The organism is Limosilactobacillus walteri (assembly GCF_014830205.1).
GTDB classification, from domain to species: Bacteria; Bacillota; Bacilli; order Lactobacillales; family Lactobacillaceae; genus Limosilactobacillus; species Limosilactobacillus walteri.
Map to the genome: position 1 here is coordinate 1 of NZ_QORN01000016.1, position 51,143 is coordinate 51,143.

Annotated in this window: 45 protein-coding genes, 3 tRNA genes, 2 pseudogenes and 1 other annotated feature; of the genes and pseudogenes, 25 read left to right on the forward strand and 25 right to left on the reverse strand. The window is 39.1% G+C overall.

The features are described from left to right. Positions 1 to 120, reverse strand: a pseudogene (locus DTK66_RS10985) (helix-turn-helix domain-containing protein); the annotation flags it as partial. A 212-nt stretch (positions 121 to 332) separates the two neighbouring features. Between DTK66_RS10985 and DTK66_RS04175 the strand changes: the two are divergent. Beyond that, the gene (locus DTK66_RS04175; RefSeq protein ID WP_191667881.1) at positions 333 to 644 is read left to right on the forward strand and encodes an MmcQ protein; all 312 of its coding nucleotides are present in this window, start codon (positions 333 to 335) and stop codon (positions 642 to 644) included. A 21-nt stretch (positions 645 to 665) separates the two neighbouring features. On the opposite strand, the gene DTK66_RS04180 is transcribed toward DTK66_RS04175, so the two are convergent. Further along, positions 666 to 1,331 carry a glucose-6-phosphate 1-dehydrogenase family protein gene (locus DTK66_RS04180; RefSeq protein ID WP_191667882.1) on the reverse strand — a complete coding sequence of 222 codons (666 nt, stop codon included), beginning with the start codon at positions 1,329 to 1,331 and terminating at the stop codon, positions 666 to 668. A 50-nt stretch (positions 1,332 to 1,381) separates the two neighbouring features. Continuing rightward, positions 1,382 to 2,308 (reverse strand): LysR family transcriptional regulator, encoded by a 927-nt coding sequence (locus tag DTK66_RS04185; protein WP_191667883.1) that lies wholly within the window; start codon positions 2,306 to 2,308, stop codon positions 1,382 to 1,384. Positions 2,309 to 2,432: 124 nt separating this feature from the next. Here DTK66_RS04185 and DTK66_RS04190 point away from each other — a divergent pair, with 124 nt between their 5' ends. Beyond that, positions 2,433 to 3,425 (forward strand): NAD(P)H-dependent flavin oxidoreductase, encoded by a 993-nt coding sequence (locus tag DTK66_RS04190; RefSeq protein ID WP_153930915.1) that lies wholly within the window; start codon positions 2,433 to 2,435, stop codon positions 3,423 to 3,425. Between the two features lie 43 nt (positions 3,426 to 3,468). On the opposite strand, the gene DTK66_RS04195 is transcribed toward DTK66_RS04190, so the two are convergent. The 14 genes from DTK66_RS04195 to rpmH all read right to left on the reverse strand — a co-directional run bounded on the left by DTK66_RS04195 (position 3,469) and on the right by rpmH (position 19,402). After that, positions 3,469 to 5,040 (reverse strand): amidohydrolase, encoded by a 1,572-nt coding sequence (locus DTK66_RS04195; RefSeq protein ID WP_191667884.1) that lies wholly within the window; start codon positions 5,038 to 5,040, stop codon positions 3,469 to 3,471. 272 nt (positions 5,041 to 5,312) lie between these two features. Continuing rightward, positions 5,313 to 6,257, reverse strand: a complete 945-nt coding sequence (locus DTK66_RS04200) for an L-lactate dehydrogenase (RefSeq protein WP_191667885.1) — start codon at positions 6,255 to 6,257, stop codon at positions 5,313 to 5,315. A gap of 25 nt (positions 6,258 to 6,282) precedes the next feature. Beyond that, complete coding sequence (locus tag DTK66_RS04205; RefSeq protein ID WP_153930912.1) at positions 6,283 to 6,444, reverse strand: hypothetical protein; 162 nt, start codon at positions 6,442 to 6,444, stop codon at positions 6,283 to 6,285. After that, positions 6,405 to 6,648 (reverse strand) — a binding site (T-box leader). It overlaps the preceding gene by 40 nt. Positions 6,649 to 6,723: 75 nt before the next feature. Then, complete coding sequence (locus DTK66_RS04210; RefSeq protein WP_191667886.1) at positions 6,724 to 7,587, reverse strand: aldo/keto reductase; 864 nt, start codon at positions 7,585 to 7,587, stop codon at positions 6,724 to 6,726. 189 nt (positions 7,588 to 7,776) lie between these two features. Beyond that, on the reverse strand, positions 7,777 to 8,382 hold the full coding sequence (gene lepB / locus DTK66_RS04215) for a signal peptidase I (RefSeq protein ID WP_153931421.1): 606 nt from the start codon (positions 8,380 to 8,382) through the stop codon (positions 7,777 to 7,779). 129 nt (positions 8,383 to 8,511) lie between these two features. Next, the gene (locus DTK66_RS04220) at positions 8,512 to 9,756 is read right to left on the reverse strand and encodes a carboxylate--amine ligase (protein WP_191667887.1); all 1,245 of its coding nucleotides are present in this window, start codon (positions 9,754 to 9,756) and stop codon (positions 8,512 to 8,514) included. Positions 9,757 to 9,776: 20 nt separating this feature from the next. After that, positions 9,777 to 11,327, reverse strand: a complete 1,551-nt coding sequence (locus tag DTK66_RS04225; RefSeq protein ID WP_191667888.1) for a UDP-N-acetylmuramoyl-L-alanyl-D-glutamate--2,6-diaminopimelate ligase — start codon at positions 11,325 to 11,327, stop codon at positions 9,777 to 9,779. A 102-nt stretch (positions 11,328 to 11,429) separates the two neighbouring features. Then, complete coding sequence (asnB, locus tag DTK66_RS04230) at positions 11,430 to 13,349, reverse strand: asparagine synthase (glutamine-hydrolyzing) (protein ID WP_191667889.1); 1,920 nt, start codon at positions 13,347 to 13,349, stop codon at positions 11,430 to 11,432. Positions 13,350 to 13,558: 209 nt separating this feature from the next. Next, positions 13,559 to 15,499, reverse strand: a complete 1,941-nt coding sequence (gene mnmG / locus DTK66_RS04235) for a tRNA uridine-5-carboxymethylaminomethyl(34) synthesis enzyme MnmG (protein ID WP_191667890.1) — start codon at positions 15,497 to 15,499, stop codon at positions 13,559 to 13,561. Positions 15,500 to 15,507: 8 nt separating this feature from the next. Then, on the reverse strand, positions 15,508 to 16,896 hold the full coding sequence (gene mnmE / locus DTK66_RS04240; protein ID WP_191667891.1) for a tRNA uridine-5-carboxymethylaminomethyl(34) synthesis GTPase MnmE: 1,389 nt from the start codon (positions 16,894 to 16,896) through the stop codon (positions 15,508 to 15,510). A 156-nt stretch (positions 16,897 to 17,052) separates the two neighbouring features. Continuing rightward, positions 17,053 to 17,814 carry an RNA-binding cell elongation regulator Jag/EloR gene (jag, locus tag DTK66_RS04245; RefSeq protein WP_191667892.1) on the reverse strand — a complete coding sequence of 254 codons (762 nt, stop codon included), beginning with the start codon at positions 17,812 to 17,814 and terminating at the stop codon, positions 17,053 to 17,055. Positions 17,815 to 17,938: 124 nt separating this feature from the next. Next, positions 17,939 to 18,772 carry a YidC/Oxa1 family membrane protein insertase gene (locus tag DTK66_RS04250; RefSeq protein ID WP_172971338.1) on the reverse strand — a complete coding sequence of 278 codons (834 nt, stop codon included), beginning with the start codon at positions 18,770 to 18,772 and terminating at the stop codon, positions 17,939 to 17,941. Between the two features lie 3 nt (positions 18,773 to 18,775). After that, positions 18,776 to 19,129: a ribonuclease P protein component gene (gene rnpA / locus DTK66_RS04255; protein ID WP_003665224.1), complete on the reverse strand. Its 354-nt coding sequence runs from the start codon at positions 19,127 to 19,129 to the stop codon at positions 18,776 to 18,778. A 138-nt stretch (positions 19,130 to 19,267) separates the two neighbouring features. Further along, positions 19,268 to 19,402 carry a 50S ribosomal protein L34 gene (gene rpmH / locus DTK66_RS04260; protein ID WP_003665227.1) on the reverse strand — a complete coding sequence of 45 codons (135 nt, stop codon included), beginning with the start codon at positions 19,400 to 19,402 and terminating at the stop codon, positions 19,268 to 19,270. Positions 19,403 to 19,894: 492 nt separating this feature from the next. On the opposite strand from rpmH, the gene dnaA reads away from it, so the two are divergent. Next, on the forward strand, positions 19,895 to 21,217 hold the full coding sequence (gene dnaA, locus DTK66_RS04265) for a chromosomal replication initiator protein DnaA (protein WP_153929852.1): 1,323 nt from the start codon (positions 19,895 to 19,897) through the stop codon (positions 21,215 to 21,217). A gap of 175 nt (positions 21,218 to 21,392) precedes the next feature. Further along, a complete protein-coding gene (gene dnaN, locus DTK66_RS04270) occupies positions 21,393 to 22,535 on the forward strand; it encodes a DNA polymerase III subunit beta (protein WP_153929851.1) in 1,143 nt (380 codons plus the stop codon). Between the two features lie 66 nt (positions 22,536 to 22,601). Here dnaN and DTK66_RS04275 read toward each other — a convergent pair whose 3' ends face one another. Beyond that, on the reverse strand, positions 22,602 to 23,396 hold the full coding sequence (locus tag DTK66_RS04275; RefSeq protein WP_153929850.1) for an SDR family NAD(P)-dependent oxidoreductase: 795 nt from the start codon (positions 23,394 to 23,396) through the stop codon (positions 22,602 to 22,604). 300 nt (positions 23,397 to 23,696) lie between these two features. Here DTK66_RS04275 and yaaA point away from each other — a divergent pair, with 300 nt between their 5' ends. The 13 genes from yaaA (at position 23,697) to DTK66_RS04340 (ending at position 37,783) form a co-directional block, all read left to right on the forward strand. Next, entirely contained in the window at positions 23,697 to 23,918 is a 222-nt protein-coding gene (gene yaaA / locus DTK66_RS04280; protein WP_153929847.1) for a S4 domain-containing protein YaaA, read from the forward strand. 8 nt (positions 23,919 to 23,926) lie between these two features. Continuing rightward, complete coding sequence (gene recF, locus DTK66_RS04285; protein WP_153929845.1) at positions 23,927 to 25,048, forward strand: DNA replication/repair protein RecF; 1,122 nt, start codon at positions 23,927 to 23,929, stop codon at positions 25,046 to 25,048. After that, positions 25,045 to 26,994, forward strand: a complete 1,950-nt coding sequence (gene gyrB / locus DTK66_RS04290) for a DNA topoisomerase (ATP-hydrolyzing) subunit B (protein WP_191667893.1) — start codon at positions 25,045 to 25,047, stop codon at positions 26,992 to 26,994. The genes recF and gyrB overlap by 4 nt, the downstream gene beginning before the upstream one ends. Before the next feature lie 43 nt (positions 26,995 to 27,037). After that, positions 27,038 to 29,554, forward strand: coding sequence for a DNA gyrase subunit A (gyrA, locus tag DTK66_RS04295; protein ID WP_191667894.1), 2,517 nt, complete (start codon positions 27,038 to 27,040; stop codon positions 29,552 to 29,554). Between the two features lie 202 nt (positions 29,555 to 29,756). Continuing rightward, positions 29,757 to 30,053: a 30S ribosomal protein S6 gene (gene rpsF / locus DTK66_RS04300; protein WP_003665235.1), complete on the forward strand. Its 297-nt coding sequence runs from the start codon at positions 29,757 to 29,759 to the stop codon at positions 30,051 to 30,053. A 35-nt stretch (positions 30,054 to 30,088) separates the two neighbouring features. Further along, positions 30,089 to 30,652 (forward strand): single-stranded DNA-binding protein, encoded by a 564-nt coding sequence (ssb, locus tag DTK66_RS04305; protein ID WP_191667895.1) that lies wholly within the window; start codon positions 30,089 to 30,091, stop codon positions 30,650 to 30,652. A 32-nt stretch (positions 30,653 to 30,684) separates the two neighbouring features. Beyond that, positions 30,685 to 30,921: a 30S ribosomal protein S18 gene (gene rpsR, locus DTK66_RS04310; RefSeq protein WP_003665240.1), complete on the forward strand. Its 237-nt coding sequence runs from the start codon at positions 30,685 to 30,687 to the stop codon at positions 30,919 to 30,921. Positions 30,922 to 31,170: 249 nt separating this feature from the next. After that, positions 31,171 to 33,189 (forward strand): DHH family phosphoesterase, encoded by a 2,019-nt coding sequence (locus tag DTK66_RS04315; protein ID WP_191667896.1) that lies wholly within the window; start codon positions 31,171 to 31,173, stop codon positions 33,187 to 33,189. A 5-nt stretch (positions 33,190 to 33,194) separates the two neighbouring features. Continuing rightward, a complete protein-coding gene (gene rplI, locus DTK66_RS04320) occupies positions 33,195 to 33,647 on the forward strand; it encodes a 50S ribosomal protein L9 (protein ID WP_153929838.1) in 453 nt (150 codons plus the stop codon). Between the two features lie 33 nt (positions 33,648 to 33,680). After that, positions 33,681 to 35,075, forward strand: coding sequence for a replicative DNA helicase (dnaB, locus tag DTK66_RS04325; RefSeq protein WP_153929837.1), 1,395 nt, complete (start codon positions 33,681 to 33,683; stop codon positions 35,073 to 35,075). Positions 35,076 to 35,198: 123 nt separating this feature from the next. Continuing rightward, positions 35,199 to 36,389 carry an MDR family MFS transporter gene (locus DTK66_RS04330; protein WP_191667897.1) on the forward strand — a complete coding sequence of 397 codons (1,191 nt, stop codon included), beginning with the start codon at positions 35,199 to 35,201 and terminating at the stop codon, positions 36,387 to 36,389. 12 nt (positions 36,390 to 36,401) lie between these two features. Then, positions 36,402 to 36,713, forward strand: coding sequence for a hypothetical protein (locus DTK66_RS04335; RefSeq protein WP_153929835.1), 312 nt, complete (start codon positions 36,402 to 36,404; stop codon positions 36,711 to 36,713). Between the two features lie 188 nt (positions 36,714 to 36,901). Then, the gene (locus tag DTK66_RS04340) at positions 36,902 to 37,783 is read left to right on the forward strand and encodes a PPK2 family polyphosphate kinase (protein ID WP_191667898.1); all 882 of its coding nucleotides are present in this window, start codon (positions 36,902 to 36,904) and stop codon (positions 37,781 to 37,783) included. Between the two features lie 195 nt (positions 37,784 to 37,978). Here DTK66_RS04340 and DTK66_RS04345 read toward each other — a convergent pair whose 3' ends face one another. Continuing rightward, a complete protein-coding gene (locus tag DTK66_RS04345; protein ID WP_191667899.1) occupies positions 37,979 to 38,548 on the reverse strand; it encodes a helix-turn-helix domain-containing protein in 570 nt (189 codons plus the stop codon). 184 nt (positions 38,549 to 38,732) lie between these two features. After that, positions 38,733 to 38,805 (reverse strand) — tRNA-Lys (locus DTK66_RS04350). A gap of 151 nt (positions 38,806 to 38,956) precedes the next feature. On the opposite strand from DTK66_RS04350, the gene DTK66_RS04355 reads away from it, so the two are divergent. Further along, the gene (locus tag DTK66_RS04355; protein ID WP_153929833.1) at positions 38,957 to 39,391 is read left to right on the forward strand and encodes a MarR family winged helix-turn-helix transcriptional regulator; all 435 of its coding nucleotides are present in this window, start codon (positions 38,957 to 38,959) and stop codon (positions 39,389 to 39,391) included. A gap of 86 nt (positions 39,392 to 39,477) precedes the next feature. Next, on the forward strand, positions 39,478 to 41,199 hold the full coding sequence (locus tag DTK66_RS04360; RefSeq protein WP_153929832.1) for an ABC transporter ATP-binding protein: 1,722 nt from the start codon (positions 39,478 to 39,480) through the stop codon (positions 41,197 to 41,199). A 115-nt stretch (positions 41,200 to 41,314) separates the two neighbouring features. Here the strand turns inward: DTK66_RS04360 and DTK66_RS04365 are convergent. From DTK66_RS04365 to DTK66_RS04385, 5 genes and pseudogenes are all read right to left on the reverse strand, one after another. Next, positions 41,315 to 41,387, reverse strand: a tRNA-Lys gene (locus DTK66_RS04365). Positions 41,388 to 41,497: 110 nt separating this feature from the next. Continuing rightward, positions 41,498 to 42,235: pseudogene (locus DTK66_RS04370) on the reverse strand (aldo/keto reductase); the annotation flags it as partial. Between the two features lie 15 nt (positions 42,236 to 42,250). Further along, positions 42,251 to 43,204: an aldo/keto reductase gene (locus DTK66_RS04375; protein ID WP_153929830.1), complete on the reverse strand. Its 954-nt coding sequence runs from the start codon at positions 43,202 to 43,204 to the stop codon at positions 42,251 to 42,253. 97 nt (positions 43,205 to 43,301) lie between these two features. Next, positions 43,302 to 43,757 (reverse strand): winged helix-turn-helix transcriptional regulator, encoded by a 456-nt coding sequence (locus DTK66_RS04380; RefSeq protein WP_191667900.1) that lies wholly within the window; start codon positions 43,755 to 43,757, stop codon positions 43,302 to 43,304. 69 nt (positions 43,758 to 43,826) lie between these two features. Then, positions 43,827 to 43,899 (reverse strand) — tRNA-Lys (locus tag DTK66_RS04385). A 175-nt stretch (positions 43,900 to 44,074) separates the two neighbouring features. Here DTK66_RS04385 and yycF point away from each other — a divergent pair. The 6 genes from yycF (at position 44,075) to DTK66_RS04415 (ending at position 50,998) form a co-directional block, all read left to right on the forward strand. Continuing rightward, positions 44,075 to 44,782, forward strand: coding sequence for a response regulator YycF (yycF, locus tag DTK66_RS04390; RefSeq protein WP_153929829.1), 708 nt, complete (start codon positions 44,075 to 44,077; stop codon positions 44,780 to 44,782). 13 nt (positions 44,783 to 44,795) lie between these two features. Continuing rightward, positions 44,796 to 46,658 (forward strand): cell wall metabolism sensor histidine kinase WalK, encoded by a 1,863-nt coding sequence (walK, locus tag DTK66_RS04395; RefSeq protein ID WP_191667901.1) that lies wholly within the window; start codon positions 44,796 to 44,798, stop codon positions 46,656 to 46,658. Beyond that, the gene (locus DTK66_RS04400; RefSeq protein ID WP_153929828.1) at positions 46,636 to 47,934 is read left to right on the forward strand and encodes a YycH family regulatory protein; all 1,299 of its coding nucleotides are present in this window, start codon (positions 46,636 to 46,638) and stop codon (positions 47,932 to 47,934) included. Before walK ends, DTK66_RS04400 begins: the two co-directional genes overlap by 23 nt. A gap of 12 nt (positions 47,935 to 47,946) precedes the next feature. Beyond that, complete coding sequence (locus DTK66_RS04405) at positions 47,947 to 48,789, forward strand: two-component system regulatory protein YycI (protein ID WP_153929827.1); 843 nt, start codon at positions 47,947 to 47,949, stop codon at positions 48,787 to 48,789. A 17-nt stretch (positions 48,790 to 48,806) separates the two neighbouring features. Beyond that, complete coding sequence (locus tag DTK66_RS04410) at positions 48,807 to 49,613, forward strand: MBL fold metallo-hydrolase (protein ID WP_191667902.1); 807 nt, start codon at positions 48,807 to 48,809, stop codon at positions 49,611 to 49,613. 107 nt (positions 49,614 to 49,720) lie between these two features. Next, positions 49,721 to 50,998: a S1C family serine protease gene (locus tag DTK66_RS04415; RefSeq protein ID WP_153929826.1), complete on the forward strand. Its 1,278-nt coding sequence runs from the start codon at positions 49,721 to 49,723 to the stop codon at positions 50,996 to 50,998. Positions 50,999 to 51,143 lie beyond the last annotated feature (145 nt).

Here is a 51,143-nt window from a genome sequence, read left to right on the forward strand (position 1 = left end):
CCGCCTGATAGTTTTTTGGCTAATCTTGTACTTAGTTATTACCTTATGGATTCCATTTCGTAAAACTTCATTGAGGATTAAGAGTTTTTCCTCTGCTGAGTATTTAGATTTTCTTCCCATAGAAAAAGCCCTCCGAGTATAAGATGAATTTTCTATTTCATCTGTATACTCAGAGGGCATTATAGTCCTTTAAGAAGGAAAATTGGCTGAATGTCACTCTCGACGATACTCTTACTGATAAAGAACTTTTTCGGTTAATAAAGGCTAGTCGGCAGATCCTAACCAAGCCGCGAGCATGGATTGTCCCTGCTAACCCAAAGTACTACGACATCATGCATGCCTTTGTTAATACCGATACTATTACTTGGAAACAATCAACTAATATTAGGATTGGCGACACTGTTTTTCTTTATGTTGCCGCCCCAATCAAAGCAATTATTTATCAGTGCCGGGTAACTGAAATCAACATCCCCTACCAATACGAAAGTTCACAATTAAAGATCCAACAGGTTATGCGCCTCCAGCTAGAAAAAGAGTATAATCATGACCAATTTACCCTCGCATTCATCAAACAGCATGGGGTCTCCTCTGTTCAGGGCCCTCGCCATGTGCCAGCTGACCTACTTAGCTTTCTCGAAAAATAAGCGAGTTTGTAGCTATCATTGTTACAAACCCGCTTTTTCTAATTTTTCATATAGTGGCATTAACTCATTAATTACCGTTACGATATAGTCTTCCATCCTATCAACATGATTTTTTCCGCGGAAAGCAAATTTTCCTAGAAGAAAACTCGTTTTTTGTGCTTCCTTATTAAATTCTTTTTGGCGTTGTGGATTACTCAAATATTCAGCCACGGGCATATGGTCAGTAAACTCCATCTCATCTTTATCCCAAAGATACCAATGATCCATGGAAATTGTTTTTGCCCATTTTGGAACTTCTCTTAGCAAAGCATTATATTTGTTGGGTGTACCTCGGCGTTTTTCACTTTTGTAATGCTGAAACATCAAATAAACCTGCAGTTGCTTCTTATCTAGCATCACGCCAATACATGGGTTGCAATCTTCAAGTGCGGTTAATCGATATGATGCCCAATAATGGTCACGAAGATTCCAGCCGTTTGTCCAACTCTCAACATGAACTTTTGCAAACTTTCCCGCTGGTAATTGCTGAGCAACTGCCTGATTAACCGTTTTCCAGATATTCCAGACATTTTTAAATTGGGCCTTCAATGCGTCTACTTCTTGCGGTGAACGAGTCGCTTTAATCTTTTTAAAAGAGAATTCTGGTTGGTCAAAGATTGCAAACATTTCTTCAGTTAGTGCTGTCATTTCTAATCTCGTCCTTTTTTACTATAAAGAATAGCATAATTTTATATAATTTAATTCTCAGTAAGCGGTAGTTTCCTTAATTGCTCATATAAATAATTATATGCTACCTGCACTTCTTCAGTAGCATCACGACGCATTGAAATCGCTACTTCCAAATTTAACGCTGACTTCGGAAAAAGCATCAAGTTATAATCTCCCCTTTCGCCTAAGGCATGTTGAACGATCTTATCGGTTGTGATAGTTGTTGCCTTTTCTCTAATCGCTAATTTTGTTGCTAAGCGAATTGAGGACACCGTTGCTAATTTATTGATCCGGATACAATTATCCGCCAGAAAATGGTTCACTCGCTTTTGGAGATAAGCATTATCATTAGCTTCGACGTAATTAATATTGTTGAGTACCGTTAAATTATTTTCCGAAAACGGGCAATAAAGACGCCCTGGCTGGTAAAGAGAACACGATGGCGGAATTAACAGGGCAAGTTGGTTCAACTCGACAAACTTAATATCAAACAGCTGATTATTCCACTTGGGACCAATCAAGATATCGATATTCTTATTGATTAGATCTACTTCGCGCGGTTTCATGCCATTGATAATAAAATTAAACTTAATTTGCGGGAAATGATCAATTAAGTCGGTCGTCAGATCAACAATATCCGCCTCACAAATGGACGAGTTCAAAACAATCGTTATTTCATGACTGCTGATCCGCTGAAGATTAGCTAAATTCTGGTTCATTTGGATTTGGGCATTTTGAATTTGCCTTAAATCATTGAGCACAATCCTTCCGGCATTCGTCAAGCTAATCGGCTTGTCCTGTCGATCAACTAATGTTAGCCCGTATTCTGTTTCCATTTCTTTGAGAAGCCGACTAACATACGGCTGACTTAGATATAGCTTAGCAGCCAGCTTTGTAATCGTCTCACTAGTATTAACATTTTCCAAAATTTGAATTTTCTTTTCCAAACTATTCATTCAATCACCATAACTAAATCGTAATAATTCATAGATAAACAAGTATTTTACATTCCCTATTATTAGGATAAAAATAAAAGATGTAAAGAATAAAACATACTAAATTAGTTATGGAGGCATTATTATGACTAACCGGATTACCCAAGCATTAAACATTGAAAAGCCGATCATTCAAGGTCCGATGTTTTGGCTAACGAATGCTAATTTTGTAGCAGCTGTTTCTAATGCCGGCGGACTTGGTGTTCTCGGCATTAGTGCTGGACAATATGAACCCACAAACCATAATTCAGCACTTACCCTCGCCCACATGCGCGAACAAATCCAGCTAACTAAAAAGTTAACCGATAAACCATTTGGCTTAAACTTAGTCTTTAAAGATAACCCTGAAAAAGATCGGCATGCATTGCCCTTAATTAAGTTAATGATTGAAGAACAGGTTCCAGTAGCCGTTATTAATTCGACCCGATACGTTGATAAGTGGTTCACCATGCTCAAAGAGAACAATATTAAAATTGTCTTCCGCCCGGCAACACCAACCAAAACCATTGTCAATGAAGCGGCTGAAAAAGGGGTCGATGTCCTGGTGGCCACGGGCTTTGATGAAGGGGGAACCATTCCGGCTAAAGCAGTTGGAACATTTTCCGCAATTCCTTATGTTGCTGACATTGTTGCTGGACGGGTGCCGGTAATGGCTGCTGGCGGTATCGTTGATGAGCGCACTACCAAGGCTGCCTTTGCCCTCGGTGCAGAAGGCATTTTTGTCGGAACCGCCTTCCTTGCAACTGAGGAATCGCCGATGGCTGACAATATCAAAGAAGCGCTTACCGAATATGACGCTTATGACGAAGTACTGTTCAACGCTGAGCCACAATTTTACCGCTCAATTCCAGGCAAACTACCGAATGAGCTTGAGCAATTAAGTAATGAAGGTGCAACCCATCAAGAAGTTTGGCAATTAGCAGGACGTTACGGTGGGATGCGGGAAGGAATGCTTCGCGGTGATCTTAATCATGGGTACGCTTCATTTGGCTTAGGGATGTCGTTTATCAAGAAAATCACGACAGTTAGTCAAGTTATCGACAAATTATATACCGGTGTTCCTGAAAACCAACGTTAAATAAAGGCCACTCAGTTTTGCGCTGAATGGCCTTTTTCTAACTTTATCCCATAACCCGTTGTCCCGCCATCCATGTTTCTTTAACATGAACATCTTTTAATTGCTCATCTGGAACCGTAAAAATATCCGCCGTCAAGATAACAAAGTCGGCAGCTTTTCCAGGTTCTAGTGTTCCATTATCATCAAAGCCACCAATCTTAGCACCATCACGAGTGTAGCCCAGTACAACTTGCGGAACAGTAATCGCTTCTTCAGAATTAACAACATCACCGTTTGCTGCCTTCCTCGTTACCGCCGCATAAATACTATAAAACGGACTATCAGGTTCTGCCCACGGGGTGCACGGCGCATCTGAACTTAGGCCAAGGATAGCTTTAGAATTTAACATTGTTTTAACCCGATAAGCTAGTTTAAATTGTGCCGGTGAAAGATAGTGACGATAGGATTCATCTTCCGCGAAGAAAAAGATTGGTTGGGTAACTAACGCATAGTTCATTTTGCTCTTAGCAATTTCTGCAAACATTTGATCAGTCATTAAAGATGCATGTTCAATCCGTACTGATGGCATTGTTGTCAGCCACGGTTCAAGATCCTTAGTTACATCAATAACGGTTTGAATGGCTTTATCACCCATCGCATGTACAGCTAGTTGCAGTTTGTTCTGCCGTGCCATTTCGACAGCCCGTTGGAGTTTTTCCACCGAAGTCAGACTAACTCCCATTTTCCCTGATGGATATGGGTCATAATTATAGGCTGTTTCCCCAGAAATGCTACCATCCATAAATACCTTAATTCCCGCAACGCGGAGTTTTTCATCCCCGCTTGGTTGTAAGCCAACCTGCGGATCAATTTCATCAAAAACATAGTAAATCGAAGCTTTCGGTGCAAAACCTTGCTTGACCGCATCTTGGTATAACCGCAAAGACGTATATGGCTTCATCCGACCCATCATTTCACCAATTGCAACAATTCCCTCTTTAAGATAGTGGTCAGAACTATTAACCATATTAGTAACGTCATTTTCATAGCTCTGGGCGGACTTAGCACGAATAAGTAATTGCGATGCCGCAACCTCACGCATAAATCCGGTTGGCCGTCCATCGGCAAACCGTTCAATCTTTCCGCCAACTGGATCAGGCGTATCCGCATCGATACCCGCCAGTTCCAGCGCCTTAGAATTACCAACTGAAGAATGGCAATCAGACCGATAGATAAAGATTGGCTGGGTTGTTGAAACGGCATCGAGATCATCGCGGTTAGGACTTCGGTGTTCTGCTAACTTGGTTTCGTCAAATCCCCATCCTTCAATCCAAACATCTGCGCCTTGACCATATGCCGGGGAATTACGGAGTGCTGCTTGCATTTCCTTGATGCTATTAACATTTGGCGGTGTACAGGCAACCCCATGTAAGGCATCCGCAATATATTTAGGATGAGTATGACAATCTATTAATCCTGGAAGAACCGTTTGTCCTTGAAGATCGATTACCTCACCTTCACTCGGCAAACCATTCCCGATTCGTTTAACCTTGCCATCTTCAATAATCATGCTGTTAACAAAGTGGTTTTCGTTATTACCAACAAAGATTTTACCGTTAATAAATGTTTGGGTCATAATCCTAGCTCCTTCGTATTTATATTTATTATCCTACTGCTCCCTCTACATAAATGAAACCGCTTTTAAAAAATAATAAAAAACAATTTATAACTGTCAGTTCATTAACTAATAGTTATAAATTGTCTTAAATCGATTAATTGTTATAAAGATAACCTGATGCGAGTTTTTACAGACCAACAGCCATTAAATATTGTTAACTAAAAAAAGAGCTGGTGAAAAAGTTAATTCTTTCACCGGCCCTTTTTAAGTTCCAATAATTATTTGCTATTTTACGCCTCATTTTCTGCTAAGCGTTCTTCTTCACTCTTCAGCCGGTCCTTGATATATTTGGCTGAAGTAGCAAGTTTTTCTTTTTCAACATCCGTCAAATCTAATTGGAGTTGTTCAACTACGCCATCACGCCCTACAACAGCAGGATAGGATAAGTAAGTTCCATATTCTTCGCGGTAGTTAGAAACTGGCATTTCCGTTCGTGAATCGCTCAAGACCGCATTAACTAAGCGAACAGCGGCCGTTGCGACCCCATAGTTAGTATATTTCTTTCCTTTATAAACTAAGTAACCACCTTGGCGAGCGCGTTCCTCCATATTGGCTAAGTCTAAGTTGCGTTCTTCTGCTAAATCTAAGACCTGTTTTCCAAGAACACGTACCGTTGACCACGCGGTAAATTGTGAATTCCCATGTTCACCTAAATTAAAACCAACAACTGATCGCGAATCAACATTTAATGCTTCGCCAACACACGCCCTCATCCGTGCTGAATCAAGCAGAGTACCAGTCCCCATCACGTGATTTTTAGGTAAGCCGGTATATTTTTGATACATTGAAGTAATTACGTCACATGGATTAGTCACTACAACGAGTTTGCCATGAAAACCATTATCAACTAGTCTTTGAGCAACCAACGGCACCTGCGTTCGCGTAAACTTAAATTCGGCAAATCGATCATGGTCAGGAGTATCGACAAGTTTAGATTTTCCAAGTGCGGAAACTACTACGTCACAATCCGCAAATTGTGAATCATCGTTTACTGTTAAATTAGTGTGGAATGGTAAATTCGCCATCGCATCTCGGAAATCAAGCGCATCTGCCTTTACTTTATCTTCATTCGTATCAAATAATGCTAAATCATCAGTAAAACCACCAGCTACTAAATAATGTGCAACTGTTGCACCAACATGGCCCATTCCAACTACTGCTACTTTTCTTGTCATATAAAAAACTCCCTTTCAATTATTTTTATGTTTTCTCTTTCTTTTCTAATAAAATTTTAATCGCAATAATGTCACTATCTGCCATACCCATCACCACCTTTAATGGCATAAAATAATAAAAGCATCCCCTAGCTCCGTTATCGGAACTAAAAGGATGCCTCTTTAGCATGGTACCACCTTTCTTCACAGCATATCGCTGCCTCTCACCAACAGTTACTAATAGTAACAATTAGCAGGCACGATAATGGGTGCTACCAGTACATTCTACTAAAATTAATTTTCGAAATACAACTCACGAGGGATTAGCTTAGGGAACATTTTCTACCGACTTTCAGCAACCATCGGCTCTCTGAATCAAATGTTACCAGCTTATCTCGGTCAATGTTTTTATTTATTTCAATTGATTACTTAGTAGGTTATCACAATTTCTCATAAAATCAATAGTAAAATTAAAATTTAATTAGAATTACATTTTGCCACCATAAACAGGAAATACATCTGCATCCCCATAGTCCAATGGCTTTACCCGCCGCAACAGGTCCATATCTGCCTCAGAAATTTCAAAGTCAATCTCAGCATTTTCCTTCATGTGCTGTGGGTTAGCAGTCTTTGGTAAAACAATCATTCCTAGTTGCCAATCATACCGAATACATAATTGTGGAACAGAAACATTATACTTTTTCGCCATCTTTTCAATCACTGGATTATCTAAAGCAGCACCATGAGCAACTGGCGAATAAGCTTCAATCGCAATATCATGGTTTCGTGCAAAACTAAGCAGGTTAAATGGCGTATGGCCAATATGCGCTAATACTTGGTCAACAGCTGGAACCGTATCGCTATTCTTAATAATGTTTTCTAGATCAGACTCATTAAAGTTAGAAACACCAATTGTCCGAATCTTTCCTTCGCTAACCGCATCTTCCATTGCCCGCCAAGCAGCTAAATTGCCTTCTAAGTAGCGATTATCAGACTGGTTAACTTCTTTCCATGGTTGCGGACTATGGATAATCATCATATCGATATAGTCAAGCCCCATCTTTTCAAGCGTTTCGTCAATAGACTTTTTTGTGACATCATAATCTTTATGTTCCGCTGCAATCTTAGAAGTCACAAAAATTTGATCACGGTCAATATCAGCCGTCCGCACTCCTTCACCAACACCGCGTTCATTGCCATAAGCTTGTGCTGTATCCACGTGACGATATCCGATTTTAACTGCATTACGGACAGCTTCAGCGACTTTAGCATCGTCAATCATCCAAGTTCCGAGGGCAAACTTAGGAATTGTTACACCGCTATTTAACGTAATTGTTTCATCCAAAATCATTTATATCCATCCTTTCACGACCAAAGTTTCACCTACAAAACTATTGTCGCTACTTTTGTAATGAATGTAAAATAGTAAGCCTTACAAAGCCATTATTTGCAGCTAACATACTACTGGATTACTATATTCAGCAAGTTAAAATCCATATAAAAAAGCAGTAACATAATTTACTCATGCTACTGCTTTTTACTATTTATCATAAAAGTGTTGCCACTCTTTATTGACGTTTTCACGTGTTGTCTTTGTCCCAGCCCATGATGGAACTTTTACAACTCCATCAACTTTACTCTTAGGAACAAAGCCCCAATAACGACCATCGTTAGAGACACTCCGATGATCACCAAGAACAAAGTATTCGCCCTTTGGCACTTTGGTGGCACCACTGTTCTTCAGCCAACTATTTTGAACTGAGACACTCCGCAATGTCCAATTCCCCGTGCCCGTCGTCCGCTGACTCTTGCTGATATAGTCTTGATTGATCTTCTTACCATTAACATAGATATTTCCATTCTTTGAACTAACAGTATCACCTGGAAGACCAATAACCCGCTTAACATAGTCAGTCTTTACCGACACCTGTGGGTCAACACCATTAGCATCAAATACAATAACACTTCCATGGTGGATTTTGGCCCTCTTCAAGCAAAATACCCGTTCATTATTTTGCAAATTTGGTTGCATTGATGGCCCATCAACGCGGACAATCTGGAAAAAGAACTGTTTAATTACTAGCGCGATTATTAACCCAATTAAAATGGGAATAATCCAACTCATCGCTTCACGAAATGCTTTCATTATAATTCCTCAATTTCTTTACTTAACTAGTATTAATCATACAACTAGTAACGAAAGCTGGAAAGTTTTTTATAACAAATAATAAATTATTTTCACATTTGGAATTAGAACGGGAAAGTTTTAAGCAATCTACTTCTTTTCTACAAAGAACTTTTCAAAATTCTTTTGGTAGTTATGATTAATCCGCTGCTCCATTAACCACCGCATAAAGTTCATATCCTTATCATAGTGAAATGTTGTCCCATAGCGGCCTTCTTTGATAAGCTCTTCAGCTTGTTGCTTAATTTCATTATCCTTTGCATACTGCAAGAACGTTTTCTTAGAAACCCCTAACCATAACTTATATTGACTTTGGTCTTTATTTCCGTAGATTGTGTCCTGGTCCTTTAAGTTATCAAAAACATAATCTTCAACTGGGAAAGTCGCAAGTTGGTAGCCATTCAATGAAACGAAGAAGCTACTCCGCCCTTGCCGTGGGTTAAGGTCAAACACTTTAAATTGCTTATCACGACGGTCATATTTTAAATCAAAATTAACAAATCCGGTAAATTCAATACTTTCTAAAAAGTTTTTGATATTATCATAGATTTGCTGGTCATAGGCTGGCATAATAGCAACATAGTTACCAACATTAGCAGGATTACAATCTTCAAGGAGCGGGTGACCGAGGCACATCATTTTTACTTTATGGTCCTTATCAACATAGCAGTTAATGGTGCGCATATTACTATCATCCCCAGGGATAAACTCTTGTAATACTAAATCACCCTTGTAAGGACTATGCTCATAAATGGTTTCTAGAACTTCTGCTAACCGTTCTGGCGTTTTAATAATATAAGCTTTTTCATACCCCGCAAAGTTTCCCTTATGCCATTGCACTGCATCGGCTGCCTTAAGTGCAATCGGAAAATCAAATGGTGATTTGTACTGCTTATAATCAAGATCTGGTTTTAAAATATCGGTTTTCGGATAAGGTAGTCCATACTTCTCACAAACATTATAAAATTTCTCTTTATCGGTTAGTGTTGCGACTTCATCGTAATCAGCATACGGGCAGAACATGTGCTTTGATAACTCTTTACGATTCTTAGCAACTAATTCAGTATAGTCATCTCCACAACTAATCAGAACCGTCTTTTTGCCTTGCTTAGCAAATTCATCTGCCGCCTCAATCAAGGTCTTAGTAAACACTTCTGGCGATTGCAGCTCTGCATTATAATGCAATTCAACAATTTTTGAATACCGTGTAGGAGCTAATGGTTGGCGCGCATATAATTGGGACTTAATTCCATATTTTTCATACATCGACCGTGCCATCCCATACGCATTAAAATCACTCCCAAGAATCAATGGAACAAAAGGTTGCTCGCTCATTGGATTCCACTCCTCTTCATTTATTTTTCAAGCTCATTAATATACTCACAAGCAATTTTTACATCTGTTGGGTAAGGAGTATCTTTCCCCTTAATCTTTTGGTACGGATCTTCCCCTTTCCCCGCAAGAACTACAATATCATTATTTTTACTATCGTCAATTGCCTTTTTTATTGCTGTTTCTCGATCCATTTCAAATTGGATATTTTTTACCTTATCGTGATCAATATACGAGTCTATTTCCCGGGCAATTTTCATTGGATCCTCATATCCTGGATCATCCGTCGTTAAGATAACCTCATCAGGCTGTTCTTCCGTCAACGCTTTACCAAATCCCGGGCGACGGGAAATTCCTTTATCACCAGTCGCGCCTAGGACAACCGTTACTTTACCCGCATTTGTTTGACGCTTTAAAAAGGCTAATAACCGTTTAAGGCTAGCATAATTATGGGCGTAATCAACATAAATTGTCCCATGTTCGTGACTGTTAATCATTTCCATCCGTCCACGAATATGCACGTGGTTAAGAGTTTCAACCGCATCGGTCGCTTTTGCTCCTGCCAAGCCGCTCGCAATTATCGCCGCTACCGCATTTCCCTCGTTGTAATCTCCTGGGACACTAGTAGTAAAACGGCCATCTAAATGTAATTGCTTCGCCTTTTCTGTCATTGCCGTTAGTTCAAATTCGCTTTCATGCAAGTCTTCAAGGTCATTGCGGTATTCAAAATCAATTTGCCGACCATCAGGCAGGACCACTTCCGCTCCTCGCCGTGCAAATAAGAATATATCTTCTGGTTGGGTAGTGGCTTTTGCGGTATAGTAAACATCCATAAAATTGGCTGTTTCCGCATTTATTAGACATTTATCTGAATTTACCAATAATTGTTCTTTGCAATGGAGGTAATCCGCAAAAGTTGGATGTTCGTTCCGGCCAATATGATCTGGTGAAATATTAAGAAAAATCCCGACATTATACTTTAAACCATAAATCCGATTTTTCTTATAAGCTTGTGAGGAAACTTCCATCACCAAATGCGTCATTCCATTATTAACCGCTACCCGCATATCATGAAAGAGATCTAGTGACTCAGGAGTTGTTAAGTCCGATTTAAACTTATCTTCTGGTTGATTACCAAGTACCCGATCAAGAGTTGAGAAGAGGGCAACATGCTTGTCTGTACTCTGCGCTAAAATATGGTCAGCAAAGTAGGCCGTTGTCGTTTTACCCTTAGTACCAGTAATCGCAATAATAAACAAGTCATTTTGTGGATAGCCATAAAAAGCTGCACCAAGCAGCGCCATCGCCTTTTGCTCATCTTTAACAATGATTGCTGGTATCCCATTACCTTCTGAGTATTCTCTTTCCGCCACATAGGCGATTGCCCCATTCTCTTTGGCTGATGCTAAATATTTTGGCAAAAAATTACCTTTACAAAAGAATAGCGTTCCTGATTTTACTTTTCGTGAATCATAAGACACGTTAGTTGCGGTAAAATCAGTCAAATTACTAACATGGTCCAATAAATGGTGCTCACGCAATAGTGCTAAAGCAGGTGTAATATGCAATTCCATCTTAGAAACAACTCTCCTTTAATCTAATATCTATTGTAATCACTAAAAAAAGAGGCAATGAAGAGTCTAAAGCTCCTCTCCAGCCTCCTTTTGATTATTTAACTATGCTTCTGTTGTCGCTGTTTGCCGAGCCTTATCAATTCCTGACTCATCTGGATTAAAGTTATCAATAAAGTACAATTTGTACCATGTTAAGAAAGTATAAATTGTCCAGATTTTCCGCCGTCCATCAACCTTGCCAGCAAAGTTATCATCAGCAAGTTTGAGCAGCTTATCTTGATCGAAGAATTCTTTAACAAAGTCTTGTTTAAATAATTCACGAACTTCTTGATAGTATTTCTTTTCCCGTAACCATGCACGAACTGGGGTAGGGAAGCCCATCTTTGGCCGCGTAGCCCATTCTTCTGGTAAGTGGCGGTTAGCTGCCATCCGGAATGCCCACTTCGTATCTTTGTAGTTAAAGAGATACTTAGTTGGGGTAGTTTCTGCAACTTTCATTACTTCTTTATCAAGTAATGGGACCCGGATTTCGATTGAGTTAGCCATACTCATCTTATCCGCCTTCAAGCAGATGTCACCTGGCATAAAGCGGTGCAAGTCAACGTACTGCTTCTTAGCCACTTCATCAATGTCTTTATCTTCCATCTTATCAAAAAGTGGATTAAGGATATCGGCAATTGTTGGCCCACAGTTAAATTCTGGCTTCAAGTAATCAGCCGCTTCTTCCGGACTAAAAATATATGCCTGTCCGATAAAGGTATCACGAGCTGGGGCTAGGTTACGGTACATATGCTCTTGACCGTGGAATTGCTTGCCCTTTAGCCATTCTGCAAATTTATAGCGCCGTTCCCGTGGCATTTTCTTTAACTGGTCTGTGACCCACCGAATAAACTTAACTTTAGTATTAAATCCATAGTCAATATACCCAGCAAATAATTCATCGGCTCCTTCACCAGAAAGAAGGGCTTTATAGCCATTATCCTTTGCCAGTTTATTTAAGAAGTACAACGGTACCACCGATGGATTAGAATCGGGTTCATCTAAATAATACTGAATTAATGGGAAAGCGTGGAAAGCCTCTTCGTTAGTAAGTTTCTCATCGGTATTCTTTAAGTTCATCTTAGCCGCTAACTCACGAGCCTGCTTTGTCTCGTCATAAGTGCTATCAAACCCAATTGAGAAAGTATTATTAGGCCGCATCAAAGCAGTTACAAGGCTGGAGTCAACCCCTGCCGAGAGGAATGAACCAACCTTAATTCCCTTATCAGCATAGGTGTGAGCCTTAACAGAGTCCTTAACAACATTATCAATCTTATCAACAGCCTCGTCAAAACTCTCATTTTCTGGTTCAAAGTCTTCATCCCAGTACTGTTCCATTTCAAATTGACCATCTTTATAAGTGAAGTAATGTGCTTCAGGAAGACGGTAGACCCCTTTAAAGAATGTCTCTTGGGTAACAGGGTATTGGAAAGTCATATATGGCTTTAAGGCTTCCTTGTTTAATTGTTTATCAAAGTTAGGATGATCAAGGAAAGCCTTAATTTCAGAACCAACAAAGAACGTGCCATTCATCTTAGCGTAATAAAGCGGCTTAATTCCAAAATGGTCACGTGCGCCAAACATTTCCTTGGTCTTGAAGTCCCAAATAATGAAGGCGAACATTCCACGAAGCTTGTTGACAACTTGCTTACCCCATTCTTCGTATCCGTGTAAGATTACTTCAGTATCAGCATGAGTACTGAAAGTGTGACCCTTTTTAATTAATTCTTCACGAAGTTCTTCAAAGTTGTAAATCTCACCGTTAAATTCAATTGCTTTTGAATCGTCTTCATTAAAGATCGGTTGGTTACCTGATTTAACATCAATAAAACTTAAGCGCCGAAAGCCAAGAGCAATGTCATCATCAACATATTGTCCTTCCGCATCTGGTCCCCGGTGAATAATCCGGTCCTTCATTTTTTTGATTAATTGATCTTTAATTTGTGGTTTTTCATTATCAACAAATGCAACAATCCCACACATTATAAATTTCCTCTTCTTTCTCTAAAATTTCGGATCACAAAATAGTTATTATTAAAATTCGTTATTAAAACTCGAACCTAAATTATACCATATAATCCAAAACTTAAGTAAATTAACTCACTGCCTTAAGAAAACCATAACAAAATGAAAGCCCGAGGCTGGGAAATAGGCTAGTCTCTGGGCTTCTCATTATTTTATTTCCTGGGAAATTATTTGTCAGCCTTTGAAAACTTCCCTTGGCGAACATAGACACTCAAAATTGCAATATCGGCTGGATTAACGCCACTGATTCGCGAAGCTTGAGCTAGTGTTTCCGGCCGGATTTTTTCAAGTTTTTGCCGTCCTTCTGTGGCTAAGCCATCAATATCATCATAGTCAATATCCGCTGGAATCCGCTTTGCTTCCATCCGCTTCATCCGTTCTACTTTTACTTCCTCTTTTTTGATGTAGCCAGCATACTTTAATTGAATCTCAACTTGTTCAATCACGTGTCGGTCTAGTTCGTGCTCCGGTGCTGGAATAAATTCTGCAAGCGTCTGGTAATCAAAGTATGGCCGCTTCAAAAGGTCCGCTGCCGCAATGCCATCTTTTAATTGGTTATCACCATGTGCCTTGATAAAGTCATTTACTTTTTCATCACTTGGCTTAAGCTTGATATCCTTTAACCGTTGAATCTCGGCTGTTACTTGTTGCTTCTTTTCTTCCATTTTTGCAAGACGTTCAGCACTTACCAGACCAATTTTATGCCCCATCTCCATTAAACGGAAGTCTGCATTATCATGCCGTAAGATTAAACGGTACTCCGCTCGGCTTGTAAGCAAACGGTATGGCTCTTTAGTCCCCTTTGTAACCAAATCATCAATCATAACACCAATGTAAGCATCAGACCGTTTCAGCACGAACGGCTCCTTTCCTAACGCCCGCAAACCGGCATTAATTCCGGCTACAAGTCCTTGGCCGGCAGCTTCTTCATAACCGGAAGAGCCATTTGTTTGTCCAGCAGTGTAAAGGTTTTTGATAATCTTTGTTTCAAGCGTTGGATGTAACTGGTAAGGAGCTACCACATCATATTCAATTGCATAACCCGGCCGCATTAATTCTGCTTTTTCCAGTCCCTTAATCGAATGAACAATCTTCTGTTGAATTTCTTCTGGCATTGATGTGGAAATCCCGTCAAGATAGTATTCATCGGTATCTCGCCCCTCTGGTTCTAAGAATACTTGGTGGCGTGGCTTATCAGCAAAGCGAACGATTTTATCTTCAATTGATGGACAATAACGCGGTCCGACACCTTTAATTACTCCAGAAAACATTGGGGCCCGCTTTAAGTTCTCGCGAATAATGTCATGCGTACCTTCGTTAGTATATGTTAACCAACAAGATAATTGTTCGCTAATTGGGATATAAGCACTATCAGGAGTATCAAAACTAAAATGATGCGGTTCTCTGTCTCCCGGTTGTTCCTCCGTCTCATCGTAATTGATCGTATTTCCATTTACCCGCGGTGGTGTTCCTGTTTTAAACCGCTCAAGGTCAAAGCCCAGTTCTTCCAGATTTTCAGAAAGTTTTACCGCGGACTTTGAGTTATTAGGGCCTGATTCATATTGTAATTCACCAATAATAATTTTACCCCGAGCAGCTGTTCCAACTGTTAGGACTACGGTTTTCGCATGATATCGAGCACCAGTGTTAGTAATAACTCCCTTGCAAACACCATCTTCAACAATTAATCGATCAACTGTTGCCTGACGTAAAGTTAAGTTTGGTTCTTCTTCAATTGTCTGTTTCATTGCCCGATGGTATGCGTGCTTATCTGCTTGTGCCCGTAAAGCACGGACAGCTGGTCCCTTTCCGGTGTTAAGCATCCGCATTTGGATATAGGTCTTATCAATGTTATGCCCCATTTCACCACCAAGGGCATCAATTTCTCTTACAACAATCCCTTTTGCTGGTCCCCCTACAGATGGGTTACATGGCATAAACGCAACCATTTCTAAGCTGATTGTTACTAATAAAGTTTTGTTACCCATGCGGGCAGCAGCTAATGCAGCTTCACTACCTGCATGTCCTGCACCAACTACAATAACATCATATGAGCCAGCATCGTATTGAACTGCATCTGATGTTTGCAATGCTTCTGAACTTTTCATTCTTTCTCCTACTTTCCTAGACAGAATTGGCTAAATAATTGGTCTAATAACTCATCCTGGTAACTATCACCCGTAATCTCACCTAATAATTCCCAGCAACGTGTCATGTCGATTTGGACGAGATCTACTGGCATCCCATCATTAATTCCCGTTAAGACATCATTCAGGGCATCATTTGCCTGGTGCAATAATCCAATGTGACGAGCATTAGTGACCATTACATTATTTTGGCTACTTTCGATACCTTCATTAAAGAACATGTGACTAATTTGTGTGCCTAATTGATCCATCCCCTCATGGTTTACAATTGATGTTTCAATTACTGCACTGTTACCCGCAAGTTTCTTTAGTTCTGCTAAATCAACCGTAAGCGGTAAATCAGTTTTGTTTAAAATAATAATTCGCTGCTTATCTTTTGTTGCTGCAAGCAATTGACGGTCCTCATCAGTTAATGCAGTCGAGCTGTCAATCAACAATAGGATCAAATCAGCCGCTTCTAAGGCTTTACGACTTCGTTCAACCCCGATCTTCTCAACTTGATCGTTAGTATCCCGTATTCCAGCCGTATCAATTAATTTTAATGGTACCCCGTTAACATTCACATACTCCTCAATAACATCCCGAGTAGTACCGGCAACGTTGGTCACAATTGCCTTGTCTTCATGCAGCAAGGAGTTAAGAAGACTCGATTTACCAACGTTAGGACGGCCGATAATCGCTGTCGCAAGGCCATCACGCAAAACTTTACCCTGCTTAGCCGTTTTTAGGAGGACTTGGATTCGCTGTTGAATATCTTCAGCCTTTTCTTTTAACAGCTTAGTCGTCATTTCTTCAACTGCATCGTATTCTGGATAGTCGATATTAACCTCAACTTGCGCCAAGACATCTAATATATCCTTCCGTAAGTGGCGAATCAGCCGTGATAAGTCACCATCAAGCTGGTTGAGCGCCACTTTCATTGACTTATCTGTTTTGGCCCGAATTAGGTCCATTACCGCTTCTGATTGTGATAAATCAAGGCGTCCATTTAAAAAGGCCCGCTTAGTAAACTCACCCGGTTCTGCCATCCGTGCCCCGAAGCTTAAGACAAGCTGTAAAATGCGGTTGGTTGCTAATAATCCTCCATGACAATTGATTTCAATCACATCTTCACGGGTATAGGTGCGAGGGGCACGCATCACCGAAACCATTACTTCATCAACTTCTTGGTTGGTATCTGGATCGATAATATGTCCGTAGTTAATCGTGTGACTAGCAACTTTGGCTAAATCTTTGCCCTTATAGATCCGCTGAGCAACCTCAACTGCCTCATCCCCGCTAATTCGGATGATTGAGATTCCCCCTTCACCAACAGGAGTGGAAATTGCTGCAATCGTATCGTTCTCACTATTTGCCATCGCCGTTTACTCCTTTCTAATAAAAAAAGCGCTAGTCCATGTGCAACAACGTCAAACGTCACTAACATGGTCAAAGCACTTTCACTACTTTACCGAGTATAAATTTTATAACCGCTCATATTCTAAAAGCATTAATCTCAATTGTCAATAAATAAGTTAGTTTTTGGGTGCGATTACAATGCTTCGGTAAGGTTCTCGACCATGCGAATACGTTTTGACACGGTCGTTTCCTTCTAATTCTTGGTGGATCTGTTTTCTTTCACGAGCTGGCATGGGATTTAAAAAAACAGCTTTTCCGCTTGCAATCACCTCAGTCACTGCTTTTTCGGCTAACCGATGTACAGTCGCTTGTCGGCGTGCCCGATAGTTAGATGTATCAAGGAGTACACTTACTTTGGGCGCACCATGGTAGTCCATAAAGGCATTGCTTAATTGCTCCATTGCATTAATTCGCCGCCCGTGTTTTCCGATAACGTGTCCAGATGCTGCGGTTTTGATGTCGATTTTTAGCTCATGAGCTTGGACTTCGCTAATTGCTGGTTTAACATCGATTCCCAACTCTTTGAAGACTGTTGTCAGATACCTTGTTAATTGCTCCCCTGTTTTGCGAACTTTTTTAATGTTAGTTTGGTGCCGCCGCTTGATTTCTGCTGGATCTAATTCATCATCTTTTATTAATTTAGACTTCGACGCGGGAGCGGGTTGCTTATCAGGAGCGGCTGCTTGTTTTGCCTTCTCTTGAACTTTATTTTCTTTAATCGTTACTTCAATTTTGGCTACCCGCCGACCAAGACCCAAAAATCCATGGCGTGGTTGCTGGATAACCTTTACTTCGACTTGTTGGTCCGCCGTTGGTTTTAACTGTGCGATTGCTTTTTCTTTTGCTTCTTCAATTGTTGTGCCGACAAAGATCGTCATATCTGCATCCCCCACATAATTTACTCAATACCTTATTCTACACATTGATCCTGTATGCGTCTAATTTACTTCTAGAATAACAAAAGGGCTAATAACAGTTAATTGTTACCGCCCTATTATCTATCTATTTCCGCCGGCTTTGATAAGCCCGCCGTTTTGCTTTTTCAATCTTCCGACGTTTAGCCTTTTCAGCTCGTTGTTTTTCTTCTCGTTCACGCCGAATCTTAAACGGATTCTGAATAATCAGCGTTTGTACAACTTGGAAGGCGTTTGTTACCACCCAGTAAAGCGTAATCGCTGACGAGAATCCTAATGCCATAAAGAATACCATGATTGGCATGAACCATGTCATTGTTGTTGTCATCGAATTCTTTTCTGGCATGGATGCCATGGATAGCCATGAACTAATAAACGTAAATAATGCCGCTAAAATTGGCATAATATAGTACGGATCCGGGTGACCTAATTGCAACCACAGGAAGGTACCATTACGTAAAGCCGTTGTCCGCCAAATAGCCTGATAAAGTGCCCACATAACTGGCAATTGAACTATTAACGGAAGCATTGATGCCCACGGATTGACCCCAGCTTCTTTATAGAGCTTTTGGGTCTCCATCTGCATCTTCTGCATTGATTCTCGGTCACGCGAAGAATACTTCTTTTGGATTGCCTTTAATTGCGGGGCAATCTCTTGTGTCTTCAACATTGACTTAGTTTGGTAGAACATCAATGGTAGCAAGATAATCCGGATGATGATCGTAAAAATAATGATCCCCATCCCATAACCACCAAAATGCTTCGATAGCCAAATGATGAATTGTGAACAGTTATAGATAATATAGTGGTCCCAGATACCAGTACTGTGACTAGTAATCGGCTTATTGGAGCAGGCAGCTAAGAATAGTGACAAGCTCATAATTGCTCCTAAGCTTAGGAACTTTTTTGTTTTCTTATTCAAACCCTAATCCTCACTTTTTTCATCTAACAGATGTGCTCGTTTTAAGACATGCACTAGGTTTTTCTTTGTTTCTGCCATTGATAAACCATCTGCCGCTGAACGTGCAATAACCAAGAAATCAACATCTGACCGTAATTGTGGCTTTACTTCTAATAATGTCTGGCGAATTCGGCGCTTTACCCAATTACGATGAACAGCATTTCCAATCTTTTTACCGACCGAAATACCTACCCGAAAATGCTTTTGCCCTGGTTTTTCCATTTGATACACGACAAATTTATGGTTGGCTACGGAATTATGGGTTTCAAAAACCCGTTGAAACTCACTTTCCTTTTTTACGCGATATGATTTTCTCATGTATATAATCCCCAGCCTTAACTTAAGTAGATATAAAAATAGGGCTGGACATACGACAACTTTAACGATTCCAATGGCTCGTCAAGCTGACTGCCCTGCCCCACACAATAAAAAAAGCCACTGTAAAAGTGGCCGTGGTTATGCAGATAATACTTTTCTGCCCTTTTGACGCCGACGTGCTAATACCTTACGGCCGTTACTGGTGCTCATGCGCTTACGGAAGCCATGGACACGTGCACGGTGACGCTTCTTTGGTTGAAACGTGCGCTTCATACAATTGCACCTCCTAATTATTTCAAATGGTTTGGTTTCTAGAGTCTAAAAGACGATCTCTTCAAACATACTTTGGTAGTATACCACACTTAACGAAATTAATAAACGGCGAATTTTTATTTAAATTTTTCAGTTATTAACATAAATATCAAAATAATCCACAGCGTTGTGTAAATTCATTATTTGTGGACAAGTTATCAACAGGGTTATTCCAGGGTTATCCCCAGATTCACACCTGTTAATAAAGTTATCCACAGTTAGATTATATCCTGTTCATAACTCTCATATTCCCCATTATATCAACCTTTTGTATCAACAATTTTCTGTGGATAACTGACATTTTAACCGTGTTTTATTCTTTTTACACAAGCAATCATTTAATTTACACACAGCGTTGTGTAAACTTTTTTATTATTATCCACTTGGTTGTGGAAAACTTCTTCATGTAATGATAAAATACCGTTTGTAATTTAATACTTAGGGGGAATTATTTTGACTGAGCTCGATTCTCTGTGGGAAGCGATCCAAAATTCATTTCGTCAGGATACCACTCCGGTTACCTTTGACACTTTGATTGCTCCGGCAAAAGCAATTTCTCTCTCTCAAAACCAACTAGAAATCGAGGTGCCCACACCGGTGCACCGTGATTTTTGGCGCAAAAATTTAAATACGCAACTCAAAGATTTTGCCCAACGTGAACTCGGGCGTTCTATTGAGCCACGTTATATTTTAGAGGGAGAATTTACCTATACAAATAAAAAGGATGCAGAAAACACAACCCCTTCTTTTGAAATGGATACTCCATTAAATCCACATTACAATTTTGGAACATTCGTTGTCGGAGAAGGAAATAAAATGGCGCACGCGGCAGCATTTGCTGTTGCTGAAAGTCCAGGTAGCCTCTACAATCCGCTCTTTATTTATGGGGGAGTTGGATTAGGAAAGACTCACTTAATGGAAGCTATTGGTAACCATATGTTGCAAGTTAACCCGAAAGCACGCGTCAAATATGTCACTAGCGAAGATTTTACTAATGATTACATCAACGCTATTCGAAATAACACAACTGAACAATTACGCGAAGAGTACCGCAACCTCGACCTATTACTAATCGATGATATTCAGTTCCTTGCTAATAAAGAGGGAACACAACTGGAATTTTTCAATACTTTTAATGCTCTTCACGATCGAAAAAAACAAATTGTTATGACTTCAGATCGGATTCCTAATGAAATTCCCGAGCTGCAAGATCGCCTTGTTTCTCGCTTTCGGTGGGGATTAACAGTTGAGATTACGCCTCCTGACTTAGAAACACGGATTGCAATTTTACGAAGCAAAGTTGAAGAAGATCATATTGATATCGGCAATGACACCCTTAACTACATTGCTGGTCAGATCGATACTAATATTAGGGAACTTGAGGGGGCACTTACAAAAGTCCAAGCCTTCGCCAATCTAAGCGGGGACCGAATCACTCCAAGCCTCGCATCTCAAGCCTTAAAGGGTCTTCATCGTGCTGCAAATACTGAAATCACAATTGCAACAATTCAAAAACAAGTTGCTGATTTTTATAACATTACCCAAAGTGATATCCTCGGCAAAAAACGAGTTAAACAAATCGTAATGCCACGCCAAATTGCAATGTATCTATCACGTGAGCTAACTGATTCCTCACTACCCAAGATTGGAAATGAATTTGGCGGTAAGGATCACACCACAGTTCTGCACGCTATCGATAAAATCGAAGCTGAATTAAAAAAAGATACTGATTTGCAAAACGAGATTACTAAGCTAAAAGCTAAACTTCGCTCATAAGTTGTTGATAAGTGACAAATTATCCTCAAAGTTATCCACAACTTATCAACAAGTGGATAACTAATCAAATCTAGGATTTAGATACTTATCCACAGTATTAACAAGCCCTACTACTACGACTATATTTTAAACTATTAAATATATTTATATACTCACTCAAAAAGGACTGAACTTTATGAATTTCACAATCAATCGAACAGCATTTATTAGTCAATTAAATAACGTATTACGAGCAATATCATCAAAAACAACAATTCCAATTTTGACTGGACTAAAGATGGTGGTAAATGATGACAACATTGTGTTAACTGGTAGTAATTCTGATATCACAATCGAAAGTGTTATTAATGCCAACAATGCTGATAATGATCTAGTTATTGAGGAAACCGGCTCGATTGTTTTACCAGCACGTTTCTTTAGCGACATCGTCAAAAAACTTCCAGATAAAAAAGTAACTATTGCAGTTACAAGTGGTTTTCAAGCAGATATCACTTCTGGAACAGCTAAATTTCAAATTAATGGTCAAGATGCGGAAAACTTCCCACACTTACCAGAAGTTGAAACCGATAAAACCGTTACTTTACCAAACGACATGCTGAAAGAAGTGATTCGGCAAACAGTAATTGCAGTATCGAAACAGGAAAGCCGACCAATTCTTGCGGGTGTTCATTTTACCTTAAAGGATGGCATTTTAACTGCTGTTGCAACTGATAGTCACCGATTAGCACAACGGAAAGTGGCTTTGGAAAATATCGATAACGGTTTAGATTTTGATGTCATTATTCCAGGAAAAAGTATGGAAGAGCTATCGGGAATGATTAGCGACGTCCATGAAGATGTTCAAATGCAAGTAACTGAGAACCAAGTTTTGTTTATTTTTGGTAACACACACTTTTATTCACGTTTACTTGAAGGGAACTATCCAGAAACTAGCCAATTGATTCCTAATACCGCTGATACAACGGTTGAGCTTGAAGCAGGGAGTTTTTTAGCATCAATCGAACGGGCATCATTACTTTCCCATGAAAGCCGTAACGATGTTGTTAAATTAAGCCTTAAACCATCAGAAAAACTTGTGCGGATTAGCGGTGATTCTCCGGATATTGGAACAGTTGAAGAAGAGGTAGCGACAACAGCGCTTGATGGGAATGATTTAGAAATCTCCTTCAATCCAAATTACATGAAAGATGCGTTACGATCATTTGGTCAAGCAACGATCAAAATTTCATTTACGTCACCGCTACGACCATTTACGTTAGTTCCAACAGAAGATCAAGAAAATTTTGTTCACTTAATTACGCCTGTGCGGACATTTTAACCAAAAAGAAAGAGGGTACTGAGAAAAAATCTCAATATCCTCTTTTTATAACTAAAATCTTGAATTTTAGAAAAGTGTTGGTACTAGTCCGCCATCAAGGCGAAGTGCTTCACCAGAAAATGATGAAGAGTAAGGACTAGCGACAAAGGCAGTGAACCGTCCGACTTCTTCGGGACGAATTAAACGTTGAATTTGGGAAAGAGGTCGGTGGTTCTTCATAAAATCGCTTTCCCATTTGTCTTCAGGAATATCTGTATTGCTGTACATGTCGACAAGCATCTGTTGGACACCTTCTGTAAGCGTTGAACCAGGCATGATGGTATTGACAGTTACATGGGTACCCTTAGTCAATTTCGATAGACTCTTTGCTAATGACAAGTTCATGGTCTTAGTTAAACTATATTGTGGCATTTCACCAGATGGCATGACGGCTTCTTCGCTAGCGATAAAAATGATGCGGCCAAAATCCTTATCAAGCATTTTAGGGAGATAAAATTTAGCAAGAGCATTACCAGAATAAAAGTTAATATCGATAAAGTGTTGCCAGGTTTCTTCTGAGATATCGAAGTAATTCATTGGCTTAAAAATTCCCATGTTATTTACTAAAATATCAACACTTGGAATGGCGGCAAACAGTTCTTGGCGTTGATCTGCTTGTGAAATATCGTAAGCAGCTCCTTGTGGATTAGTATCAGGGAATTGTTTTTTGATTTCATTGACAACATTATTAACGTCTGTTTGCTTACGACCGTTGATAATGACATTTGCGCCTTCCTTTGCCATCTCAATCGCGATAGCCTTGCCGATCCCCTTAGTCGAACCCGTAATTAAGGCCGTTTTTCCTGTTAAACCCAAATCCATATCAATTTACCTCCAATATATTATTAGATATAATTATAACTTCTAACTAACTTTTTACAAGTAAAATAAAAGCTGATTAATTAATTTCTTTGAATAAAGACTTAAATAGGATCGATTATAGTTAGCCAAGGAATAATTTTAAGTGGCGATTTTGGCTAATATTCAAATTTTTAACCATAGAGCAAATTTAACTTGATTTTGAAAAAAATGGTTAAATAAAGTTAATGCGCTCAGAAAGGCTAATAACGCAAATTTAGACTAAATTATGTGGTATAATATATACAAAAGTAGGTGAAAAAATTGGAAGAAAAGTCAATATTGATTGACAGTCCTTTTATTACATTAGGACAGTTGCTCAAAGAAGAAGGAATCATCCCGACTGGTGGGGCAGCAAAATGGTTCTTAAAAGAAAACACTGTATTAGTAAATGACGAACCAGATGATCGACGTGGACGCAAATTATACCCTCAAGATAGAATATTAGTCCCAGACCACCAATTATTTGTTATTAAGAGTAAGTAGGGATAAGCATGATTCTGACGGAGCTGCATTTACACTACTTTCGAAATTATCAGGATCTTACCGTTCACTTCAATCCTGGAGTGAACGTTTTAATTGGTCATAATGCCCAAGGAAAGACCAATATGCTAGAAGCAATTTATGTTCTTTCGCTTACTAAGAGTCATCGTACTAGCAATGATCGCGATCTTATTAACTGGCAAGAAAAATCAGCGCTAATTAGTGGGACTGTCCAAAAAAGTCTGGGAAAGGTACCGCTTGAAATACAGTTTACTAGCAAGGGGAAGAAGGCAAAGGTAAATCACCTTGAACAGGCACGCTTATCACAGTATATCGGTCAGCTAAATGCAATTTTATTTGCTCCGGAAGACCTCACATTAGTAAAAGGTTCACCTGCATTGCGACGTCATTTTATGGATCGTGAATTTAGTCAGATGAGCAGTAAATATCTTTATAATGCTGGGCAGTACCGGACCTTGCTGCGACAAAGAAATAAATATTTAAAACAACTAAAATATAAGCAACAAACTGATCGCGTCCTTTTAGGCGTACTATCTGATCAGCTTGCTGCTTTTGGTGCGGAAGTAATTGTGGCACGACAGCACTTCTTAAAGCACCTTGAAAAATGGGCAGCTGATTTACATCAGGAAATTTCATTACATAAAGAGAAGTTAAAACTAGAGTACGCAAACCAACTTAAAATTACTGATGAGACAACGGTTGAGCAAGCTTATCAAGAGCTTTTCAAGTTGTATCAGGATAATGAAAGTCGTGAAATCGAACAAGGCACGACAATTTATGGACCGCACCGCGATGACATTCGCTTTCTGGTAAATGATAAGAATGTCCAAGCGTTTGGGTCACAAGGACAACAGCGAACGACAGCCTTATCAGTTAAGCTAGCTGAGATCGACTTAATGAAAGAACAGACTGGTGAATATCCGCTATTACTGTTAGATGATGTATTATCCGAACTTGATACAATTCGACAAACCCATCTACTAACGGCAATTCAAAATAAAGTTCAGACATTTTTAACCACGACTAGTTTAAGTGATGTTGCTCGACAGTTGATTGACGAACCAACGATTTTTGAAATCGAGCACGGCACTTTGAAGGAGGAAGTAAAGTGAGTAGCGAACAACAAAAAGCAAAGAAAGCTGAATTGGCTAGCGAATATGATGCTAGTCAAATTCAAGTTTTAAAAGGGCTAGATGCAGTTAGAAAGCGTCCAGGGATGTACATCGGTTCTACATCAGCCCAAGGACTTCACCACCTTGTTTGGGAAATTGTTGATAATGGGATTGATGAAGCATTAGCAGGATTTTGTGATGAGATCAATGTTATTGTTAATCCTGATAATAGTATTACTGTAAAAGATAATGGACGGGGAATCCCAGTAGATACCCAAAAAGAAACTGGTAAGTCAGCCTTAGAAACCGTTTTTACGGTTTTACATGCCGGTGGTAAGTTTGGCGGCGGCGGTTATAAAGTTTCTGGAGGACTTCATGGTGTGGGGGCTTCAGTAGTAAATGCTCTGTCGACAGAATTAGATGTCAAAGTAGCTCGTCAAGGTAAACGGTATTATATGGACTTTGATCATGGTCATGTTAAGACCGGGATGAAAGTTATTGAAGATGGTTTATCAGAAACAGAACATGGGACAACCGTTCACTTTAAGCCTGATCCGGAAATTTTCCGCGAGACGACAACGTATAATATTAAAACGTTAACTGATCGTTTGCGTGAGTTAGCCTTTTTAAATAAGGGTCTTAAGATTACGATTGAAGATTTACGGGATGAAAATCATCAACGAAAAGAATTTCATTATGAAGGGGGTATTCGTCATTATGTTGAATACCTTAATGAAAACCAAGATGTTCTTTTTGATCCGCCAATTTATGTCGAAGGAAAAGAAAATGATATTACTGTCGAAGTATCAATGCAGTATACCGATTCTTACCGTAGCAACCTGCTGACCTTTACTAATAATATCCATACTTATGAAGGTGGAACCCATGAGACTGGATTTAAGATGGCACTTACGCGGGTAATTAATGATTACGGTCATAAAGCTGGAGTACTGAAGGCTAATGAGACTTTATCTGGGGATGATGTTCGTGAAGGATTGACGGCTGTTGTGTCAATTAAACACCCTGACCCTCAATTTGAAGGGCAGACTAAGACTAAATTAGGCAACTCTGATGCTCGAACAGCAACAGACCATGTCTTTGCATCGACATTCAATCGCTTCTTACTAGAACACCCTGACGAAGCACGACAAATTATTGAAAAGGGGCAACTTGCTTCTAAGGCGCGGGTAGCTGCCAAGCGGGCACGTGAAGTTACGCGGAAGAAGAGCGGCCTTGAAATTAGTAATTTACCTGGTAAGCTTGCCGATAATACCAGTAAAGATCCAGAAATTTCAGAATTATTTATTGTCGAGGGGGACTCGGCCGGTGGTTCTGCTAAGCAAGGACGTTCACGGCTGACTCAAGCAATTTTGCCTATTCGAGGAAAAATCTTAAACGTAGAAAAAGCAACCCTTGATCGTGTGCTAGCGAATGATGAAATTCGCTCTTTGTTTACAGCGCTAGGAACGGGTTTTGGTGATGACTTTGATATCACCAAAGCAAATTACCACAAACTGATTATTATGACTGATGCCGATGTTGACGGCGCGCACATTCGAACATTGCTTCTTACGCTATTCTATCGTTTCATGAAACCGATGATTACCCACGGCTATGTTTACATTGCGCAGCCGCCACTATACCAAGTACGGCAAGGTAAATTTGTTAAATATATTGATTCTGATGAGGAATTAGAGCAAGTAGTAAGCTCACTACAGCCTAGTCCTAAACCGGTTATTCAACGGTACAAGGGGCTTGGGGAAATGGATGCTGAACAATTATGGGAAACAACAATGGATCCTGAAAATCGTCATTTGCTTCGCGTAAAATTAGATGACGCTGAACAAGCAGATAAAATTTTCCCAATGCTAATGGGGACTAAAGTAGGTCCGCGCCGGGACTTTATCGAAGAGAACGCTAAATTTGTTGAGAACCTTGACCTATAGTTGAAATAATACTTGCTGTTGATACAAAAAAGGAGGAACGACATTGGCTGAACATGATATGCCGAATCGAATCACGGATGTAAATCTTACGAGCCAGATGAAAAACTCATTCTTAGATTATGCAATGAGTGTTATTGTTTCACGGGCGCTTCCTGATGTTCGTGATGGATTAAAGCCAGTACAACGCCGGATTTTATACGGAATGAACGAATTAGGAGTTACGCCTGACAAGCCGTATAAGAAGTCGGCCCGGATTGTGGGGGATGTAATGGGTAAATTTCACCCTCATGGAGACTCTTCAATTTACGAAGGGCTTGTACGAATGGCTCAGGATTTTAGCTATCGTTATATGTTAGTTGATGGTCACGGTAACTTTGGTTCAGTTGATGGAGATGGCGCTGCTGCCATGCGTTATACTGAGGCAAAGATGAGTAAAATCGCGGTTGAAATGCTTCGCGATATTAATAAAGATACTGTTGATTTTCATGATAACTATGATGGAACAGAAAAAGAACCCGATGTATTACCTGCCCGCTTTCCCAATTTACTAGTTAATGGTGCTTCAGGGATTGCAGTTGGGATGGCAACCAATATTCCAACCCATAATCTTGGAGAAGTAATTAATGGAATCCATATGCTAATGGATAATCCAGATATCACCACTGAAGGATTGATGAAGGCAATTCCAGGACCAGACTTTCCAACTGGTGGTGTAGTTATGGGTAAGTCTGGTATTCGTAAAGCCTATGAATCTGGTCGGGGTACAATTATTGTCCGAGCTAAAGTCAATATTGAAGAACAGAAGAATGGTAAGCAACGCATTATTGTTCATGAAATTCCATATATGGTAAATAAGGCTAAGCTGATTGAGCGGATTGCAGAGCTTGCCCGAAACAAGGATATCGATGGAATTACTGATGTAAACGATGAGACAGACCGTGATGGAATGCGGATTGTAATTGATGTTCGGCGTGATGCTAGTGCAGAAGTTATTTTAAATAATTTGTACAAGATGACATTGATGCAGACCACCTTTAACTTTAATATGCTAGCAATTGTTAACGGTGCGCCCAAGATTTTGAGTCTAAAGCAAATCCTACAATATTATCTTGAACACCAAGAATCAGTTGTTCGTCGTCGGACAGAGTTTGATTTAAAAAAGGCCCAAAATCGCGCGCATATTGTTGAAGGATTAAGAATTGCCCTAGACCATATTGATGCAATCATTAATATCATCCGCAATTCACAAACAAGTGAAGTAGCTAAGAATGAATTAATGAGTAACTATGGATTATCTGATCGTCAGGCACAAGCAATTCTTGATATGCGGCTTGTACGATTGACTGGTTTAGAACGTGAAAAGATTGAAGATGAATATCAAAAGCTTATGGCAGCCATCGCTGACTACAAGGATATTCTTGCTCACCGTGAAAGAATCAATCAAATTATTTACGATGAACTGATGGAGATTCAAAAGCGTTTTGGTGATGATCGTCGGACAGAACTTCAAGTTGGGGATATTACCAACATTGAAGATGAAGACTTGATTGAGGAAGAAGATATTATTGTTGCTTTGACGCATAATGGTTACATTAAACGGCTACCTGTTGATGAGTTCAAATCTCAACATCGTGGTGGACGTGGTGTTAAAGGAATGGGTGTCCACAAGGATGACTTTATTGAACAACTGATTTCAAGTTCGACTCATGATATGCTACTCTTCTTTACAAATTCAGGTAAAGTTTACTCAATGAAAGGGTATGAAGTTCCGGAATACGGTCGTGCTGCGCAAGGAATCCCGATTATTAACCTCCTAGGTATCAACAATAAAGAAAAGATTAGTGCTGTTATTAATGTTTCCCATGAAACAAATGATGATGATAAGTACTTGTTCTTTACGACTAAGTACGGAACCGTCAAGCGGACTGCAGTTACTGAATTTAAGAATATTCGGAGTAATGGTCTAAAGGCACTTAACCTTCACGAAAATGATGAATTAATCGATGTTGAGGTTATTAGTGAAGATCAACCAATGATTATTGGAACACATAATGGATATGCACTTAGCTTTAAGTCATCGGTTGTCCGGTCAATGGGTCGGAGTGCTGCTGGAGTTCGTGGTATTCGTTTACGTGGTGAAGACTATGTAATTGGTGCGGCTCCCCTTAATCCTAATAGCAATGTTCTTGTAATTAGTGAAAATGGATTTGGAAAACAGACGGCTGCTAAAGAGTACCCGATTAAGGGGCGTGGTGGTCTTGGAGTGAAGACGGTTAATGTAACCGCCAAGAATGGTCCGCTCGTTGGTTTAACGACCGTCAATGGCGATGAAGATATTATGTTAGTTACTGATCAGGGCGTCATTATTCGGTTTGACGTTGAAAGTGTATCTCACACTGGTCGGTCAGCAGTGGGGGTTCATTTGATTAAAATGGATAATGGTGCTCGCGTTGCTACAATCGCAAAAGTTGATAAAGAAGATGACAATGAAGAGGCTGACAGTCTGAATACCGAAGTTGTAAATACGAGCGATACTCAAAATCAATCAACAAAAAATTAAAAATAAAAAGTGCGAAAGTAGAAATTTTACGTATATATATTAATAGTGACCGCAACATTTAGGATTTCTTGTCAGATGTTCCTTGTTTTAAATAGAAAACTATGCTATATTTTATGTCTGTGAGTATACGTACAGACGTCTACTTTCCTTGTTCTTCTCAAATGGAGAGAAGAGCCAGAGTCCATAAGGAGGTGTAACATTCATGGAAACACGCAAATATGAAATTACTTACATCATTCGTCCTGATATTGAAGAATCTGCAAAGAGCGAATTGGTAGACCGATTCGACAAGATCTTGGCGGACAATGGTGCAACTATCGCTGACTCAAAGGATTGGTCAACTCGTCGTTTTGCTTACCCAATTGCTAAGTACACTGAAGGTACTTACCACGTGGTAAACTTAACTACTGACTCTGACCAAGCTTTAAACGAATTTGATCGTTTAGCTAAGTTCAGTGATGATATCCTACGTCACATGATTGTTAAGCTTGATGCTTAATTAATTGTCATTAAATCAAGAGAGGAGAAAGATCTATGCTTAATCGTGCAGTCTTAACTGGGCGTTTAACAAGAGATCCCGAGTTGCGGTACACAACCAGCGGGACAGCAGTTGTTTCATTTACATTAGCTGTTGATCGACAGTTCCGAAACCAAAATGGTGATCGTGATGCTGACTTTATCAATTGCGTCATTTGGCGTAAGTCCGCTGAAAACTTTAGTAACTTTACACATAAGGGTTCGCTTGTTGGAATTGAAGGACGGATTCAAACCCGAAATTACGAGAACCAACAAGGTAACCGTGTATATGTTACCGAAGTTGTTGTTGATAATTTTGCCCTATTGGAGCCACGTCAAAATGGTGGAATGAGCCAGCAAAATGCTCAACAGCCATTTAGTAATAACCAACAACCATTTGGTGCTCAGGCTCCGCAATATGGCAATCAACCACAACCCGGAAATAACGCTCCTCAAAGTAATCCGTCACCAAATGCTAATAATGGTTTCGACAATGGTCAAAGCGCTGGCAACCAGTTCCCTGGAAGCAGTGATGATGGTGGTCAATCCATTGATTTAGCAGATGACGAATTACCATTCTAAATAATTTTCACTCAGAATAGGAGGGTAATTTCATGGCACAACAACGTCGGGGCGGTCGTCGTCGTCGTAAGGTCGACTTTATCGCCGCAAACCACATCGAATACATCGATTACAAAGACACTGATTTATTACGTCGGTTCATCTCTGAACGCGGTAAGATTTTACCACGTCGGGTAACTGGTACTAGTGCTAAGAACCAACGTAAGTTAACTATCGCTATCAAGCGTGCACGGATTATGGGTCTTTTGCCATTCGTTGCAGAAGATTAATTTCCGCGAGAATAATTATAATAAAGAGGCTGAATTTTGATCAGTCTCTTTATTATTTTAAATAACAATTATTAATTCAGAATATTTTATAGTAAATTTGGTTATTTTATTCAGAATAATTAAGCGATAGTATATTTTTAAGTTTAATCCTCGCCATTAAATGATATAATCTATGGACTAAGTAATTGATGTGATATGATAGATTTATCCGATTAATAGACAAATTAGAGCTATTTTGGGAGGACTAATATGCAAAAATTTTTCAGTCGTGAGAACTGGGTGTTTTATTTTGAACATCCAGCAGTCCGCTGGAATGTCTGCTACATAGTAATTCTAACAGTTATTGGACTTATTTTAGGGTTTATGGACAACTGGATTATAGGGATTATAGTATTATTAATTGCAGTTATCGGCGGGGCTGTTAGTTTACAACGACTTAGAAAATTAGTAGTTGATGCTCATGAATATTTAAATGAACTGACCTACAAGGTTCAACGTGGGCAACAGGAAGCCTTGCTAGAGATGCCAATAGGGATGATTATGTTAAATAAGCGTCATGAAGTTGAATGGATCAATCCATACATGGCACGATATTTTAACCTTGAGATTGTTGTTGGGAAGCCGATTGCAGATGTTGATGCTGATTTAGCAGAATTAATAAATAAGTATGCGGATGATAAAAAAACACAAGTAGTAACTTGGAGAGGCCATCAATTTGAATTTTTGGTTCAATATCAAGGACAGGTAGTATATTTGCTTGATATTACAAAATATGAACAAATTAGTGCGCAATATAAAAATGAACAAATTTTTATTGGTAATATTTATCTTGATAATTATGATGAATTGATTCAAGGAATGAGTGATTCTGATGTATCCAACCTGCATAATTATGTTACTTCTGAGATAAGCGATTGGGCAGTAGATAATCATCTCTTAATGAAGATTATTGATGATGATAATTACTTAATCATTGGCCATCAAGTTTCATTGGCAGAATTGGAAAAGCAAAAATTTAAGATTCTTGATGTGATTCGGCAAAATACGTCAAAGCAAAATTCACCAGTGACACTTAGTGTGGGGATTGCTTATGGCGAAAATGACTTGATAAAACTTGCGGATACAGCGCAAAATAACCTTGACCTTGCTTTAGGACGAGGAGGAGATCAAGTTGTTGTGCGTGCTCAAGACCAAGAAGCACGATTTTATGGTGGAAAGACTAACCCGATGGAGAAACGGACACGGGTACGGGCACGAATGATTAGTCAAGCCCTCCAAGAACTAATGGCTCAGTCAGACCAATTATTTGTAATGGGTCATACTAATCCAGACATGGATTCTATTGGTGCCTGCTTAGGAATTCGTCGGATTGCTGAAATGAATGGGCGGGAGTGTTGGATCGTCATTGATGATGAACATCCGCATTCTGATATTCAGCGATTGATGCACGAGATTGATAATTACCAGACGATTAAGGATCATATTATCTCTCCTGCTGAAGCACTCGAAAAAGCAACAGGAAATAGCTTGTTAGTAATGGTGGATCATGCCAAGCGTGGGATTACCATTGCTCCTGAGTTATATGATAAAATGCAAAACAGATTGGTTATTATTGACCACCACCGGCGAGGCGAGGATTTTCCCGAGAATCCGTTACTTGTTTATATTGAACCGTATGCCTCTTCGACATGTGAGCTAATTACTGAAATGTTTGAGTACCAGCCCCGTGAAGGTAAAGGTCTCAACAAACTTGAAGCAACAGCAATGTTGACTGGGATTCAAGTTGATACAAAGTCATTTACGAAGAGTGCTGGAACGCGAACGTTTGATGCCGCTAGCTATCTCCGCTCGGCAGGTGCAGACGGGCTAATGATTCAATCGTTCATGAAAGAAAATCCAGAAACATTTATGCAACGCAATCATTTGATTTCAAGGGCTGAAATAAATGATAAAATAGCATTATGTACGGGTGAACAGGAACAGGTTTATGATCCTGTTACTGCCGCCCAAGCTGCTGATATGTTACTGCAAATGAGCGGAATTGAGGCTTCATTTGTTATCTTTAAGCGGTCGGACGGAAAAGTATGTGTTTCTGCCCGTTCGATGGGTAACATTAACGTTCAAGTGATTATGGAGAAGATGGGTGGCGGTGGTCACCTAGCAAATGCGGCTACACAAATCAGTGGCAAGACGATTGCTGAAGTTAAGCAAGAGTTAGTTGATATTCTAACCAAGCCTGACAAAGAGCAAAATGAAACAGAGGAGTGATCATAATGAAAGTTATTTTTATGCAAGATGTCCGAGGTCGCGGACAACGTGGGCAAGTAAAAGAAGTGCCAGACGGATATGCACAAAACTACTTAATTAAGCGTGGATTAGCAAAACAAGCGACTAAAGCTGCCATGAGTCAATTAAAGGGGCAACAACGGGCAGAAGAAAAGCATGCTGCTGAAGAACTCGCGGATGCAAAGCGGATGAAAAAAATTCTTGAAAATGATAATACCGTTGTCGAATTAAGCGGAAAAGCTGGGACTGATGGCCGGATGTTTGGTTCAATTTCAACAAAGCAAATTGCAACTGCTCTTCAAAAACAATTTGACCTTAAAATTGACAAACGAAAAATTGAGCTGGCAGCCCCAATTAAGGCGCTTGGTTACGTTAACGTGCCAATTAAGCTTCACCCCGAAGTTGAGGCTCAAATTCGTGTTCACATTGCAGAAAAGTAGTGCGAATCAAGATATTTAAGGAGCGGTATCGCTATGGATAATGCACCAATGCAAGAAGAACCACGCGATATTGAAGCAGAAAAAGCAGTTCTTGGAGCTGCTTTTTTGAGTAAAAACGCGTTGGCTGATGCAATGGAATATTTAGAGCCCCAAGATTTTTATCGTAAGGCTCACCAGATTATTTTTGAAAAAATGATCCAATTAAACAATGAGGATCAGCCGATTGACCCACTGACAATGAAAAATGTTCTTGATCAGGATAATCAAACAGAAAATGTTGGTGGCGTTGCTTATATTGGTGAACTTGCAACGGCAGTGCCAACAGCAGCGAATGTTGTTTATTATTCTAAGATTGTTCATGATAAAGCAATCTCTCGGCGTTTAATCAATACAGCAACTAAAATCATTAATGACAGTTACGCTGATAATGATAAAATTGAAGATCAGCTTGACCGAGCTGAACAAGAAATTATGTCAGTTTCTGAAAATAGTCGGCAGACAGGTTTTCAGAGCATTGGGGATGTACTTCAGCAATCAATTAACCATGTTAGTGACCTTTCTAAACAAGGATCAGAAATCACAGGATTATCAACAGGTTATGCGCAACTAGACGAAATGACTACGGGACTGCATAAAGATGAATTAGTAATTATTGCGGCCCGGCCTGCCGTGGGAAAAACGGCATTTGTCCTTAATATTGCCCAGAATGTAGCAACGCGGACAGATAATACTGTTGCTATTTTCAGTCTTGAAATGGGGGCGGAATCACTTGCTAACCGGATGCTGTGCGCTGAAGGAAACATTAATGCTAACCACTTACGAACAGGACAACTTAACCAGGATGAATGGCAAAGTCTGTTTATTGCGACTGGGGCGCTGAGTAATGCAAGTATTTATATTGATGATACACCAGGGATTAAAGTTGCGGAAATACGAGCACGTTGTCGGCGATTAGCAAAAGAAAAAGGAAACTTAGGATTGATTGTTATTGATTATCTCCAATTGATTGAAGGTAGTAATCCTGATAATCGGCAACAAGAAGTTTCAGAAATTTCCCGTCAATTAAAGAAGCTTGCAAAAGAATTGGAAGTACCAGTAATTGCACTTTCACAGTTATCTCGGGGTGTTGAGCAGCGACAAGACAAGCGTCCGGTATTGTCTGATATTCGTGAATCAGGGTCAATTGAACAGGATGCGGATATTGTTAGTTTCCTTTATCGTGATGATTACTATGAGCATGATGAAGATTCTGACGATGATAATAATAACCAGAGAAATAATCAAGACGATGATGGCTCTAATGCAAGTGAGGTTGAAGTCATCATTGAGAAGAATCGTAGTGGTCCGCGGGGCACGGTTAAATTACTATTTGCGAAGTCCTATAATAAATTCACTTCGATTTCTTATATTCCAGAAGATAATAATTAAAGATGATAAGTCTAAGAGGGCATTTCAGCAATACACTGGGGTAGCCCTTTTAGTGCGCTTAAGACATTAAAAAGGTTTTTAGAAAGAATAAACGGTATGATAGTAATTGAGGAGGCGTAAACAATGAACCGTCAAGGCGTAGAGTTAAAATGGCTATTATTAGGGATGTTTCTTGGAAGTATTGGAAACAGCTTTGTATGGCCCTTAACAACAATCTATATCCACGATCAGTTGCATGAATCGCTAACTGTTTCGGGGATTGTATTGCTCTTTTATTCTGGGGCAAATGTTGTCGGTAGTTATGTAAGCGGATTGCTATTTGATCGAGCAAATCCTCGTAAGTTAATGATTGGCGGTACATTGATAGCGACTGCTGTAATGGCCATCATGATTTTCTTTAATGGCTGGCCTATCTATGGAATTTTACTGACCGCAATCGGCTTTTTTAACGGTTGGATAATTACAATGGTCAATTCCTTTGCAACAAGATCTGGTCGTGATGGGCGATATGTGTTTAATATGCTATATTTTGCCAATAATTTAGGAATGGTGATTGGAACAACGATTGTCGGACCGCTGTATCAATACGCACATGGTAACGTTTCACCAATGTTTTTAATTACCACTATTTTATATACGATGTTTTCACTTGTTGTGCTTTTCTTCTTTAAGGATAGTCATCAAACAACAACACAAACGACAAACAATAGCGAACAAACAACTAATGTTAAACTTCCCCAAGCTAATTTATGGATTAACTGGATCTTTTTTGTTGCGTTAGTTGTAATTTGGACAATGTATGAACAATGGGCAAGTAATTTATCGGTATTTATGACTGACCAAGGAATTTCAATGACAAAGTACAGTCTGTTATGGACATTAAATGGAATTTTGATCGTTGTCTTCCAGCTAGGCCTTACATGGCTCAACCGCTGGGTTAATCGCCCATATGCGCAAGTATTTATTGGAATATTTACAATTGGTTTTTCGTTTGTCCTCTTACTCTATGCTCACTCATATGGATGGTTTGTAGCGGCAATGGTCGTTTTGACGATTGGTGAAGCAACAGCTCTACCGACAATGCCAGCAATTGTCAATAGTTTATCGCCAGTGGCAGTTAAGGGAAAGTATCAAGGAATCTTAAATGCCTTTTCATCGTTGGGGAAGGCAATTGGACCATTATTTGGTGGTTTAATGATTGAAGCAACTTCTTACCACATTTTATTTGTTATTTGTGCTATTTCTATTTTCGTGATGGAGTTAATTGTATTGCTAGTTGTTAAAGTAAAACGGGCAAAAGCGGTAGAATACTAAAGAAGTGAGAATATGTTTTATAATAATTTTGACAACGTTTATGGAGAAGATCGTTACGGAATGGTCGGCAAAACTGGTGATCCGTTTCGGGAAGAATGCAAATTAGCAATTTCATGCTATCGTTGCCAAGAAGAACCATTAATCATTGCTGAACGGAATTGGATGGATACTAATAATGATGATTCGCAACGATATCAAATTATTACTGTCTGTGAGCACTGCGGGGCAATTGATGAATTTATTGTTAATGATGGTCGGGAACATAAAATCGGTAAGCTAAAACATAGAAAATACCAACCAACTGAAAATGATCTTATTAGGTAAGGAAGTGTCATGCACACTCCGCAAGCGTAAAGAGGGCTCTAGCGTTCGGATTTTCCGAATACTAGAGCTTTTTTGTATACATTTTTAATTATATTGGAAGCCGTTTATTATCCTTTTATTAACCAAATTACAGAGCATTTGCTATGATGGTAAATGAAAATCGTTTAAAAGCAATGAGGTGAAGATTAATGAAGACTGATCAATATTGTTATACTGGAAAAGATTTTGATATAAAAAAAGCACCAACGAAAGTTAAAGATTCCGCTGATGAATTAAAGAAGATTAAAAAGAAAATTAAGAAGAATGTTAAATCAATAAAGAATGCTCAAAAGATGATGTATGCACGGCGACACTATGGCGTTTTAGTTGTCTTCCAAGCGATGGATGCAGCAGGGAAAGACAGTATGATTTCGCATATTTTTGCTGGAGTTAACCCAGTTGGTTTTAAAGTTGCTAATTTTAAACAACCAACTGGCCGTGAACTTCGGCATGATTACCTTTGGCGGATAAACAGTGAATTGCCAATGCGGGGGGATATCGGAGTCTTTAACCGTTCCTACTATGAGGATGTTTTAATTTCTCGTGTTCACCCTGAATTGATTGTGCAGGCTGATTTGCCAGGGATTGAATCATTGAAGGACGTTAATAATCGGTTCTTCGATAGCCGTTATGAAGATATTCGTCAATATGAAAGCTATTTAACTCGGAACGGCTACTTAATTGTAAAATTCTTCCTGCATGTTTCAAAAGAAGAGCAAAAGAAGCGATTCCTAGCACGGATCGATATACCTGAAAAAAACTGGAAATTTTCAGCGGCTGATATTCGTGAACGTCAATATTGGGATGATTATCAAAAAGCTTATGAAAAGGCTATTAATGCCACGGCCACAGAGAAAAATCCATGGTATGTTATTCCAGCAGATGATAAATGGTACTCAAGGTTAATCGTTTCGGATATTTTGACGAAAAAGATTAATAGTTTGCCATTAGCATATCCAGAAGTATCACCAGAACAACAGCTTAGCCTTAAACAAGCTCGAAAAGAGTTAATGAATGAAGATATTGAATAGATGAAGGGAGTAATAATCTTCTCAACAAGGCAGTTGGCTAAGCCAGAATGATGAGTGGCACGTAACGGGCTGATTATTGTTCGTTAAAAGAGTTGAGGCTGAGAGAAAACAAAAGTTTTTTCTCAGCCACTTACTATTTTAAATGTACAACACAGTAGCCAGTCATATGGAATTGACACTGTTTCATTCACTTTTTTAATTGCGTGGTTTATACATGTATTGTTGGAAAAAATAATATATTGCTAATATAAAGCAAAAAAGTAACATATTAAGGTGTTTATTAATAATGGAATTAATAACGGAGTAGATTACAGTAATAATCATTACCGCAGACCATATGTACCCTAAAATGGTACAGCGGCTTCGTTTATCCCAGTTTTTTCCCAAGAAAAAGCATTCTTTATAGAATAGATATTCCATCAGAATAGCAAATATAACAGGGATTAAAATACTTGACCAATAGTTATTGGGTGCAAAAAGGTACAGTCCTATGAGTAGCCAAAATAATCCACGGATGATATTGAATGCTTGCGCTGCTTTATCACGGTTTAGAAAATTAGTTAGGTCTTTATTTTTTCTTAGTAATGAATCTACAGGAACATGGTATAAATCACTAAGAGCGAGTAACAGTTTTAAATCAGGATAACTTTTATCATTTTCCCATTTAGAAAGTGTTTGCCGTGTAATGTGTAATGCATCAGCGACATTTTGTTGTGTAAGTCCGAGCTTTTTGCGCTGATTTAGAATTTGTTCACCAAAAGACATAATTATTTCCCTACCTCATATTTTTGATATAAGGATACGGAAATAACAACAGAAAGTCTAGCAATGGTTCGTTGCGTCCCTGTTAATAGCGATAATTTTTAGCTTTAGCGTATTTTCATTAAGATTATGCTTAGCTTTTTTTGAAATGAAAAAAGCCACCGATAATTCGGTGACTTTATAGTGATGGGCAGTCAGGGGATCGAACCCTGGACCCACGGATTAAGAGTCCGTTGCTCTGCCAGCTGAGCTAACTGCCCATGTCTTTGACAACATAAATAATAATATCAACTTAACTAGGATTTCGCAAGTGCTTTTTAAAATTTATTTTTTAATTTGCAAATTAATATTTACTTAGGCATCTAACTGTTATATTTTTTAATAAACGACAATTAATTTAGGAGTAATTTTATGGTCTCGAAAAAAGATAAATTTGAACATATGAATCGGTTATTGCGAACATACATGGTTAATATGCATCACTTTTTTACAACCATTACGCCACAATTATCACTAACACCGCAACAGGCAAGGACATTGTTATATATAAAAGATCATCCAGGACTCATTCAACGAGAATTGGGGGATTATTTCCATATTCGGAATGCAAGCATTACAAGTATGCTCAAGAATCTTGAACGTGACGGTTATATTATCCGAAAAAATGATAATGAATCAGCACGAATTAAACGAATTTTTCTAACTAAAGAAGGAATTGAAAAAGCTAGCCAGATTAAGGAAGTCTTTGATCGAGCCTGTCAAAAAATTGTTGCACAACTCGATGAGGAAAGTATCGATTTAGTAATTTCTAGCATGACAACTCTCAATAAAAATTTACAAAAATAAGTTAGACTCTTGACAGTTAGATATCTAAATGTTTTAATATAAATCGTCAAAATAGTTAGATATTTAATTGTTAGGAGGCTTATGATTTGAGAAGAAACAAATTTAATTTTCGTGAATTCTTTAGCCTAATTAACCAACTGCATCCACAATATACAAAGCTTATTGTGGGTATCCTTTTAGGGTTTGTTTCAACAGGAGCTAATTTATTCGTACCCCAATTAGCCCAGAAACTAATTAATGATTTTCGTCACATTAGTCTGACATTAGCTGTTTTAACAGTCATCATTTTTATTGCTGGATTAATTACCAGTGCATTTTCAGGAGTCCTGCTTGGGATTTTTGGTGAGAATGTTGTTGCTAAACTTCGTAAAAAATTATGGCAGAAATTACTTAAAATGCCTGTTAAATATTTTGATAATGTCAAAACAGGGGAAATTAGTTCACGCCTAGTAAATGATACTTCCCAAGTGAAGGAATTACTTGCATCAACCTTCCCTAATGCAATGACATCAATTTTACAATTTGTTGGTGCGTTAGTAATCATGATGGCGATGGATTGGCGGATGACTCTGTTAATGTTTATTGCTGTGCCGCTAATAATGTTAGTAATGATGCCGGTGATGAACCTATCACGGAAAATCGGCCGCGTACGTCAAGATGAATTAGCTAAATTCGCTAGTGATTCGACTGATGTATTAGGTGAAGTTCGTTTAGTGAAATCTTCAAATGGCGAAGAACATGAACTCGCTAAAGGAAGCCAGCGAATTGATAACCTATATGGAATTGGAACTAAAGAAGCATTGATTAACTCGGTGACCCAACCAATTACAAATATGTTAATGATGCTAATGTTCTTAATTGTTCTTGGCTATGGTGCAATTCGCGTAATGAATGGGCAAATAACGATGGGGGCGTTAGTTTCATTCTTAATGTACCTCTTCCAGATTTTTGGACCAGTTATTGTAATTAGTCAACTCTTTACCAATATGGCTAAGACTAGTGGTGCAACTGAGCGGATTCAGCAGATGTTATCTGAACCAGAAGAATTTGACGAAGATAAGCTTGAAAAAGACATTGAAACTGAGCCATTGAAGTTTGAGCATGTTGACTTTGCTTATGAAGCAGGGAAGCCAATCTTAAAGGATATTAATTTTACGACTAAGCCGAATGCGGTCGTGGCCTTTGCAGGACCATCGGGTGGCGGAAAATCGACAATTTTTTCATTAATTGAACGATTCTATCAACCAACCGCAGGAAAGATTCTTATCGGTGATGAAAATATCGAAAAATTAGACTTGGCAAAATGGCGTGAACAAATCGGGCTGGTAAGTCAAGATGCAGCTGTAATGCCAGGAACAATTCGGGATAATTTGACATATGGGTTACACCGAACTGTTGATGATAAAGAGTTATGGAGAGCCCTAAAGATGGCATATGCGGATGTTTTCGTCAATAAAATGGCGGACAAATTAGAAACCGAAATTGGTGAACGTGGAATCAAACTATCTGGTGGGCAACGTCAACGAATTGCCATTGCCCGAGCCTTTCTTCGTGATCCTAAAATCTTGATGCTTGATGAGGCGACCGCCAGTTTAGATGCTGAATCAGAAGCGATGGTTCAAAAAGCATTAGGTGACTTAATGCAAGGACGGACAACACTGGTAATTGCTCACCGTTTGAGTACCATTGTTGATGCCGACAAGATTTACTTTATTGAAAACGGAACGATCTCAGGCGCAGGAACGCACCAAGAATTGCTTCAAACCACACCGCTTTATGCTCAGTATGTTCACGATCAATTTAAATAAAGATAAACGACCAAAATCAGCTTTTTAGCCGATCTTGGTCGTTTTTTGAATAGAATTAAGTTTTCCAACACATACAAAAAAGCGACCGAGAAAAAATCTCACTGTAAACCTCTGATGGGCAGTCAGGGGATCGAACCCTAGACCCACGGATTAAGAGTCCGTTGTTCTGCCAGCTGAGATAACTGCCCATATTCTTTAACAATATAAACAATAGGTATCAACTTCTTTAGAATTTAGCAAGTGCTTTTTAATTAATTGTACATTTATAGTAAATAAAAAGCCCTAGATTTTCTCTAGGACTAAGATTGGTTAGTTTTGAGTCAGCTGGAATTCCGTTTAAATAACGGTCAGTTAATAGTCCCTGTGCCAATGGGCTGAAACAAACTGCTGCTTTGCCCTCTTGTTTTAGTACTGGAAGAAGGTCATTTTCAATATGACGGTCGAACATATTGTAGCGGGGTTGGTGAATAATAAATGGTGTCCGAAGTTCTTTAAATACTTTTGTAATTGCCGCGGTTTGTTTACCATTATAATTTGAAATTCCAATGTAAAGCGCCTTGCCTTCACGAACGAGTTGATCAAGTGCTTCAGCAGTTTCTTCAATTGGAGTTGCTGGATCTGGTCGGTGTGAGTAGAAGATGTCAACGTAATCAAGATTTAATCGTTGTAAACTTTGATTTGCGCTAGCGATAATGCTCTTCCGCGAGCCCCAATTTCCATAAGGACCATCCCACATCTCATAACCGGCTTTACTAGCAATGATCATTTCATCTCGATAAGGCTTCATGTCGGTCGCCATAATCCGACCAAAGTTTTCTTCGGCACTGCCGGGAATAGGACCATAGTTATTTGCTAGGTCAAAGTAGGTAATTCCTAAATCAAAAGCTTGGTGAACGATTGCCTTTTGATTTTCAAAAGGATCCACACTACCAAAATTATGCCAAAATCCTAATCCAAGTGCTGATAATTTAAGGCCACTGTTGCCAACACGGTTATAAATCATCTTTTGATAACGATTTTCGTTTGCTTGATACATAGGGGATTGCTCCTTTTAGGGCAATTGATGTCCAGCGTCAAGGTATAGATTATACCACTCTTGATTAGTTAACCGAATGTCAGCACCTTTTGCACTATCAGCAATGTGTTGAGGGTTCATTGTTCCCATCACCATCTGAATTTGAGCAGGGTGTTTAAGAATCCAAGCAGCTGCAATTGCATTTTTACCGACATTATACTTATTAGCTAATTTGGCTAAAGTGGCATTTAGCTCGGGATAATCAGGATTATCGATAAAGGTTCCTTCAAAGTTTCCATACTGGAATGGTGACCAAGCTTGGATGGTAACATGGTGTTGGCGACAATATTCAAGAATTTCACCATCATGGTTAGTACCATCTTTATCATTAATGTTAGTATGGATGCCGAAGTCGATCATTCCGGTATGCATCAGACCAAACTGTAATTGGTTAAACATCAATCGTTGACTAACGATATTTTGAACCATCGCAAATTGTTGCGGGTTAAAGTTCGAAACACCAAAGAAGCGGACTTTGCCACTAGCTTGTAAAATATCAAATGCTTCACGGATCCCTTCTAAATCCATTAATGGATCAGGACGGTGTAAGAGGAAACTATCAAGATAATCGGTCTTCATTCGGGAAAGAATACCATCAACTGCTTCTAAGATATGTTGTTTGGTAAACTCGTACCGACTTCCAAAAACAAAACTTCCGTGGCTGCGTGCGGGATCAATAATAATACCTGCTTTGGATTGGATAAAGAGCTCTTCACGTTTTGTGCTTGAAAGTTTCAATGCTTTGCTAAAAACTTCTTCCGACTTTCCTTGACCGTAAATATCTGCGGAATCGATAAAATTAATGCCGTTTTCGTAAGCAGCATCAATTGCCTTCGCCGCATCAGCGGGGGATTTTGCTTCCATTCGCATAATTCCTAGAGCCATTGCTGGAATTTGAAGCGAAGTAGCGCCTAAATTAATTTGTTTCATAGAAAAACCGTCCCTTCAGTAAAATCAATGTTAATCATTGTCTTAATGATAACGAGACTTGATCTTACCGACAAGACGGCACATTTTATTTCCCAGGTTACATTGAAGTATCCTCGTCGTCTGCTTGCCAATCACCTAAATGGTCTTCAGCAAACATTTCGTATAGTTTATGTAACCGAGCTTGTTTAATTTTTGTAGTTTCTTTGTTATATGTACAAGTAGTATGTTTTACCTGATAATCTTGTGAATTAAGGTATCCCCAAGCACACATTACATCTAACAATGGGAAGAGGGAACGACCATGATTAGTAATGGAATATTCAACTTGAACTGGAATTGTAGGAATAACAGTTCGCTTAATAATTCCATCATGTTCTAATTCGCGTAATTGGGCAGTTAAAGTCTTCTTAGGGGCTAACTCTAGGTAGTGAAGGATTTCGCTATATCTTTTTGTGCCATTTTTTTCTAAGTAATGGAGAATCAAGGGTTTCCACTTGCCACCAATTACATTAAGTGTTATCTGGATTTCACTAAGAACCTCTTTTTCTGCCATGATTAAAACTCCTTTGTTGTATAAAAAAAGAGATTGAGAAAGTAAATCTCAATCTCTGTAAACCTCTGATGGGCAGTCAGGGGATCGAACCCTGGACCCACGGATTAAGAGTCCGTTGCTCTGCCAGCTGAGCTAACTGCCCATATCCTTTAACAGAATACTTAGTTATTTTAACTTGTTGCTACTAAAATGTCAAATGTTTTCTCGCAATTTCTTGAAAATTCGTTAAGCTTTTTCCCCTTGTGCTATAATAGAAGCACCTATGTAAAGCAGAATTGAAGTATTAATCAATTAACCCAACGGAGGGAATCATTGATATGGCAAAGAAAATTTTAGTTGTTGATGATGAAAAGCCAATTTCTGATATCATAAAATTTAACCTCGAAAAAGAAGGCTATGAAGTAGTCGTTGCTTATGACGGTGAAGCAGCCTTAGAACAAGTTGAAGCAGAAAATCCGGATTTAATTATTCTTGACTTAATGCTGCCTAAGATCGATGGCCTTGAAGTAGCAAAGCGTGTGCGGGCAAAGCACACAATGCCAATCATTATGGTGACTGCTAAGGATTCTGAATTAGATAAAGTCTTAGGATTGGAATTAGGTGCTGATGATTATGTTACTAAGCCGTTCTCTAATCGTGAATTAGTCGCGCGGGTTAAAGCTAATTTGCGGCGGCAGGCCACTCTTAAAGCGCCAGCAGAAGAAGATAGTAACTCTGATATTCAAATTGGTGATCTTACAATCCACCCCGAAGCATATACCGTAACTAAACGGGGAGAGAACATTAATTTAACCCACCGTGAATTTGAATTGTTACACTACCTTGCTCAACATATTGGGCAAGTAATTAATCGTGAACATTTACTCCAGACAGTTTGGGGTTATGATTACTTTGGTGATGTTCGAACGGTCGACGTTACTGTTCGACGTCTTCGCGAAAAGATAGAGGATAACCCCAGCCATCCGCAATGGCTAATTACCCGTCGTGGTGTTGGTTATTACTTAGCAAATCCTGATCAGAATTAGAGGCTGAACCATTGTGAACAGCAAGTTAAAATTTTATCAATCGATTCGGTTTAAAATCGCCCTTGTATTCGTGTTAATTTTGATGTTAACACTAGAATGTGTAGGGGCGGTTTTTGTGCGTCAATTGGAGCACCAAAACCTTAATACATTCAAGCAAACGATTGAACTACCATCTTATGTTGATAATTCATTAGCTGAGCAATTAGCACGCTCTAATACTAAAAAGGCAAATAAACAAATTAACCAGATCCTTTCGGAAGTAAACAATAATAATATTTCTGAAATCCGAGTTGTTGACAGTAAAAGTGTTGTCCGCGGAACAAGCAATGCCGATAATCGTAGCGCTATTGGACAAAAAACAACTGACCAAGCAATAAAGGCAACTTTATTGAATAACCGTTCACACACCGAAAATTTATATGATAATTCTAACCACACACGTTACTATGTAAATGTGATTCCGCTAGTTGACAATAGTAATAATAATGTTGTCGGAGCGGTATACTTACGCGCGAGTTTAGAGAGCGTTTATTCAAATATCAATAATATTACGCTTGTCTACTTATCCGCAGCGATGATTACAATTGTAATTAGCCTATTGCTGGCAATAATTATTTCCCAGGAAATAACCCGGCCAATTGAAGAAATGCGGAAACAAACATTGCGGATTGCCCGTGGGGATTATTCCGGTCAAGTAAAAGTATTGGGAAATGATGAATTAGGTCAACTAGCGGGAGCGGTTAATAACCTGTCAGTACGTGTTGAGGAAGCCCAAGAGTCAAGCGACTCTGAACGACGGCGGCTTGATAGTATTCTTTCACATATGTCTGATGGAGTGTTAGCAACAGACCGGCGTGGTAATGTTACGATTGTGAATAATATGGCTCTTCAATTACTTGGTGTGGAAAATGAAGATGATTTAATTGGTAAATCAATTATCGATGTTTTGGATATTCGTCATGACTATACTGTTCGACAATTAGTAAATGGCGAGCAACGAGAAATGATTATTGATATGTCAAATTCAGGTAATAACTTAATCTTGAATGCCTATTTCTCTCCAATTCAGCGTGAGTCAGGCTTTGTTAGTGGGCTTGTTTGTGTCTTGCATGATGTGACTAGCCAGCAAAAAGAGGAGCGTGAACGGAAGCAATTCGTTTCAAATGTATCACATGAGTTACGGACACCGTTAACAAGTGTAAGAAGTTATGTTGAAGCATTAAGTGATGGCGCTTGGCAGGATAAAGAGATTGCCCCTAAATTCTTAAAAGTTGTTCAAGATGAAACTGACCGAATGATTCGGATGATCAATGATTTATTGAGCTTGTCACGGATGGATGCTGGAACAACAAAGCTCAACCTTGAGTATGTAAATATTAATGAGCTGTTTAATTATATTTTGGATCGCTTTGATATGATTATCAAAAAAGAAGATCCGAAAAAGAAAAAATACACGATTGAACGGTACTTTACCAAGAAAGACTTATGGGTGGAAATTGATACCGACAAATTTACCCAAGTAATCGATAACATTATGAATAATGCAATCAAATATTCACCTGACGGGGGTGTTATCACGACACGTCTTTTGGAAACCCACAATCATGTTATTCTTAGTATTTCTGATCAAGGACTTGGTATCCCTCGGAAAGACCTTGGCCGTATTTTCGATCGCTTTTTCCGGGTTGACAAAGCACGGAGCAGAAAACAAGGTGGAACAGGCCTCGGACTAGCGATATCTAAGGAAGTTATCAATATGCTTGGTGGGCAGATCTGGGTTGATAGTGTAGAAGGCAAGGGATCAACTTTCTATATTTCATTGCCATATGTACCTTATGAGGAGGAAGACTGGGATGATGAGGAAACTGAAAAGTAATTGGCAATCAATCGCCTTAACGGTTGTTGTAATTATTAGTTTGTTCATTTCGTGGGTTATCTGGACAAATCCCTTTCCTTACGAAGGAGCACGACACGAAAACTATAGTAGTAATCAATCGCAACAATATACGCCACAGTCGATGGGCGATGTTTATCTGCCAACAAAAGCAATTGAAACCAACAAAAATGGCAACCAAAACCAGTTGCATAGTCCGAAGGCAAACTTGATTTTAAGTGTAAAGAAGGAATTGCAACACTGGAAACTCGGACGGACAAATATTGTTAAGCAAAATAATAGTGATGTTTACTTAAGTTATTTACGCCGACGAAATTCATTAATGTTGACATATCCAGATGAAATACCAAGTTCAGTCTTTGATGAAACCTTTTCACAATCGATTGATACCGATCGGGTCAACCAAATTAACCATATTGTTATTCCGTTAAATGGCCAACACGAAATTTATTTACTAGGGGACCACCATTATAGTGTTTACCGTGTGCGAGTTGAAAAGGGCGATTTTAGCAAGATTCGTCAATTGTTGACATCAATGGAAAAAATTCCAGTTGATCATAAGATTATTAACGGAGTGGCGGTAATGGTGTATCCGCGTTCTTTTGAATTGCCAGAATTAGGTTATCAAATTACTGCGCAAAATATTGATACGCTTAGTGCAAGCTTAATGAGTACCAATCAACATACAACAATAACTGCAAACCGTAATGGTAATGAAACAACATATACCGATGGAACTAATCGTCGTTTGATTTTTAATCGCCAAAACGGAACGATGAAGTATGAAAATTATTTGAGTAAAGATGATCGCGAATCAACCAGTCAAATTTTTTCGCATTTCTATAGTAAGCTAACAGCAATCGGCATTCCGCTCGATAATCTCCGCTATGATGAGGTAAGTGACCATGGTCGGCAATTAAATTATCGGCCGTATGTTAACAGCTTTCCAATATTTAATAGTAATGGCTATGGGGAAGTAACTTTAGAATCAACAGAGAGCGGCAATGAGCGATACTGGATGAGTCTTTACAGTTTACAGGTTCCGTTACCAATCGACCATCAGACGGTTAAGCTACCATCGAGTACAGATGTTATCAATCAACTTCATGCAACGAACAGAATGCGTGATATAAAAGATTTACGAGTTGGATATATTTGGAAGAATACAGATAAAGATAAGCATGTTGTTAAGTTAATACCAACATACTTTATTAAGTACCATGGTCGATGGGTTGAATACACTGAATTAGAGAAGTAGGAGGAGTAGAGCATGAATTTTAAACGCATTCAATGGATCTTTATTCTTGCCTTCTTACTTTTTGATATATTAATTGGCAGCTCACTGATACTTGAAACCCGTTTTACAGTTTCTAATGGACAACCGAATCGCCAATCGACTGTCTTAAAAGAGATGCATAATGATTCGATTAGTTACGGGGAACTCTCTAACAAGCAACAAACCGGCTACTATATTGCTGGGAAACGTTCAACAGATGGCGGTACGTTGGAACAGGAATCTGGACGGTTACGCAACCAGAATTTCCATTTCTCATCAGGCACATTAACAAGTGATTTTGATAAGCCGATTAGGCTCTCTAAAGAGAATTCATTACGGCGGGTGAATCGTTTACTAAAAAATAAGAAGATGGTTGCTCTAGGAGCGAACTATCGATATGACAAAGAGTTATCTGATAAAAATACTCTTGTTTATACCCAAATGCTTGAAGGAAAACCATTAATTTCCAATGACGGCCAAATTCGGTTTCGGGTGAATTCAGACCGTGAAGTAACTGGTTATACGCAAACTTACTTACAGGACGTTGAAATACTGCGACAACGTTCCAACACTATTAGTCAGCAACGAGCCGTAACATGGTTGTATAAGCACAACCAAATCCCTAATAATTCACGGATTCGTTGGGCACGGCTAAGTTATGCTAAGTTATTAAATACGACGACTGACGATAAGGCAGTCTATGTACCAACATGGGTCGTTGAAATTAAGACAAAAAATTCAGGAGCTATCCAACAGTTAGAAGTTAATGCTTTTAACAGTACGGTAATGAAAGAAACACCAGATAGTATAAATACCAACTCATTAAATAATAAATAATCAAGGAGGTACTCTAAGTGACAGATACTGATCCATTGCGTTACAGTATACTTGCGAGTGGTAGTACAGGGAATGTAACTTATTTAGAAACGCGACACCACCGCATTCTGATTGACGCAGGTTTGAGCGGAAAACGGATTGAAAATTTAATGAAAAAGATTGATCGCTCATTGAAGGATGTTGACGCAATTTTTGTGACGCATGAACATAGTGATCATACCCATGGTGTCGGGGTTCTTGCACGACGATACGGGATGGATGTATATGCGAATGAAGGAACGTGGGCAGCAATGGCCAGTAAAGTCGGTAAAATTCCATTGGAGCAAAAGCACATTATTGCGCCAAATACGGTTAAAAATCTGGGCGATATGGATATCGAAAGCTTTGCGGTCTCACATGATGCAGCCCAACCACAGTTTTACCAAGTTCATCATAATAACAAGACATTTTGTGTATTAACTGATACGGGCTACGTATCAGATCGCATAGAAGGGACTATTCGTGATGCTGATGCATATCTGATGGAATGCAATCATGATACTGAAATGTTGCGGATGGGGCCTTATTCATGGCCGCTCAAGCAACGAATCCTAGGAGATGAAGGGCACCTTTCAAATGAAGAAGGGGCCGATGCATTGATGGGGGTCATTGGCCGTCGTACAAAGGAAATTTTCTTAGGTCACCGCAGTCAACACAATAACATGCGGTCACTAGCCCATTTAACGGTTGCTAGCATGATGGAACAACATGATTTTGGTGTTAATCATGACTTTGAATTACGTGATGCCGAACCAGAAACGCCAAGCAAATTAATGACGTTATAATAAAAATAGTAAGATATCACGTTTTTTATCAACTTTATTCAATGATTTTTCATATTTAAATTGTAATTTGAAAGTAATGATTCTTTGAGATAGTGGAGGGTTGATTGATGAAAAAGATAAGAGAAGGGTTAAAAGACCGTTTATGGCTAGGCGTAATTATCGTTGGATTATTTGCTGGGCTAATTGGTGGTGGCATAGCCCTAGGAATTAATAATATGGTTCAACATCACGAAGAAGTTGCAAGTACAAAGGTTCCAAGCGGCTCTAATAAATCGGGAGGAACAAAGGTTAATAAAAATAAGGCAGACTTAAATGGAGAAGCTTCACAAGCATATAAGTCTGTGCAAGGTGCTGTGGTTAGTGTTATTAACAAACAAAAAGTACAACAATCAAATGGTACTTTAGGCATTTTTGGGTATGGTAATAGCAGTGCCAACAGTAATAGCGATTCATCCAGTGACAATAAATTAGAAACTGCTAGCGAAGGTTCTGGTGTTATCTACAAGAAGAGCGGTAATTCAGCTTATGTTGTTACTAATAACCACGTGGTAAAAGGATCAAATGCTTTACAGGTGATTCTTAGTAATGGTAAGAAAGTGAATGCTGATCTGGTAGGAGCAGATGCCGCAACTGACTTAGCAGTGTTAAAGATCAATGCTGGAAATGTGAAGACCGTTGCATCATTTGGCAATTCAAACTCAGTTGTTCCAGGACAAGATGTGTTAGCAATTGGTTCACCAATGGGTAGTGAATATGCAAATACTGTTACGAAAGGGATTATTTCTGCCAAAAACCGGACGTTAAAGGCGGGAACTGATGGTACTTTAACTTCAGTTATTCAAACAGATGCCGCAATTAACTCTGGTAATTCAGGTGGTCCGCTTATTAACATGGCGGGACAGGTTATCGGTATCAACTCAATGAAACTTGCCTCTGATACGCAAGGTTCATCAGTTGAGGGAATTGGCTTTGCTATCCCAAGTAATGAAGTAGTAACGATTATTAATCAATTAATCAAAAACGGTAAAATTACCCGTCCGTCACTTGGTATTAGTATGGTTGACCTTAGTAATGTGACATCTGACCAACAACAATCTGTTCTAAAACTGCCTACAAGTGTAAGTAAAGGAGTTGTAGTAATGGATGTAAGTAATGGATCAGTCGCAGATACTGCGGGGTTAAAGAAGTATGATGTGATTACTAAACTTGGTGATACCAATATCACCGATGCAGGATCGCTAAAAGCGGCCTTATATAAATATAAAGTCGGTGAAAGTGCTAAGGTAACCTACTATCGTGATGGACAACAGCACACGGCAACTCTCCACTTAACAAAGAGTGCTGATACGACAACTAACGATTCGCAACAAGGTACCAACCAATAATAATGGATATCTGTCAACTGGTATGGTTGACTAAAAATACTTCCTACAAAAATGTAGGGGGTATTTTTTTACGAAAAAATACAATCGATTCTTAAAAAGAAAAATTTTTGATTGGCAAAACCATAACAAGTTCGTTTTAGCGTTT

Excerpts from the sequence above, each read along its gene's own strand:
- rpsF (WP_003665235.1), top strand. The coding sequence starts at position 29,757 with ATGGAAACACGCAAATATGAAATTACTTACATCATTCGTCCTGATATT.
- DTK66_RS04190 (WP_153930915.1), top strand. The coding sequence starts at position 2,433 with ATGACTAACCGGATTACCCAAGCATTAAACATTGAAAAGCCGATCATT.
- ssb (WP_191667895.1), top strand. The coding sequence starts at position 30,089 with ATGCTTAATCGTGCAGTCTTAACTGGGCGTTTAACAAGAGATCCCGAG.
- DTK66_RS04315 (WP_191667896.1), top strand. The coding sequence starts at position 31,171 with ATGCAAAAATTTTTCAGTCGTGAGAACTGGGTGTTTTATTTTGAACAT.
- dnaB (WP_153929837.1), top strand. The coding sequence starts at position 33,681 with ATGGATAATGCACCAATGCAAGAAGAACCACGCGATATTGAAGCAGAA.
- DTK66_RS04335 (WP_153929835.1), top strand. The coding sequence starts at position 36,402 with ATGTTTTATAATAATTTTGACAACGTTTATGGAGAAGATCGTTACGGA.
- yycF (WP_153929829.1), top strand. The coding sequence starts at position 44,075 with ATGGCAAAGAAAATTTTAGTTGTTGATGATGAAAAGCCAATTTCTGAT.
- mnmG (WP_191667890.1), bottom strand. The coding sequence starts at position 15,499 with ATGAAAAGTTCAGAAGCATTGCAAACATCAGATGCAGTTCAATACGAT.
- lepB (WP_153931421.1), bottom strand. The coding sequence starts at position 8,382 with ATGAAAGCATTTCGTGAAGCGATGAGTTGGATTATTCCCATTTTAATT.
- DTK66_RS04330 (WP_191667897.1), top strand. The coding sequence starts at position 35,199 with ATGAACCGTCAAGGCGTAGAGTTAAAATGGCTATTATTAGGGATGTTT.
- DTK66_RS04375 (WP_153929830.1), bottom strand. The coding sequence starts at position 43,204 with ATGAAACAAATTAATTTAGGCGCTACTTCGCTTCAAATTCCAGCAATG.
- DTK66_RS04180 (WP_191667882.1), bottom strand. The coding sequence starts at position 1,331 with ATGACAGCACTAACTGAAGAAATGTTTGCAATCTTTGACCAACCAGAA.
- jag (WP_191667892.1), bottom strand. The coding sequence starts at position 17,814 with ATGACGATCTTTGTCGGCACAACAATTGAAGAAGCAAAAGAAAAAGCA.
- rpsR (WP_003665240.1), top strand. The coding sequence starts at position 30,685 with ATGGCACAACAACGTCGGGGCGGTCGTCGTCGTCGTAAGGTCGACTTT.
- DTK66_RS04210 (WP_191667886.1), bottom strand. The coding sequence starts at position 7,587 with ATGATTTTGGATGAAACAATTACGTTAAATAGCGGTGTAACAATTCCT.
- DTK66_RS04195 (WP_191667884.1), bottom strand. The coding sequence starts at position 5,040 with ATGACCCAAACATTTATTAACGGTAAAATCTTTGTTGGTAATAACGAA.
- DTK66_RS04185 (WP_191667883.1), bottom strand. The coding sequence starts at position 2,308 with ATGAATAGTTTGGAAAAGAAAATTCAAATTTTGGAAAATGTTAATACT.
- asnB (WP_191667889.1), bottom strand. The coding sequence starts at position 13,349 with ATGTGTGGGATTGTTGCATTTGTTGATAATGAAAAACCACAAATTAAA.
- rpmH (WP_003665227.1), bottom strand. The coding sequence starts at position 19,402 with ATGAAGCGCACGTTTCAACCAAAGAAGCGTCACCGTGCACGTGTCCAT.
- dnaN (WP_153929851.1), top strand. The coding sequence starts at position 21,393 with ATGAATTTCACAATCAATCGAACAGCATTTATTAGTCAATTAAATAAC.
- rplI (WP_153929838.1), top strand. The coding sequence starts at position 33,195 with ATGAAAGTTATTTTTATGCAAGATGTCCGAGGTCGCGGACAACGTGGG.
- mnmE (WP_191667891.1), bottom strand. The coding sequence starts at position 16,896 with ATGGCAAATAGTGAGAACGATACGATTGCAGCAATTTCCACTCCTGTT.
- DTK66_RS04345 (WP_191667899.1), bottom strand. The coding sequence starts at position 38,548 with ATGTCTTTTGGTGAACAAATTCTAAATCAGCGCAAAAAGCTCGGACTT.
- DTK66_RS04405 (WP_153929827.1), top strand. The coding sequence starts at position 47,947 with ATGAATTTTAAACGCATTCAATGGATCTTTATTCTTGCCTTCTTACTT.
- DTK66_RS04175 (WP_191667881.1), top strand. The coding sequence starts at position 333 with ATGCATGCCTTTGTTAATACCGATACTATTACTTGGAAACAATCAACT.
- recF (WP_153929845.1), top strand. The coding sequence starts at position 23,927 with ATGATTCTGACGGAGCTGCATTTACACTACTTTCGAAATTATCAGGAT.
- DTK66_RS04275 (WP_153929850.1), bottom strand. The coding sequence starts at position 23,396 with ATGGATTTGGGTTTAACAGGAAAAACGGCCTTAATTACGGGTTCGACT.
- rnpA (WP_003665224.1), bottom strand. The coding sequence starts at position 19,129 with ATGAGAAAATCATATCGCGTAAAAAAGGAAAGTGAGTTTCAACGGGTT.
- DTK66_RS04200 (WP_191667885.1), bottom strand. The coding sequence starts at position 6,257 with ATGACAAGAAAAGTAGCAGTAGTTGGAATGGGCCATGTTGGTGCAACA.
- DTK66_RS04400 (WP_153929828.1), top strand. The coding sequence starts at position 46,636 with ATGATGAGGAAACTGAAAAGTAATTGGCAATCAATCGCCTTAACGGTT.
- DTK66_RS04220 (WP_191667887.1), bottom strand. The coding sequence starts at position 9,756 with ATGAGCGAGCAACCTTTTGTTCCATTGATTCTTGGGAGTGATTTTAAT.
- DTK66_RS04340 (WP_191667898.1), top strand. The coding sequence starts at position 36,902 with ATGAAGACTGATCAATATTGTTATACTGGAAAAGATTTTGATATAAAA.
- DTK66_RS04415 (WP_153929826.1), top strand. The coding sequence starts at position 49,721 with ATGAAAAAGATAAGAGAAGGGTTAAAAGACCGTTTATGGCTAGGCGTA.
- DTK66_RS04355 (WP_153929833.1), top strand. The coding sequence starts at position 38,957 with ATGGTCTCGAAAAAAGATAAATTTGAACATATGAATCGGTTATTGCGA.
- DTK66_RS04380 (WP_191667900.1), bottom strand. The coding sequence starts at position 43,757 with ATGGCAGAAAAAGAGGTTCTTAGTGAAATCCAGATAACACTTAATGTA.
- DTK66_RS04225 (WP_191667888.1), bottom strand. The coding sequence starts at position 11,327 with ATGGAATTGCATATTACACCTGCTTTAGCACTATTGCGTGAGCACCAT.